Source organism: Peribacillus muralis (assembly GCF_001439925.1).
GTDB classification, from domain to species: domain Bacteria; phylum Bacillota; class Bacilli; order Bacillales; family DSM-1321; genus Peribacillus; species Peribacillus muralis.
In genome coordinates, this window is record NZ_LMBV01000010.1 from 1 (window position 1) to 57,671 (window position 57,671).

Consider the following 57,671-nt stretch of genomic DNA (forward strand, 5'->3'; position numbering starts at 1 on the left):
ATCGAATGTGAGGCAGGTTCTCGTAAAATTGAGATTTCCATACGCAATTGCGGCCGTTTCTCGCCAGCTGGTTGCGCGTCACCCTCGAATTTTCGTGAGTTCCTGCAGCAGAAAGAGCCCTCGCTGTTAGGCGAGGGCTTCAAGGGCGTTGCAATAAAAATTGGTTAGTTAAAAGAATTTTTGTGCTTCTTCTTTGGGATGATAACTTCAGGGCATATTGCCTTTTAATGCAGATAGGGGCAGCCGGTAAAGCTTATCATCTTTGTCATCCGGATTTCCTCGGCCGTCTGTATTGTTGCTTATAAAATAAAGGAACTCTTCATCTACGAATACATCTCGAATCCGGCCGGCATTTGTGATGATATCAGTCATTTTTCCGCTCTGAATATCATAGCTCTTGAGCGATTCACCTCTAAGGGCTGCAACATAGAGCTTTCTGTCAAAATAGGCTATTCCCGAAGGGGCCCAAGTGGTTTCACCTGAGTGGATCAATGGCTTGACCATATCCGGTTTTTGCTGATCACCTTCCGCGTCTGGCCAACCATAATTCTTGCCTGGTTCAATTTTATTCAATTCATCGTGCGCCGAATTTCCGTGCTCACTTTCGTACATCTGCCCCGCCTCATCCCAGGCCAAGCCTTGTGGATTGCGGTGGCCGTATGAATAGACGTATGAACCGGCGAAAGGATTATCTTTTGGAATGGTTCCATCCAGATTCATGCGCAAAATCTTCCCGCCTAAAGATTCAATATCTTGTGCAATCTCCGGCGTTCTTGCATCACCTGTTGTGGCGTATAACATACCATCGGGGCCAAACTGGAGGCGGCCGCCATGATGGAAGTCACCGCTTGGTATTCCATCGATTAACGTTTCCTGCTCCAGCCACTTATCATCGTCCTTTTGCAAGGAGACGATCCGGTTGATGGAATTCCCGCTTCCATCTTCATACGTATAATAGGCAAAAGCTCTTCTGCTTTCAGAAAAGTCGGGCGCTAATATAAACCCAAGTAATCCGGCTTCCGCCTTTGAAGATAATGTCTTCTTAAGCTCGACCGGCTGGCGTGTCAGCTTGTCTTTGTCCCATTCGACGATGGAGCCTGTACGCTCTGAAACATACATCGTGTCCCCATCCTTTTGAATTGACCATGGAGAATGCAGATTCGTCACCAGTACCTCCGGATCTTCACCTAAAGTACCCGCCACTTCTTTATCAGGCTTTGGCTCGGTTTTGCTGTCCTCTTTATTACCATTACAACCAGTCAAGGTCAATGAAGCCATAAGGAAATATAGAAGCCATCGTTTCAAACGCCTTTCCCCCTTCGAGTCGTGAGTTTAATAGGCTGACTGTTTTAGTACCTTTAAAATTGCCTGCGCTACACCTGATTCATCATTTTTTCCTGTCACTTCATCACACAGCTTTTGAATATCGAGCGGAGCATTTCCCATGGCGACAGATAAGCCTACCCGTTCAAACATGGATACATCATTATAATTATCGCCGATGGCCATCGTTTCCTGCATGGAGCCGGATTTTTCCTTCACATAAGTTTCGAGCGCCGTGCCTTTTTGGGCTGCCGTACTCATGATTTCCACATTTTCACGTCCTGATGAGGTGACGGTGACTTCGCCTTGCCCGTTCAATTCAGAAGCAACTTGATTCAATAACTGTACATCTTTTGAGAAGCTGAGGATTTTATAATATTCGACATTAGAACGGCTGAATAACTCGGAATAGTCGGAGATGGACGTTACCTGTCCGAGCTGTAAGCGCTCTTCGGCAAATTTCCTCATTCTCTCGGGACCGAGCTCGGGATTGGCTGTTACAAATATATCCACTAAAACGGATATTGCGTTTTCATAATCCTTGGAATAGATGCCTTGGCTCGTATAAATTTCGAAATAAATTCCTTGTTCCTCGAGGAATTCGGCAACCATTTTGGCAGTGACAGCAGACATCGGATTGGAGGTGGCAATCTTTCCGTCCTCGGTGAACACGGCAGCGCCATTTACTGAAATGACAGGGCAATCAATCCCCACTTCATCTAAAGCGAATCTTGCTTCGACGTATGACCTTCCAGTGGCAATGATCACTTCCACTCCTTCAGTTTGTGCCTTCTGGATTGCCTGTTTATTTTCCTCACTAACCTTTTGCATTTTGTTTAGTAATGTTCCGTCCATATCAATCGCAATCGTCTTTATCAATTCAACCGGCTCCTTTTTTTACATGATAATCCCTATTTTAACCGAAAGAGTGTCGATAAACACGTTTAACAAACTTGTCGTGATCGTTGATCATAAAAAAAAGCGCCAAATATAAATAAACTGCACCTTTTTTAGATAGGTGCAGTTCGTCTGCTTAGTGTAGAATCGTTTGGCTGTCAATAGCCTGTGCCCGTTCGATAATTTGTTCGTTGATGTCACTTTTAATATCATCAATCGCGGTAAAGTCCATTGCTTTTACATAAATTTTTTCAAGTTCGTCGTGCAGTTCTTTTGCTTTAGCCAAGCTTGCTGTCGCTTCATTCATTTTCTCCCTGTACCTGGTGGAAACATCCTTGATCTGATCGGCATAAATTTCATCCGTCCCCGGCAGGATCGCCGTTTTATATATATCGATGATTTCATCACCTTCACAGCTCGGAAAATATTCATGAGGTGATGTGCTGTCGAATATGGCGATTCCCACTTCCCGGACGATGACCATGTCCAGGCTGTGCGGATCGAACCCACAATGATACACTTCCACATCAAAGCCTCTTTGCTCCGCAGCACTGGCAATCTTTTTCAGCATCGTTGATTTGCCTGAACCTGGACGCCCTTTTAAAAAGTAGCGTTTTTGTACGCCCTCCGTAATATTGGGAATGAAATCGACCGCTCCCTTCGGTGTGGCAGCACCTAAAAAACGGTGGCGGACATCCGCCGTTTTGTTAAGAATGATATCTCGGTAAAATCCTTCTATTAGTTTATTGGTCAGCCCATTCAATTTAGCGAAATCGATGTTTGCCTTATATATGTCTTCCCATTCATCATGTATCTTCAACGCTTCCGCAAAAAGGGCATAGGCCTTCTCGAAACTCCTGCTTCTCGCATTCGTCAACCTAATGATGGTCGCTCGTTCAGTTGCCAACTGTTGAGAATTCCAGGCAGCCCCTAAATTGACATACTCCTCAATCGCCCCTGGTGCCTTCGGTTCAATTACGTGCGGTGCGGTCCCATCCACGAGACCGATTTTCAAGGCCGGTATGATGACCCCATCGATGGAATCATTATCGGAAGAACAATGTAAATATTCGATATCATAGTTTTTATCCGACCATTCCTGGCCGATTTTTTTCATGATGGTTGATTTGCCCGAACCAGGTCCGCCTTTTAAAATGAATAATCTTTCCAAACCTGCTAAATTTGAATCATATAAGCTGTAAAAACCTTTAGCGGTATTGCCGCCGGCGAAATAATGCATCACTTTTCCCGTCACTTTCGCACTCTCCCCCACAATACAAATGTGATCAATCAAGATAGCGTATGCAGAAAAAACAAAGTAGGTGAATGCCTAAGGATGTTTCATTCTATTTTATAAGGGCCACAGCCTCCGCTTGAGTAACTTCCAGGAATTGTGTCGGTTTTAAGACAATCTGTGTCCCGATCCTCCCACCGCTTACGATGATTTCAGGCAGACTGGATGCACTATCATCAATGAAGGTCGGATATTGCTTTTTCATGCCGATTGGCGAGCAGCCTCCCCGGATGTACCCTGTGTATTTTTGTAGATCTTTAACGGCGAGCATTTCAATTTTTTTTGCGCCTGCTGCCTTCGCCGCTTTTTTCAAATCGAGTTCGGTCGCTACAGGAATGACAAAAACGTAAAGCTGCGGGCCGCTATGGGTAACAAGCGTTTTAAAAACGGTTTCAGGCGCTTTTCCGATTTTTTCGGCGACGGTAATTCCATCAATCTTTCCATCATGTGCATCATAACTCATCATTCCATATTCAATTGAATGGTTATCAAGAATTCGCATTGCATTCGTTTTACTGGCTCCCATCAGAAAATCTCCTTAGCTTTTTTTTCCATCTTACCAAAAACAAAAGCACAGCGCTTATGCATCTGTGCCTTGCACTCAAGTTCATTCCAAGTGACGTCTTTGAAATTCAGCAATGCGGTTGTAGTCGCCCTCTAACTGCCTGCCTACGGATAAATAAATCGATATCAGTTCTTGGTATACGTTAACGTTAGCCTCGATCGGGACAAGCTCATTCGTATCGCCAATCATGTCTTCAACCTCATCGAGGCTTTCAATTTCACCTAAGGCGTATAATCCAAGAACGGCAGCACCTAAGCTTGAACTTTCAAAGCTTTCAGGAATTGTCACGTTTTGATTGAATACATCTGCCATGATTTGTCGCCATAGCTTTGAGCGGACAAACCCGCCGCTCGCATTGATTTTTTCGGGTGCACCAGTCAGTTCCTTAACAGCAAGGAGGACACTGTAGAGGTTATACATTACACCTTCAAGTACTGCCCGGACCATATGATCACGAGTGTGATGAAGAGCCAATCCAAAGAAGGAGCCTCTTGCATCGGCACTCCATAATGGCGCCCGTTCCCCAGCCATATACGGGTGGAAAATGAGCCCGTCCGAGCCAGGTGCAATTTTTGAAACCATATCAGTCAATATTTCATATGAGTCCTGTCCCGATGCTTTCGCTTTTTCGATTTCCACGCGGCCCAATTGATCTCTTGCCCAGCGGAAGGTGATTCCGCCATTATTCACCGCTCCGCCGATAACCCAATGATTTTCAGTAAGGGCGTAACAGAAGGTCCTGCCTTTAGGATCTGTAAGCGGTCGGTCAATGACGGTCCTTACTGCACCGCTCGTGCCGATCGTCACTGCCAGAACCCCTGGCTTGATGGCATTTTGCCCTAAGTTGGCAAGCACACCGTCACTCGCGCCGATCACAAACGGGGTACCTTCCTGAATGTTCATCGCTGCGGCCAATTCCGGACTCAAGCCAGTGAGTACCTGTGTTGTCGGAACAATTGTCGGCAGCTTGTCCGCATCAATTCCCGCAATGGTAAGTGCCTCTTCATCCCACTTCAAATCATTCAAGTTGAACATACCGGTTCCGGAAGCGATTGAGTAATCCATCACATATTCATTGAATAATTTATAGAAGATATATTCTTTGATTCCGATGAATTTGTATGTATCGTTAAAAATCTCTGGATGCTTGTTTCTTAACCACATTATTTTCGTGATCGGGGACATCGGATGAATCGGCGTTCCCGTCCTGTGATACAATGGCATCCCCAGTTCCGAACCCTTCAATCGCTCCGCATAGGCAACACTTCGATTATCTGCCCAAGTAATGCTATTCGTCAGCGGATTACCGTCCTTGTCCATGGCAATCATGCTATGCATCGCTGAACTGAAGGATATGAAGCCCAGTTCATCTTTGTCTATTTCACTTGTTATCATCACTTCAGCTATCGCCATGATGACCGCTTTATATATTTCTTCCGGGTCTTGTTCCGCAACGGAAGGAGTGGGACTGTGAAGAGGGTATCCTTTCGAACATGATTGGATCACCTTTCCCCCTTTTGAAAAAAGAACAACCTTCGTACTCGTCGTACCGATATCGATTCCCATCATATAACCTGCCATGCTACCATCATGCTCCTTTCTATAGTAAGAGATAACATAAGTGAAACGCTATAACCATCTAGTTTATTAACGTTTGTGAAACGGTTACATTAAAGTACTCGTACGTAAGCCCATTTAAAATCCAGCCAGTTAATCTTAACACACGGTCCTGAAGAATAACGCGCATTGCCGTCCAGATACGATAAACTGACCACTGCACCACTTTACTAGAGTATCCATATATCCTATTTTAGAGACGATTCTCTCGATATATCGGGAGTAATAAAAAGAGCATCGAATCCGTTCATGATGAACTAAACCCGATACCCGATCGTTCTTGACAATCAGTCATTCCCCGATAAAGAGTGAACCTGATTGAAGCTTGATTTCATCCTCCAGATGTTCGGGATAAGCAATGAGGAAGCAGGTGGATGGTCCGGATGATTTAGCAATATCCACTTTACTGCTTATATGCTCAGAAACGCCTCCTCCACTTCGGTCGAGATATTTCCATTCATACGCTATCCCTTTTGACCCGACTGGAAGCACCTGAACTTCTTCCATCTCACAAAGGCTTTTATATAAAGATAATGGTGCAATCGACGCTTGTTGCTTCATCACTTCTTCCCCAACGAGCGGCCTTCCGATCAATCCGATTTTACACTGGAGAATCTGTTTATTTACACGTTCATTCCTTCGTTTGCCAATTACAATAAGACCAAGTGCGGATTGAAGAAGCGGCATGTTCGTTTCCGTGCTTCCTGTAACGGGGAGAGTGATCCCCAATTCGTCCAACCCTTGCTTGATACCCGAGGTCAAACCCTCCCAGGCTTCAGCACCGCAGAAATTATTCATTACAATCGATAAGGGAATCCCGCCGACACTTAAGCACTCCATGACGGCAACCCTGAAGGAGTAATAGCCAACGATTTCATATGGAACCTGGACAACATCCTTTTCCTTCATTCCGATCCCGCCACTGTTATCACTTGAGATAATTAATGATTCCGATGCGGAAAACGGCAAAACCAATGAATCACTCATTCTATCGGTCCACCTTCAGCAACGATTTTCTCAAGATAGGCTCCAAGCGGGGCAGCAAAAGGGCCGCCAATGCAATGTTTATTGCCGATGCGGCTGTTAAACCAGGAACTGTCAGCATATAAAATCCGGGACTGACCAGAAACACAAACGGCAGGCCCAAAATGAAGGAATTACCGATAAAAAAGAGGAAATATGCGGCCAGTTTTTTTCCTTGTACAAATAAAACGCCAAACATCCAGACAAGCACTGCCATTTCAGCCATGATCAAAAAGTGAAATGGCCCAAGTAGCATCCCGCCGATGAACGCTGAAATGATATGACCAAGCCCAGCCACAATGGCGCCGGGGACAGGGCCGAGTATGACCGCCGCCAACAGGGCCGGAAAACTGTCCAAGGCGATACTGCCGATTGGGGAAGGGATTTTGATCATGGCCCCAACTGCCGATAAAGCAATGAATAAAGCCATTGCACTTGTTTTTCTTACGTCCATGTTCACTCTTTTTCCTTTCTTTTCCCCCCACGGAATACATTTGCGCTGCGGATGTATTCAACATCTTTCACACCAAGGCGGAAGTTGATCACACGAGCTACAGCAAAGAAGTAATCCGATAAACGATTTATATATTGAAGAGATAGCGGTGAGACGGCTGCGCCCGATTTGATCAAGGAAACGACCAACCGTTCCGCCCTTCTTGTAACCGTACGGGCAATATGGATGGTTGCTGCCGCTTTCGATCCGCCTGGCAGGATGAATTTTTCCAATTCCGGCGCTTCGACGATGAATGCGTCAATCCGTTCTTCCAAATATGTAATAACATCATCCGTCAGCTTTTGCGGAGCCTTCTCGGAAACCGTCGCCAAATCACCGCCACAGTCGAATAATTCATGCTGGATTTTCTCGAGATCTGCCAGTACATCGGCAAATATCGCTGCGTCCAATTCAGTCATCGCAAGACCGATATAGCTATTCACTTCATCGACTGTTCCATATGATTCGACCCGGATGTCATCCTTGTCCAGCCGACCTCCAATTACGCTAGTTTGCCCCTTATCTCCTGTACGTGTATAAATTTTCATCTCTATTACCTCCTCTATTTTATTCGTTGGTTTATTCCGTACCAAATGATATCGACACGGCTACATACGGATGCAACATCTTGATAGACCCAGCCGCAGGCATCGCGCCAGCGGCGATCTCTTGCTTCGATTGGGACGATGCCCTTGGAAATATCAGAACCGATCACAATGCAGCTGCGTTCTTCCTTCTCACTCTCCCATATTCGCCAGTCAGCGATGATATCCTTCCACCTTTTTCGAATCGAATGTGAATCCATCCCTTCGGCAGCATGCTGAATCCACGCCTCCAACCCTTGCAATACAACTGTATTGCCCTGAAAATCAAGCATTTCCGGCTGTTCTTTTCGATAACCGGATAACCAAAGAACATCATTTTCCAAACTATACAATTGCTTTACCCATTTAGTTTTCCCGTTATAGGCGCCTCCTGTAACAAAGTGCATCTTTCTCCCCTCCTTAAACTGTTCCGGTCTTCCCATATCAGCTTATATCCCCTGCCGTGGGAAACGCTCCAATCAAAAAAGGACTTTTTCATCGGCGCATAGCGGACCAGCAATTCACGAATTACCCCTCCATGTGTCATGAGAACATATGAACTTTCCCCGCTGGCAATGAGTTGATTCCAGCCATCATGAACGCGATTGGAAAAATCGGGATAACTTTCGCCTCCAGGCACCATGGCAGCCATCGGACTGTCCAGCCAATCAAGATAATGGCTATCAATCTTCAACTCATCGTATGTTCGCCCTTCCCAATTGCCGAAATTCATTTCACGGAACGCTATATTCTTGACCGCCACAGCATTCGGAAACAACAGTTTTGCCGTTTCCACGCAGCGGTGCAGATCACTTGTGTAAACCTTTTCGTACGTTGGGTAAGAGCCCCTTAAAGCTAGAATTTGCTTTTCACCTTCGACACTTAAAGGTGAATCGGTCCAGCCTAAATAGGCTCTTCGTTCGTTTGCTTCTGTCAGCCCATGGCGAAGTAGTGTAACAGCCACAATATCAGCCATAACCAAAGTTCAACTCCCTCCACGGATGCACCAAGCACATCGCCCGTTATCCCACCGAACCAATTGACGATTTTCCGTTTGATATAAAGCAGGAACAACAGTGCAGCCAAACACATGATGGCAAATAAAGTGACAAGCTTAACATCGATGATCCAGGCAATAGCCAGGCTTGCAAGGAGGTACAGCCAATAAATAGGCAGGCTGCTCTTCTTTACTGCACGTTGAAAAAATGCGCCAAGGCCCTCATTTTTAGCAAGCGGCATTTTGATAAGCAAATAACCCATCACGCATTTGCTTAAGAGCGGAACAGCGATGATCAAGGCGTATGTCCATTCATTGACGCGTTCGACGATTTCATAAATGAAGAGGAATCTCGCGGCCAGTAGAATGATGACGGAGATGACACCGAATGCTCCTGTCCGCGAATCCTTCATGATTTCCAAGCGGCGCTCTTTATCTTGATAAGAAAAAAAAGCATCACTTGCATCGATCCAGCCATCGAGATGCAGACCTCCCGTTAATGCTATCGTCAAAAACCAAAGGAAAAAGGCAATCGCAAGCGATGACAATGGGGTCCATTCCACTAGTGCATACAAAAAACCGCCCAATATCAAGCCTAGCAATAGACCTACTAACGGAAAGGTTTGAATGGCACGGTGAATGTATTTCTTCTCCATCGGTAACTGCTTCTTAATGGGAAAAACCGTAAAGAATTGCAGGTTAATGATAAATCCAATCACTCCGCTCATTGGTGTCTTCACCCTCTCTTCCGCAACGGAATTCCCGATTCCACTAGATAGGCTTCATCCGCCTGCCCGACGATCGCTTGATGAAGCTGGCCCAGTATTTTTCCATACGTATGCAGGATTTCATTCTGGAAAATCGGTTCCTGCACCAATTCATTACTAACGACTATTAAACAGCTGGATTGCTTTCTTATCACCTTGATCGCATTTATTATTTTTGAAAAAACACTGTGTAAAAATTCCTTTTCAAGCGGATTACCGGGACCAAATAGTTCATTATCAAGCAGGGTTGTCAAACAATCGAGCAAAATTATCGAATCCTGATCAATGTCAGCTCCTATTCTTGTAATATCCGTTGCATATTCAGACGTTTTCCATGCAATGGGGCTGCTTTCTCTATCCTTCCGATGCCTAAGGATCCGTTCACCCATTTCAGCATCACGATCACGGCCGCAGGCGAGATAATGCAAGTTTCCATCCATTTGGAGCGCATATTCCAGAGCCTTGCTTTCTGCGAATCTGCTTTTTCCGCTCCGAACACCACCGGTTATAAAACAGAGCCTTGCTTTCTCCACTGTCTTACCCCCTCCATCAATGCTTCGTTATCACGTTCACTCTTTACGGCAAACCGGAGCCACAAGCCTCCCAAACCGGGAAAATTATTGGTATGACGCGGTACGATTCCTTTTTTCAGCAAAAAGGGAAAAAGGGTTAAAGATTCATCTTTCACTAAATAAAAATTTACCGAGCTATCGGAGACCATTAATCCTTGCTCCTCATAAAATTGGAAAAGTATCTGTTTTTGTACTTGTATATACTGTCTCGTTTTGCTTATATATGCCTCTTCCTCAAGACAGATCTTCCCTACTTCCAATGCCAGATGGTTGACGCTCCAATGCGGTTTATATGTTTTCACCCGACTAATGATATCAGGTGCCGCAAGCAAATAGCCTAATCTCAAACCCGGAATTGCAAAGATTTTAGTCAAGGATCTTAAAATGAATAGATGTGGAAACTGGGTAAGTAGCGAAGCATAAGTAAAGGCGTCTTCCGTAAAATCGTAAAAGGCTTCATCGATGACAACCAGGCAATCGGCTTTTTGGCATTCGTTGATTAATTCCATAACAGCTTCCCGCTTAAATGAAATGCCTGTCGGATTATTGGGCGTACATAAGAAAATGGCATCATAATCTAGTAATCGAGGAATCAGTCTGTCCAAATCCAGGTGCCACCCAGGTGCATCAAGCTGATGAAAATCGACTGCACATCCGGCCGCCAAACAAGCTTCTGCATATTCCGCAAACGCCGGCTGAATGATCAACACCTTTTGATTTGCTAGTAGATTCGCTACCAACATGATGATTTCAGCACCTCCGTTTCCTACCAAAACGTATGGTTCGGGAAGCGCTTCTTTTTTTGCAATTGATCTTGTCAGTTCAACGGCATGAGGATCTGGGTACTGTACTATTCCTTCAAAGAATTCGGCCCACCGTTCCTTGATTCGTGAAGGAGGGCCCAATGGGTTGATGTTAGCACTGAAATCGAGAACAGAATCAGGCATCTCGATCTTTAGCGCTTCGTAAAGAAAATGCGGATTAGAGCCATGAGTTGGTAAAGACAAGCGTAAGTCCTCCTAACCAAAGCATCAGTAAAAACAGAAAAGAAGTCCGATGCATGATGGTAATCGTTTTTTGTATATGAACTGCTTCTAATGGAACAAGCGGAACCCCCATCCTGGCACGGTCAGAAGCTATTCCTTTGTACATATTCAGGCCGCCAAGCTGCACGCCCAAAATGGCGGCAACACCCGCTTCACACCAACCACTATTCGGACTTGGATGTTTTTTGGCATCATTGATTAATATCTTCCATCTACCGAGGAAACCATGATAGGTGGATTTCGAGCTTAGCAGCATCAGGAAGCCCGTGAGCCGACTTGGTATCCAGTTCACGATATCATCGAGCTTAGCTGAAGCCCAGCCAAATTGCCCGTATTTATCATTTTTGTACCCAACCATTGAGTCGCATGTATTGATTGCCCTGTACATCATGGCCAATGGCGCACCGCCTATTGCTGCCCAAAACAGGGGAGCTGTAACGCCATCACTCGTATTTTCTGATACGGTTTCCACGGTGCCCCTGACTATTTCAGATTCATCAAGATCTGCAGTATCACGACCTACAATATAGGAAAGCTTTAGCCTCGCTTGAGGAAGATCCCGTTCATTTAGCGGCTGATACACATCGATTCCTGCCTGCTTTAAGCCCTTCTGCGCAATCGTCGTAGCAATGATAACGCTCTCCCATAAGATGCCGGCTAGCGGATGGATACGGTATGCAAAATAGGCGGTTAGACCAGTAATCACCACTACTACCGTTAAGATGATCAGCACCATGAGAAGTCCATTTCGTTTCTTATATGCACCTCTATTGAACGCCTGATCCAATCTGCTTATCATCTTTCCTATCCATTTAACAGGATGCGGCCAATTGGGCGGATCACCTAGTAATAGATCAAGGAAAAAAGCCAACGTAACCGCAATAAGATGATGGTATATCATTGTTCCTCAATCCGTTTCCGATTCTTCTTGATTGCTTCCACTATACAATCATATACACCGCGGCTGATCAGCTTCCCTAACGGTGTGATGGTGCCTGCATATTGAAGCTTTGTCCCTCTTTGTGCTGCGGCAATCAAAATACTGTCTGTCGATGTTCCTGTTGCACATGTATTCGTCACCTTATCCAACACTTGCAAATCATGAAGTGCTTTTACTTTTGCCTCGGTCGCAGTAACGATGCTGTGGATGAAAGCTTCTTCTGCCAAATGTCCATTTACGAAAATCCATGTATTGATCGTTCCTGGAGCGGCACTCCAAGAATGCTGGTCAGCTAAAGAAGCGTCGATGGCATTCCCGACTCCAGCTGTCACGACGATAAACACCGAGAAGTCTTCTGCTTTTAGTAACTTACATTCAACCGAGTCGAGGAAAACAGCCGTCATCATCCCAACCGTTTCCTGCGGATCGATGTTATTTGCTCTTAGATAGTCCGCCATTTCAACATGATGATCCTCGCAATTATAATCACGATGAACGTGCCTATTGACGAAATATCGATGCCAGCCCGTTCCCGAACCAGTCACACCAGACGACATCGTTCTTAAAGGAATCGGAGCGTCCAATTGAATCATTTCTGGGCCAACTGTCATATATGAAGCATCGATTTCCAAAGGAATAGTCTCACTGCTATGCTTTTCGGGAACGATGAACATTTGCGGTTTCGGAAGAGCGGGATGTGGATGTTTTTCGATCTTCGTCTGATATACACCTTGGATCCGGTCCTGCTGGAGCACTTCGTTCGGCACATCAATAACTTGAATTTGCCCTTTTTCAAGCAACATAAGCCGATCACAATATAAACCAGCCAAATTCAGGTCATGGAAGATTGAAATAACCGTCAACCCTTGCTCCTTTGCCATTTTCCTCATTAAATCAAGCAATTCCTTTTGATAGGAAAGATCGAGGTGGTTCGTCGGCTCATCCAAAAAAAGAATTTCCGGCTCTTGGGCAAGTGCCTGTGCCAGTAAGACCCGTTGTCTTTCCCCTCCCGATAAGCGCTCAAAATGGAAATCCTGAAAATCAGCCACTCCCGTTTGTTGCATCACCCGTTGGACGATGGCTTCATCTTCTGTCGTCCAGCTATGGAACCAACCAGTTTGATGCGCGTATCTCCCAAGTGAGACCGTCTCCTTTACGGTGTACGAGAAAGCTAAAGAGGAATGCTGAGGAAGCACAGCAATGACCTGTGCCAGCTGTTTTGAGGAATAATCCTTCAAATCCATATCCCTTATCCGTATGCTCCCGCTCTTATAATCGAGCACCCCGCTAAGCATGCTTAACAGCGTCGTTTTCCCGCTGCCATTCGGACCTAAAATCCCGAATAATTCTCCTTTATTCACCCCAAAAGAGACAGATTCCAAAACTGCTTTATTTCCATATCCACCCGTTAACCCTATAACATCAAGCATCCGTCCTACTCACTCTCCGTCCCTGTAATAAAATCAACGCAAATGCCGGGGCCCCGATAAGTGAGGTGATCACCCCAATCGGCAGTTCCGACGGGGCGATGATCGTCCGTGATACTAGGTCCGCCAAAATTAAAAACCCACTTCCTATCAGCAAAGACAGCGGCAGCAAATGCCTATGATCAGGTCCCCAAATCCTCCGCACCAGATGAGGGATGACCAATCCGACAAAGCCTATCGTCCCTGACACGGCAACAGCTGCCCCTGTCAATATCGAACCAGCTATCAAAATCCACATTTTTCGCCTCCGAACATCCACACCTAAATGCTTTGCCCGGTCTTCCCCGAAAGTCATCGCATTCAATTCACTTGTATTCATGAACAAAATCAACGAACCGATGATAAAAAACGGTAAAATGATCATGATATAATTCCACCCGCGCATGGAGACGCTTCCCATGAGCCAACCGATGATTTGTCTTAATTCTTCTCCTGTCAAAGCAATCATCAATGAAATGAAGGCACTTAAAAACGAGCTAAAAATGATTCCCGTTAAAATGATCGTTTCCACTTTCATTGTTCGATCCAATTTTTTGGCAAAGGCGAGCACACAGAAAATCGTGATCACTGAACAGGAAATACTCAATACAGGCAGGGTATACAAACCGATGAATGGCAGTGATATATTCAAGAATAAGGTCAATACCGCACCGACTGAAGCTCCTGATGAAATACCTAATGTGTAAGGATCAGCAAGCGGATTTCGGAGCAGCCCCTGAAATGCCGCACCAGCAATCGCAAGTGATGCCCCAACCAAGCCTGCAAGCAGCACACGCGGCAAGCGGATGTTCATCACGATATTCGTCAGCATCACATCGGGATCAACGGCAAGCGGCAAATGAAAAACCTCCTTGCCGATTATTTGCAGTAGTGCTGGAATGGGTACGGACACCGAACCGAAGGAAATGCCGATCAGACTAGCAAAAAGTAGAAATATTGACGCAATCAAATAAGCAAACGTCCATTTAGTTTTCAAATACGTTCGGATAGATTGATTTGGCAAGTTCCTCTACTCCCTCTATTAAGCGTGGACCAGAACGGGTCACCAAGTCCGAATTGACATCAAAGACTTGAACGTTCTTAACGGCTTTTACGTCTTGCCACCCTTTTCGGCCCGTCACATCACTTACAGGATCTTTTGTATAATTACCATACGTTGTAATAATGACATCCGGATTAGCAGCAATCATCGACTCTTCATTTATCTTGGCCCAACCGTCCAAATCTGCAGCTGCATTATCCGCTGCAATCATCGTAAGCATTTCATTCATGAACGTATTTTTCCCAGGCGTGTATATTTCCGGTGACGGCGAAACCTCCACTAACACGTTCTTTCTATCCTCTTCCTTTATGGATTTGGCTTTTTCAGAAATAGCCTTCAGCTTCGTTTTCATATCCGCGATGATCTGTTTCGACTTTTCATGTTCACCTGTTGCCTGTCCAATCATATCGATAGACTCATACACCGCTTTAAAGCTTTGTGCATCATTGACTACAAGGACATCTATCCCGGCATCCTTAAGCTGCTGCAGTCCTTCATTTGAATTATGGGCACTGGATGCATGGGCAAGAACAAGGTCGGGCTTCATGGAGACAATCAACTCTGTATTCATTTCCATTCCGCCAACTTTTTCAATATCTTTCGTTTCTTCCGGGTAATTATCATTGTCGGAAACGCCAACAACTTTGTCACCCAAACCAAGTGCAAAAACCACTTCCGTATTACTCGGTATCAAGGTAACGATTTTCTCCGGTTTTTCCTCTATCGTCACTTTTTCTCCCGTTGCATCTTTAATCGTAATCGGGAAAGCATCGTGTTGAGCATGATTCGTTTGCTGCTTTTCTTTTCCTTCATTAGATGTGTCACCGCAACCAACGATCATTCCTACTGTCAGCAACATCACCAGTATCAGACCAAATATTTTCTTCATTTTCATTCCCCACAATCTTAATTATTTCGTTTTTTTCACCTTAACCGAAGGGATTTGCCCCAAAACAAAAAGCATCCCCCAAACGGAAGATGCTTGCATGGCAACAATATCAATACGGACTTTTTAAGGTCTGCCACACACCTCCCCATCCGCGTGGGTTAATAGGTGTACGAATTGTGGCAGGTCTCCTGGCTCATGGTCATCGTCAACGGCACCTTCCCATATTTCATACAGTGGTTCACAGCCGTCAGCTCCCATATACAGTGGCGGGACCGCGCTGGCATTTCACCAGCTTCCCTTTTAAGTCATTAAGACACCCATTCGCTCATATGTATATAATTTCACTGCTTATCATTATACACCATGCACGAGTTCATTATGATAGGATTTTTCCGTGTAATGCTTAAAATGCCCCATCCCGCTTAACTCATTGGAAGCATTTTCAATCATTGAAGCAAATCCCTCGGCCGATATTCCAGGTGAGATCCGAACGCGATGCAGGCCATACATCCCCTGAGCACTCGTTGCACCACCAGGCTCGGTCGTGACTGCCATCTTGTATCCTGCTTCTTTTGAAAGCCTCAGGCTATCTTCATTATACCGACCGACTGGATACGAAAGTACTGTCGTATCCTGGTGCAGGATGCGATCGAATAATTCCTTGGATTGGATCATTTCGGCTTCCTGCTGCTCCGAAGTCATCCGGTTCAGCTCAAGATGGTTGATGGTATGACTTTCGATGGAGATCCCGCCCGCGCTCATCTCCACCATTTGATCTTTCGTCAAATGATGAGCCTTATCAATGGTCTTCCCGATCATGAAGATCGTCGCTTTCATGTCATATTCCTTCAATACTGGGAAAGCCTCTGTATAATTATCCGTATAGCCATCATCAAAAGTAATCCAGACACACTTTTCACTTGGCATTCGATTTTCGGTTAAAACGAGAAAAGCCTCATTAGGCGATAACGTCTCGTACCCATTTTCCTGAAGCCAAGCCATTTGCATTCGGAATTCCTCCTTTGGCACACGGAGGTTATTACCCTCTGATATGCTATGGTACATCAAAATCGGAAGCCGAACTGCGGACTCGGCCCGGATCCAGTCACTCGTATCAATTCGTTCATGACTTGCTACCTCCTCAGAATCTATGTCGGCATTCTCCGCTGCTTCAGCCACCTCAATAGGATCTTCTGTAATCGGCGCAGCCGTCTTTGTACCTATTTTCTCTAAAACCCCTTGTGAACATCCAGCTAAAAATAACACTCCAAGCAATGCTGCCATCCATATAAACTTATATTTCCCCACTATCATTCTCCTATTTTTTTCTAGCCTAATAGTACCAGAAAACTAGTGAATAATAAAGTCTCCCAATAAAAACATAAAAAGGAAAAAAACGAGGAGTAAAGTGACCCACAAGCATTTTTTTTCATAATTATAAGCTACTCACTTGAAATGTTTGCCTATAACAAATATAATAAACAAGTCGTCGACCTTTATAATATGTCCCAGTAGCTCAGCAGGATAGAGCGACAGCCTCCTAAGCTGTAGGTCGTAGGTTCGATTCCTATCTGGGACGCTAATATACAGACAGTAAAAACCCCTTATATAATAAGGGGTTTTCTGTTTTATATGATTTCATTTTTTTTATATAACAGTTTGTTTGCCGAAAACAAAATTACCACCTGTGGTTTAACGCCATATCGGAGTTTATATTGTTAACTAAAATAGCAAAATCAGGGAATAGTGTTTCAGTTCTAATATCGAAGGATTCAAACAATATTTTCTTAGCTTCTTTTTTTAGTTCCGGAGAAATGGCTATAAAAAGAATCCCCCCTATGACGAACGGTAATTCTTTTTGAAACAACTAGAGGTTCCATGAATACTGGTAAGTCATAGGTTAATAATTCTTGCATTAAACTTTTATAATCTCTTGTTTCTAAAAAACCTTCATAACCTAAGCCATCCAATTGAAAAGTATGTACACCTGTTAACAGACCTGTTTTATCAATATTTGAATTTTAAAAAACCACAAAGCTACTAGCATACCCTTTGAAAAGTCTACAGTAGGAAATTTCATCAATTCGACAAAACTTTCAGGCATTTGAATTTTTCCGAAAATCTCACTATTGAAAGTATCCATTTTAATCCCCCGTTTTACTTCATTCCTTTTCACAATCCAACACTAGAAAACTGATATCTTCAATACCTTGTTTATTCTTCCTATCTTTACTATATGAAAAGGAAGTGCTTGAAACAATTCATAAACCTGACTTCTAACTATTTTTAACCACTGGTGTATATGCTTGGGTTCGTAAATTCAATGCCCCCACCGCCCTATATCGTAATTTGTAGCGATATATTTCCCTACTGAAGAAACAAAGGAAGAGCTGGAACCTAGTTGAAGAAATAAGTTCAGTTAGAAGGTCTCTAGGATCTTTATAATTTTATCTGTACATTGACCTAATTGTGCGTATGGGGTTTCAAGTGTGCTAATTTGACTTATGTATTTATCTAAGTTGCAATAAGTCGTTTATACGCCAAAACATCGTTAAATTTATGACCTTTTCATATCGTCATATTTTCTTATAATAAGTTAAAAATTTAAGCAATTTTTTAAAAAACCTGGTAAATATACCTATTTAGTGTAAGATATAGTAGTAAGGATGTACTATTGCAATTTAATATTTTACTAGGAGGTCAACAAAAATGAAAAAAGTAGCTTTAAAATCTTTTTTAGTATTTACATTAGTAGCTACATTGTTTAGTGTATCTCCTATAGAACCAAAAGAGGCAGCAGCGTGTTATCCTGCTTACAAATGTATGAGTAAATCTCATTTACCTTCAAGTTACAAATTAACTTATCAAAACAAAGACAGGTCAGCAGGGATATATGTGGGTGGAACAGTTTTACTGGGCGCTGCAGGATTGATTCCAGGAATGACTTATCCAGCTCTTCTTGGAAGTGTCGCTTATGGTGGATTTGAGCTAACTAAAGGGTATCTTTCTTATAAAACTTATACGAAAAAAAATCCTGCATCGAATAAAACTGGAATGATTAAGATCGTACATTACAAAGATAAGAATTTTAAAGGGAAGACAAAAACGACATATAGCGAGTGGTGAAATTATGAAAACATATTGGGTTCTTAAGATTTTAATAATTGCTTTATTTATGACTGCTTTATCGATTTTTTATCTTAAAGCTTTTTCAAAAACAGGATTCGTATTTTTAGTAGTAGCAGGTATTATCGTAGCTATTTTAAATTTTCTAAATGATAAAGCATATAAAAAAAGGGGTAATAACTAATTTTTTATATGCATATCATTACTAAAAAGAGCGATGGAAGTTTGCGTATGGTACACGGTTAAAAGGCAGTAATGCTTTATATATCAATATTTATAAGCTTTACCAATACAACTAAGGAAGTACTGTTTTTGACAGCCTCCTAAGCTGTAGGTCGTAGGTTCGATTCCTATCTGGGACGCTAAAGTATAAACCCTGATATAATGCGGTTTCTCCGTGTTGTAGCAGGGTTTTTTTCTGTTGGTATGACCGTAAAAGCCGTAAATTGTATGTAGGATAAAAGCATTTCTGAATGTCGAAAACATTGGTAATTCCACTCGCTAAATGTTTTCAATGTTGGAGATGTTTTTTTTTGTGGATGATATTGAAATTAAACAACGAGGTGCTCCCTTGAGGGAACGGGCGGAAACAAAAAAAATATCAAGATTGTAATACTAAACGTACATTCACATTACAATTAATAGTAGACCACTCTACTATCACAACCACTATAACATCAGCTTTATAGTAGCTCTTTGCCGACATAATTAATTGGACGGTTTTTAGACCTACCTTTTTCTTATACTGTTTTGCTGCTCTAATTAGTAAATAATACAAGTGTAGCATCTGAGAGTGTGATATCTATTCCTACAGAAATTAGGGCACTTCCTATAGAAATTCCAAATGGTTTAGCAGGTTAAAATGAGGCAATTGAATCACGATATTCTTGATAATAATATATACTCCTGTCTCATATTAGTAAAAGTAGTTGATACAAGTTGAACACATCCTTCTAAATAGCTGCCTCATGATTTATGTTTTTTCTGATGCACTACCATCTTCCTTTTCCCTTCAAAAGTACATATAACCTATCTACTTTCTCCCTTTTTAAATGATGCTATAAGGAGGTTTAGAAAGAAGTGTATGGTTAAACCAACTACGAAACTAAGGATACAACCAAATATTGTTGCTTCAGATGAAAATGTTTGATCCTTTATCTCAATAAGGTATAAGTACTCTCCGAATAAGGCAGGATTTGATAAAATATTTGTATAACCCATTAGCATTAAAAATATTGGACTTATAAATACGACAAGTAGATATAAAAATGCAAAAACAATTCCATTCGACATTGATTTTAAAATTTTTATCATCTAACCCCCTTCCATTCTTTAACTGCAATAATTATATTCCTTCCAACAGGAAATCTAGGATGAAGCATCGTTAAATTTGCAAAGCTTAGTAATGTAAATATGTTTGTAAATTGGTTGTTTATGATAAATATTAAAATGAGTGATAGCAACACAGGCAAAATCGGACCTGACGCTGCAACTAGAATATTTTTGAACTGTTTTGTATATTTTTCATAAGTTACTAGCTGCCTGCATGTACACTTACCCAAATTAAACTTAAATCACATCACAGGTATATAGTACCAAATATTTTTATAAAAAAAGTTACATAAATGTGTTAATTTACCTTAAGTAAAGATATAAATACAAAAAAATTCATGAAAATAGTATGTATTTTATTAAAAACATTTCCATTATTGTAATAGAAAAGCATTTAGGGAATTAAAAAGTGACAAGTATGTGTCATCGGACTGAAAATCTGAACAGTATTTGGGGGAATCATTTTATGAAGATAGATATTTCGTTGAGGGAAAGCATTTTTCAGAAGGATTACGTTTGTAAATATATAACTGAAAAAAATAATGGAGGTTTGAATATCATTTTCAACATCGGAGCTAAATTGGGCGGTTAAACAAAGGAACCACAAGTACATCAATCCACATAGATATTAAAAAATCTGAGTCCTGTAAACAGAACCCAGATTTTTTATACATCTTTACACTTCAAACGATATTCCCTTAAATTATACTTACATTCAATCTAAGTCTATCTTGTCGATTTCTTCTTTAAAGATAGGTCCGAAACTTTCAGAATAAGTATTCGTTAAATGCCTATTGTCCCTGTAAATGATTACATTACCGATAATCGGCTGGAATGTACCGTTTACTTTGAAGTAATCTGTTAAGTCAACTTTGTGCAATGATTTATTCTCTTTTTCGAATTTTCGCCAAAAGCTTTCGTCTTTCTGATTATCTACTGAATTCATTTTTTTGGTGGTTTCTTCTAGTCCATGCGTTTCCAGTGATTCCAGTACATTGAAACCGTATCTCGGATCATCGCGAATCGCTAACACTTCCATACCATATTCATCTTTAACAAACTGCAGCTGATCCACCATTTGTTGATGAATTTTATGATTAGGTGTATCTGAAGCTGTTGCGTGAGAAATGACAAGATCAACATCGGCATCCTTTAGATAATCCAGAACATTATTGACCCAAATGCCCTTCGAATCATCATCCGAATAACCTGTTGAAAACCGTGTACCTGAACGGGTCATATTCAATACACGATAATTTTCATCTTTTGTTGCTTTTAATATGGCACCTAGCCAATGTTCTGAATGGGAACTGCCAATCAGGGCAATGGTCGCATCGTAGTCTTCAGTTTCGCCATATTCTCCTATCTTCAAGTCACTTTCCTTCAGCCCCTGGTTACTGCCGTCCAAATGGGCTTGTGGAAGATCATTAAAAACTTCCGAATATGAAGGTATTGGTTCTTTTTCAGGTATATCATCTGGATTTTTTGCAGCTAACGCTCCAGGATAGTTTTTATCGGTTATATTATTTTCCAGCCTATTTTGGCCTATATATGCATTAAGCAATAAAGAGCCAATTAAGAGGACATTCACACTACCCATTATCCCTAGTCTCTTAAACGAAAATTTATTGTCATGCGAGCTTCGAATTGGTTCTTCTATAAACTTTGTCATTAAGAAAGAAAGAACAATTGATGAAATAATAATGATACATCCAACGATGAATCCTGGAGTATCTTGGACATTATAACGATAGAACTCCAATAACACCCAGTGCCATAAATAGATTCCAAAAGCGATTCCACCTAGCTTAACCATTACAGGCGAACCTAAAAAGCGTTTAATGCCAAACCTTGTATCACATGTACCTGACAAAACAATAAATAATGCGCACGTCATTGGCCATAGCGCAATATATCCCGGAAACATTTCAGATACGTTAAAAACGATTCCAGTTAGAATTAATCCGATCAATCCAAGCCAACCAATCACTGTAGCAACGTATTTATTTATCTTGATAGATGATAAATTGATGCAGAGCAAACTTCCTAAAGCAAATTCCCACACACGTGTCATCGTAATGAAATAAGCCCACGGCTGATTGACGGTGGTTAAATATATTGAGTATATAAAGGAAGAAACAAATAATATTCCTAAAATAGTATTGATTAGTTTTTTTACTTTAGTTAATTTATATTTTTTTATTAAAATCAAAACAAATGTGAAGACCAAAAACCAAATAATATAAAATTGTCCTTGGATGGATAGAGCCCAAAAGTGTTCAACAGGTGTTTTCATTTGGCTCGAATCTAAATAATCCGTGCTCGAAAAAGCCAGTTGCCAGTTTTGGTAAAAAAACATCGAGGCAAAAACTTCATGTATCGTTTTATCCAAAATCGATTTAGGTAATAAAAACCAACTTAAAATAAGAACGATTGCAAGAATAAAAAATACAGAAGGAAGTAATCTTTTCATTAATTTTGTAACATATGGCCGAAAACGAAAATCCCCTGTTCGATTAATGGTGGAAACAATTGAAGTTGTAATAAGAAAACCTGAAATTACAAAAAACACATCAACCCCACCAGAAACACGATTAAACCATATATGATAAACCGCTACCAAAAGTGCGGCAACAACGCGTAACCCTTCAATTTCGGGTCTGAACTTACTTTCAATATTAATTAATTTTTGATTCATTTGATTTTTCTCCTACCTTTTTCGTCATGCATACAATGTCAAATTATATCACTTACTAATAATGTTTTGTCAACATAGTAAAAAAGGTTCTGAAAAAATCACGATTGCGGTATTTTTTCTACCTTATTAACCAGCAAATCTTACAAAAAATGTACGTTGCATAGGTACGAAGACTACTTGAAAGAAGTTACTGGCACACTTATTAAAAGTACGATTGGCTAATGTATATTACTTGGGCAAAATTATATTAAAACTACACAAAGTACGGTGAGGTTAATGTGAGGTTAATTTGCAAACGAAGAAAATAAAAATCAAGCTACTACACGGCGTATGGCAGCCTAAGCAGGTGTTTTATTACTGTCCGTCTAATTCGGCGATTTTATTCTAAAAAATCCCTTCCCCCTTTACCATTATCCCGAAATGGAATTTCTCTAATTTGTCTAACTAGTATTCATCATGAATGTCAGCTGATAAGTGCCCATACCACTAACGCATTGAATATCCTCACAACGAATTGAAGATCATATATGAATTCAGCGTATGGCCCAAATAAAAGTCTTTTCGTAAAGATTGTTGTTTTTAAAACGAAACGATTTATATAGAAAACCTTTGCGTGAAATGAGGTTCGTGCAGAATTTTAAAAAATATGATTTTTTTAAAAATACATGTTTCAACCTGTCCCACCCGGGTATATAAATACTGTAAGACATTCTCAACACCAAAGGAGATGATGTGCATGAGTACAATCAGAAGCCAATGGAACAGGGAGAATGACGCAGCGGTGTTTAGTCCCGGTGATCAGCGTTAGAGTCAATTGAAGTGTTAGATGCTAATCAAAATGGGAATTACTACATCTCATTCAAAGGAGGAGGATACTGATCATGAGTATTTACAGCCTATGGAATCCAGAGAATGATGAAGCGATTTTCAGTCCAGGTGATCAGCAGCCATTCAGTACGCTCATACGAGTAGATTCGAATAAACACACACACAAAATGGACAACACATTATAATATGAATGACATGGCACCGTACTGAATGAAATTTAGTCGAAGCAGTAATATATCGAAAAAGGATGGAGCGATTGCTCCATCCTTTTTCATTTTTTTATCGGATTTCAGGTTGGCGAGGGTGTTTTGATCGGCTCTTCTTTTTTTGCCCTGTTTGTGCTTCTTCTTGATCAAACATTTTCGGCATCTGCATTTGTTACACGTGAAACACCTATTTTGTGACCACATTCACGCTCCTGTCAGACAAGCATCAGCTTGCCGCAAACCGTGCTTTTCGTTCCTGACCCATTATTACCTTTTCACTGTTTTTGATATTATGAACGATTCTTGGCGTAGGTGCACATATCGTCGATGAAGATTTTGCTTACAATATGCCTTCAGAGCGGGCGATCGCAGGTCTTCAGGTGCCTACTCGAGGAGTTGCGTTCCTAGGTTGTTCCCTCTCTTTTCGATCAGGAAGCTATTGAACAGTGTTCACTCGCCCTAAAAGGAGTGTAGGGCCATTTTCTTCTTGGAATTATGTTATATTAGACGGTAAATAGTTAGTAAGGGAGTTTGAACACATGTCAAAAAGTGTGGTAATTGCTGAGAAGCCTTCAGTTGCACGTGATATTGCAAATGTATTGAAGTGTAATAAAAAAGGCAATGGATTTCTAGAAGGCGATAAATACATCGTTACGTGGGCATTAGGACATTTAGTTACACTAGCAGATCCAGAGGCATACGATATTAAATATAAAACATGGACACTAGAAGACCTTCCAATGCTTCCTGAACACATGAAGTTAGTTGTCATGAAACAAACTGGAAAGCAATTTAATGCTGTTAAAACACAGTTAAGTCGCAGTGATGTGAATGAAATAATTGTGGCTACTGATGCAGGCAGAGAAGGAGAACTAGTTGCACGCTGGATTATTGATAAAGTAAAAGTTCATAAGCCTATCAAACGTCTCTGGATTTCTTCTGTAACAGATAAAGCTATTAAAGATGGATTCAATAACTTAAAGCCTGGTAAAGCTTATGAAGACTTATATACTTCTGCAGTAGCACGTTCGGAAGCAGATTGGTATATCGGCTTAAATGCAACACGTGCCTTAACAACAAAGTTTAATGCACAATTAAACTGTGGGCGTGTTCAGACACCAACGGTTGCAATGGTTGCAGCACGTGAAGATGAAATTAAGAATTTCGCACCTCAAACTTATTATGGAATTGAAGCCAAAACAGACGGACTTAATTTAACGTGGCAAGATGCAAACGGGAATAGTCGTAGCTTTAATAAAGAAAAGACCGATGCGATCGTCAAATCACTTGGAAGTAAGGATGCGACTGTTGTTTCCATTGACCGTAAAGCAAAGAAAACATTCGCACCTGGTTTATATGATTTAACAGAATTACAACGTGATGGAAATAAACTCTTTGGCTATTCTGCCAAAGAAACGTTGAACATCATGCAAAAATTGTACGAGCAACACAAAGTCTTAACTTATCCCCGCACAGATTCACGATATATATCATCTGATATCGTTAGTACGCTTCCAGAGCGTTTAAAAGCGTGTGCTGTGGGTGAATATCGCTCTCTTGCAAATAAAGTGTTAAGTAAGCCCATTAAGGTATCAAAAGCATTTGTCGATGATAGTAAAGTGAGTGATCACCATGCCATTATTCCAACTGAAGGTTATGTGAATATTTCATCCTTCACTGACAAGGAACGCAAAATCTACGACCTTGTCGTGAAACGTTTCTTAGCTGTTTTATTCCCTGCGTTTGAATATGAGCAATTGACCGTGCAAACGAAAATCGATGATCAAAAGTTTATCGCTAAAGGAAAAACAGTGATTCACTCTGGCTGGAAAGAAGTTTATGCAAACCATTTTGATGATGAAGACTCAACGGATGATGTAAAAGATCAGCTATTGCCTCGTATTGAAAAAGATGATGTATTAAAGACAAAATTAATCACTCAAACGTCAGGCCAAACAAAGCCCCCTGCATTCTTTACTGAGGCGACTTTACTATCAGCAATGGAAAATCCTGCGAAATATATGAAAACAAATGATAAAAAGCTTGTAGACACGTTAAAGTCGACTGGAGGACTTGGTACAGTAGCCACTCGTGCTGATATCATCGATAAATTATTCAATTCGTTCTTATTCGAAAAACGTGGCGGTAAGGAAATCTATATCACATCTAAGGGACGTCAGCTTTTAGACTTGGTGCCAGAAAAACTAAAATCTCCTGCGACAACAGCTGAGTGGGAACAAAAGCTCGAGCTAATCGCAAAAGGGAAACTGAAAAAAGATGTGTTCATCAATGAAATGAAGAATTACACAAAAGAGATCGTCAGTGAAATCAAAAAAAGTGAAAAAAAATATAAACATGACAATATCTCTACGAAATCTTGTCCAGACTGTGGTAAACCAATGCTTGAAGTGAATAGCAAAAAAGGCAAAATGCTAGTCTGCCAAGATCGTGAATGCGGCCATAAAAAGAACGTCGCCCGTGTAACGAATGCACGCTGCCCACAATGTAAAAAGAAAATGGAACTACGTGGTGAAGGCGATGGCCAAATCTTCACATGTAAATGCGGATATCGTGAGAAACTATCTGCTTTCGAAGCCAGACGTAAAAAAGAGTCTGGTGGAAAAGTGGATAAACGTTCCGTTCAGAAGTATTTAAAAGAGCAGGAAAAAGAAGCCGAACCGATTAATAATCCATTTGCGGATTTATTAAAAGGATTTAATTTAGATAAATAATCATTTATAAAATGACACCACTATCTCTTATCCAATGCACACATGCTGATTTGAAAAGTTTACTATCGTTGCTTTAGATAAACTAACCAAGAGCAAGAGCGTTTCCTGAATAAGCAAAACACGCTCTTAATATATCCCGATATATCACCTTTTATATAAAAGATCCTATCTGGTTGTTTTACCCTCCTCCCTCGAAAATGCGGATTTGGGGAGAGGGGGCAAAAACATCTAAACTCATTCCCGCTACCCAAATCAGTTAATTTGAGATAAAGAAAGTATATAGTCATCATAAAATGGGTGATTAGGAAGCTATATGAGGTGCAAGCTGTACGTACGGTGTGGAGCAGGGGAAAGATGGACATTATATCAAAGTCTTATATTATTAAGTGTCAATTTACGCCTATTTAACAGGTGTTAAGTAGAAAGAAACATTTTTATTAGTCGAAAATCCACTTTGGTTAAGTTCCAACCATGTATTCTCCTTCAGGTCAACTTCAAACTGATTAGCATCTCCAAAGTCATCTCCTCCTATAATTTTTTGCAAATCGGCAGATATGATTTGGAACCATGGATCTTCCTTTAATGATTCATTATTCCTAGCTTCATAAGTAATGATATATTTTCCGGATTTTATTTGTTCATCAATTTGATAAAAACCAGAATGCTGTATTTTATAAACATGACCAGCTTTACTAACTGGTGAAAGTGCTGATTTTTTAAGCTTAATTGTTCCTTTTCCAGTAACTTGGGCTATATTTTCATCATAAAGTTTCAAACCTAAAAAATGATCACCATCTGAAAGTTGAGTACCATTAAAATAATTATCACCATCGCTTGTAACGTCATAATACCCCTCTGGAATATCGTTTCCTACCCGGAAGTTGCCTTGTGTGAGTCTGTATTCAATACCTCCTCCCTTGATTTTTTTTGTTTCAAGGCGTTCATTTGGCGTAAGAGATTTTATGAATTCAGGTATGGATATGATTGTGAGTAAACATACAAATGTTATCACCAAAAAAGTCATTTGAGATTTTCTCATAATTTTAACCGTCCATTACTAATTTCTATAATTTCATCACAAATCGGGAAAACATCATCTTTATTATGAGTGGAAATAATGATGGTTGCTCCTCTATCCCGTTCTTCTTGCAATATATCAAGTACCCGTTCCACACCTTTTTCATCAATTGCATTAGTTGGTTCATCCAATAAAATAATATCAGGTTTCTCAAAGATGGCTTGTGCAATATTTAGTCGCTGCTTCATACCTAGAGAATACTTTCTTACTTTTAATGTAGCGAACCGATCCAGCTCAAGTCTCTTTATGGCGTGCTGTATATCTTTGAGCGACGCTGTTTTCTTAATCGCAGCCAAAATTTTTAAATTAGTCTCGGCATCGAATTGGGGAAGCAATTCGAGATTTTCAATAATAATGCCGATACTTGGCGGAAATGAAATATCCTTATGCAATACTTTACCATCAATGGTTACACTGCCTTCAGTTGGAATTATAAGTCCAGCTATCGCCCGAAGCAACATGGTCTTCCCAGATCCATTCTTTCCAACCAAACCATAAATCCTCCCTTTTTCGAAGGTGTAAGTGATGTTTTGTAAAACATCACTTTTTTTTAACTTTTTTGATAAATCATCGATTTCAATCATTATAATTCCTCACATTAATTCTATTTTTTTTATTCTTATTACGGAAAGACAAAGTAGAAACAAAATCATAACAACTAAAAAAAGCCATAACTCATTGAATGGCCCTATGATTTCTTGCAAGGTAGGATTAGCAATCATGCCATTGCGAAAACCCATTGAAAGGTTCGGGAAAAACACATGAAACAGCACTTTTTTTTGAGAAAAACCTTCAACAATCGTTATTGATAGAAGCACATAACAATTGGTTAAAATAAACGCCAATTGAGATTTCATATGCAATTCCAATATCATTTGTATGGATAAAATAGCCATGATTGTTAACACATAAAACAATATACCTTCAAACGGGTGTGTCAATTCAAGTACAGGATTAGAATCCAAGGTTGTTTGAAAAAAAGTGGTAACGATTAATTGAGAAAAAACTAAAATTAATACTACCCTCCACATATGGATGGCTTTAGACATTAGCCATGAAATCCTACTTTTTCCCCTTAAAATGATATATTTTCCGTAATCTAATAATGAATCCGATATGTGCCCTAATAAAATGAAGCTACTTGCAGCTATCGATATATACCAGCCAACTAAATAGGAAACTAAGTGAGGATAACTAACTGGTGTCGGTACACCATCCAAAAATGGAAAGGAAGAATGGGCTAAACTATCATTCATGACATATACATATTGGATGAGTGCAACAATAAACAAGATGAACGCATCATTTCTAAATTGAGTCATTTTTCAGGTAATCCTTCCTTTGAAACATGTTCCACCCAAGGACAAGCAGGACTACAACAATCGTTATTTGGCGCAAATAAATCGTTACTATACTGTACATATCCCCAGAAGCTACTAATAATGAAACGATATTTGCTAGATCTCGAATCGGTGTATACAACTCTTGCATGACTAACTTATTGAAAAAGAAAACCAGTGTCACAATCAAAAACACAAAAGAGTAAGATAATATATCTGAATTTAGAATCGTTTTAATCGCTATGTAAAGAAGAGCTACCGAGAAATAATAAAAAACAAGACCAAGAAACTCAAATAATACGATTTGAACAAAACTTACATCCTTTAAAAAAACACTACCCAAATAGAAAAAGTTATAGCAACTTAAAATGAAAAGCTGGATTGTAACGAAAATAAGAACTGCATAAAAAGCATTTAGAACATCCTTCCGATATTTTGCACCACGCATTAAATATCTAACTGTTGCTGCCGCATGACTTGGAGTTGCAGTGCTTTTTACGAACATCAAAAAAGGATAAGTGAAAAATAGCACATGTGCTTCGATTGAATTCGGCGAATACATATTAGAGTTTATTGAGAGAAACCTGTTATAAAGTGGTTGAAGATGAACAAAGTCACTTGTTTGCTTATACCAAAGCACCACCATAAATAGGAATAAACAGAAAGTTGAAAGCAACCGTTTAGATTTCATTTATCTTCACCTCATGGAGGTACGTCAAAATATACAGAGCAAGAAAGGCAAGAGTTGACGTAATAAAAATGGGTACTAAAGTCTCTAACCCGTACTCGGCAAACGGTTGAAATAGATACATCACCGTTCCCTCGTTTGAAATAAGGATATACCAAAATGCAAACGTTACTGGATACGTTATTTTTTTATCGTAAGTCAGCAAACTAAAACATGTACCAGCAGCCCCTATCAAACCCGCAAAAAAAGAGGTTATTAAAGAAAATAAAAAGATACTAAGATAAGGACTTTCCACTTGCTTCTTTATAAAAGCTTCCCCTGACACTCCATCATAATTGTTTGCTGAACTAAATCCGGCCATATCAAAGATAAGGGAATTAATTAAAAAATTTATTGTTAAGGCTAAAAAAATCACAGAAAAAGACACAATAAAAGATGTTTTAAGCTTAACAAAGAAGTATTTCTTTTTTCCTAATTTAGAAATCCATATGTCTCTAACACCTGTCTTTTTATCTTGTATAGGATCATCTGAACAAATCACCAGTAAGTAAAGTGGGAGAAACCACAGTAAAATAATTTGTGTTACATGTCCAATGGTCGACCCTGAAAGAAAAAAGGCCTCCGCCAGATAAGAATCTTCATAAATATCAGCCGATAACTGAATGATCTCCAAACAAGGAATCAGCATGATAACTAAAATTACAATACGACTTAATTTATTTCTTAATACTCTATTAAATTGACTTTTCATTTTTTCTCCTTGTTATGCATTCTAAATCTCATAAAAGCCCCCTTCTTACGATCATAATTACCTGTCAAAAAATTAAAGAAGCTTTCATGATGGTAAAAGGAGGCATATATTCATATTGACATCCTATCTTTGTGTTAACGCACTGCAGGATCCCAATATCCTTCTACAATATGTGATTTTGCTGAAAGATTATTATTTTCAGCGCCAATACGTACTGAACCACTGACAGCACTTTTAACTTTAATAGTATATTTCTTTCCTTGGTAATATTTGCTTGGGTGTGAGTAGGAAGTACTGCCCTTAGCAAGCCACATTATCGAAATTGTTCCTGCACCTTCTGAAGAATAGGCAAGATTCAAATACCATGGGGCATTCATTTCTGCGGTTGATCTTGATTGCGTTTTTGAGTAGCCATTCTCGTATGTAGTTCCCTTATCTGGGTTGCTAGATGCAGGAACAGTAAAACGAAAACTTTTATCATCGCCCGTATTGTTAGCAGCAAAAACACTTGAACCAATACTAAAAATTGAGGCGATAATCAATACAAACATTAAAAAATTTGATTTTCTTGAAATAGTCATATTTTTCTCCTTAAATAATTATTTGTAACCAACTAATTTTTTTAACATACCGTTAATTACAATAATCTATATTCACTTAAATAATAGTTCTTTAACGGCGCCAATTTAAAGACACTACTCTTTAAGAAATACAACGAATGAAAACCCACGAAAAACCGCTTGAACCATTAAATACAGAAACTAGATTGTTCAATTTAAATATTTAGTGCAAAAAAAAGACCTTTATAATGGAATTTCGAATGAGCTTTTTTCTAATTTTTGAATGTTAATGCGATTTCCCGAATAAAGCATAAATTTAGCAGGCAATTCGCAGTAACATGACAAGTATAGAAATGATTGCCCACTAACAGTCTGGATGTAATATTGTTATAACTTCATTTTATAAGAATTGAAGACACAAGGAGTTCCTAATTTGAAACTCCTTGTGTCTTTTTTGGAATTTAATTGAGTGCTTTTTATGATATGTAGTAGAGAGTATCAACCACTCGCGGTGAAGGCAGGGAGATTCATAACACAGAAATCGATGGGCCGCTTTTCAAAACACCACTCTCGTTCGTAAAATAAGATTTTTAAATGTACAGAACATGCTTTTTTAAAAAAATGAACACATTTGAGGTTCGGTTCATCTTATTCAATTCATAATACATGTCCATTTTTGCTTCGAGCCCATAACTGATATCACATAATACATGTCTAAACGCTCAACAGGGACATCTATCTACGAAAATACCTCAAGGCTCCCACTCCAAGTAGCTCCCCGCACCCACATATATGTAAATGAATAGATTAGATAGCAATCCATCACAGTTTTTAGTATGATGAAACGTAGGGATTTTTTCAAATTAACTGGGAGGTTCAACATACATGAGCTTACTTTCAATAGATAAATTAGCACACAGCTTTGGCGATCGCACTTTATTCAAGGACGTTTCCTTCCGTCTCATGGCCGGAGAACATGTCGGGCTGGTCGGGGCTAATGGTGTCGGAAAATCAACGATGATGAATATTATCACAGGGCAGCTTATCCATGATGAAGGCCGGGTCGAGTGGACTCCTGGCGTCGAATATGGCTACCTGGATCAACATACGATCCTTGAAAAAGGAAAATCGATCCGCGATGTCCTGAGGGATGCTTACTTACCTTTATTCGAGCAGGAGAAGGCGCTGAATGAAGTAACCGAGAAAATGGGGACAGCTTCTCCCGAAGAGCTTGAAGAGCTTTTAGAGCAAATGGGTGAAATTCAGGACAAGCTTGAAGCGGGCGGCTTTTACAATCTCGATATTAAAATTGAAGAAGCGGCGCGCGGTCTGGGGTTGGATGCAATCGGGTTGGACCGTGATGTTTCGGCGCTAAGCGGCGGACAACGGACAAAGGTTTTACTGGCCAAGTTACTCTTGGAACAACCGCAGGTCCTATTGCTCGATGAGCCGACCAACTACCTCGATGTCGAGCATATCCGCTGGCTGAGCAGCTACTTAAAGGAATACCCGCATGCGTTTCTATTGATTTCGCATGATACCGAGTTCATGAACGGTGTTGTTGACGTCATTTTCCATCTGGAATTTTCCAAGCTTACCCGATATACGGCAACTTACGAAAAATTCCTTGAGCTTGCTGAATTGAATAAGAACCAACATATCAACGCCTACGAGAAACAGCGTGAATTCATTAAAAAGCAGGAAGATTTCATTGCTAAAAACAAAGCCCGCTACTCAACGACAGGCCGGGCAAAGAGCCGTCAAAAGCAATTGAATCGCATGGAGCGGATCGATCGTCCTGAAACGGCCATGAAGCCGACCTTCGACTTCAAAGAATCACGTGCAAGCAGCCGTTATGTCTTCGAAGGGGAAGATCTGGAAATCGGCTATGACCGTCCATTGCTTCCGAAGCTGTCGATGACCATCGAGCGAGGGGAAAAAATTGCCGTGGTCGGCTGTAACGGAGTCGGGAAATCGACGCTGTTAAAAACGATTCTAGGTAAGATCGACCCTCTTGGCGGAAAAAGATCACTTGGCGATTTCCTCTTTTCTTCTTATTTCGAGCAGGAAGTGAAGGCCGGAAATACGACACCTATCGATGAGGTCTGGAATGCCTTCCCGCATCTCGACCAGCCGCAGGTACGCGCGATCCTTGCCCGTGTCGGTTTGAAAAACGAGCATATCACCCGTCCAATGAACCATTTAAGCGGTGGTGAGCAAGCTAAAGTACGGTTATGCAAGCTGATGCTTACGGAAAGCAATTGGCTATTGTTCGATGAACCGACGAACCATTTGGATGTCGTTGCCAAGGAAGAACTGAAGCGCGCATTGAAAGAGTATAAAGGGACGATTCTCCTCGTATGCCATGAACCTGAATTCTATGAGGATTGGGTCACGAAGGTATGGGATGTTGAAGAATGGTCGAGCAATAATTAACTTGTTCTATTTAGAGGGTGCCCGTTGCGAGACGGGGCACCTTCTTTTTATGTCAAAAAAGACTGAAAGGGTTATAAAATCGCCCTTTCAGTCAGCATCACTTTTACTTATTTTATTCGTTCAAATTTTGCCGCCAATTCAGATCCTAGATACTTCGCTAATTCTAGCATGCCATATTGGCCTGCTGCTTCCTCGGCGTCATGGTTATAATTCGTATTCGTATTGATATCATACGTGTAGATTTCACCAGCGCTGTTTCGAATGAATTCAATTGCTGCAATCGAAATATCATTCGCTTGTAAAAACGCTTCATATCTCTCAAGAATCGGATCATGAAAATCCTGGACAATTTGAAATTTCGGTTTTTCTTCCACCTCTTCGCCGATCGGGCAGAATAAGTCCCCGATTTGGCATGCATCTGCAGGGCAAAGCTCGAAACCTTCGGATGTATCAACCTCCACTGCATAAATAAACTTTCCACCCACGAATTCACAACGAGTGATGAATGGCTCCGGCGCTTTTATGTATTCCTGAATCAATGTAATTCCATCAACTGGCTCATCGAATCCTGGACCTTCCACATATTGTTTCAATGCTTCTATAGAGTGAAATAATTGAACACCAAGTCCTTTACCTGCACGGTTATGCTTCGTGATGAACGATGCGACATTTAATTTCTCTGCTGCCTTGATGATATTTTCCTTGCCTACTGCGGCGATCGTTTTTGGTGTCTTAATTCCAGCCTTTGTCAGTGCCGTATATTGATTGACCTTGCTGACCTCCAAACGAAGCGCCCGTGATCCATTGAAGACCGTGCGATCATGCTGTTCAAGCCACGCCAGCACGGACTCTGTCAATTCAGGCGCAAAACGATGCCCACGAGTATGTGAGCTTGCACTCATCCGGCTATAAAAAACTCCCTCTGGCGGCTCCTCCGTTAAATCCACTACACCCTGATCGAGATGCCATTCTTCATAGGGAACTTCTAACTCTTTCATTCTTTTAGTTAAATGGGCAGTCCATTCCTCGTTTTCATGAATGATATAAACTTTGCTCATAAAAGGTTCCTCCTGATTGTTTAACATTTTATCTCTTTAATTATGATTGTATCTCTACACCCGTTCAGCCACCAAAGTATATGTCTTTGGAATCCCGATATCGTGGATTTTATGGTTCGGTTCTTCCTCAAGCACTTTAATGACAAGACCTGATTGACCTATTGCCGTGATAAGCTCGCCGATTGTCCATTTACGCTGGACGACCTTTGAAAGGCCGCCTTTCTCTTCATCAGGCATATGCTTGGAAAAAGCGACCTCATTGTTTTCGATTTCCGGAGCGAAATAGTTGCCTGCAACCTTATGTTTTTTTCCATTGGAGGTAATCAGTTTGGTTGAAATCGGATGAAATTCATGGAGGATGAATTGTCCTCCTGGCTTTAGCAGCGCTTTGATTTTTTCAAATAATGGCTCTAGGTCGATCAAATAGTGAAGCACGCCCAGCTCCATTAACACCAAATCCTGATTCCCGGATGCATGCTCTGCTGGTAAGGAAAGGACATCGGAAACGATATAATCGATGGAGACATTGGCTCCGCTAGCCAGCTCCTTAGCAAATGCCGCGTTTTCCCGGGAAAAGTCGACAACCGTAACGGAAGCTCCCAATATCGCCAGGGCAACCGCTTTAACACCGTTTGACCCCATCAAATGCGTGATCTTTTTACTTGTTGCATCGCCTATATATTTATAAAATGGATGCAATCTCCATTTGGGATTTTGCTTGATTTTAGCTGCGACTTCAACGGGATCACCATAACGGTTAACAAGTGCCAAATAATTATTTTGGTTCCATGCCTGTTCATTTTCGGCTGTGAATCCCTGCTGCTCGGCAGATAAGTAAGCATGGATCTCGGCACTGTACTCGTTCATTTCGTCATCGTACAAATAACTGTACAGAGACCTGCACCAGACAACCGTATCTCCAAGTGTTATCGACAACCGGTAAGGATCGGTTTTTATGGTCGTGTTATACCTACAGCCAACCGTGACGGAAATACCCTCAACTTGGATTGTGAATGAGGAACGCTCAGGATTTCTTTCCGGGCTTGTCGGGGAGTATGCGCCAAAATGAGCCAAAGCCTCATTAAAAACGTCCCATTGCACGTCCAGATCGATGCCCTCGACCTCGACTTCCACCCCTTGGACAAGGAGGGCCGACCGTCCTGTATATTGATAAGGAATAGTAGCCTCATCCAGCATTTTCCCCATTAATGTGATTGCATGATAATAGCTTGCCTTCATAGTAACCTCCTAATCATCTAAAGCGCCTTCCGATTATTCTTCCATGGCCAGTACCAAGCCATTTTTCGTAATCGCAATCAGCTCTTCATCCTCTCGATCAATGCCATAGACGAGTAATGTAACGAGCATATATACGGCTCTGAAGCGGGCCAACCGCTCCGTTTCCTTGTCGATGCTCCCATAGATTTCAAAAAATGCTTGGCGCGCATTGCTCGGGAAATAACTGTATAAAAAGGCGATGTCTATGGCTGGACTTCCGATATGGACATCCCCCCAATCAAGGATGCCAGCAAGAATGCCCTCTTTATCCAGTAAAACATTCCGGACATGAATATCCCCATGAACGAGTGCTGACGGCTGCTGCACCTTCATATCGCCCAGTCCTCCAACAAAGCATCTAACCGAATGAGCCTGTTCCAGATATAGGTGCTTTTCTAGAGTTGCGACATGTTCCAGCAGCGATATTCGCCGGAAGGCCACATCGAGCCTTCTCAACCCATCAGGCTCCACACCTGCCTGCCTAGCCTTACCGAGCGGAAAGCTGTGGAGAAGCTTCAGGAAGCTAGCCAATTTTTTCGCCGATTCAACCTTATTTGCAACAGATTCTTCTACAGGCAATTGTCCCCTTACCATTTTATAGCCGGTAAAGGGATAAGGATATAAGTCACTTGGCTTCCCAAAAAAGACCGGTTCAGGGATAAAAAGCGGAAAAGTTCCGGCAATGGAAGGCAAAAGACGATTCTCCACCTGTATCAAGGCAACGGCAAGCGGCCGGCGCGGGAAACGGAATACAAATTCCCGATTGATTTGCATGACTGTGTTATCGAACCCTTCCCCTAGCTGCTTGATTTCTTTCCATTCAATTTCAGGAAACTGCTGCATGATCAATTTACGTGCCAGCTCCAACGAAACTGGATACTCTGCCACCCAAGGCTTTTCCACTCCCGTATCCTCCTTTTATCGGTTTCTCCCTCTATTGGAGGTGCTGTTAGAACCACCCCTGCGGCTGCTCGGTCCTGGTGCACCAGTTGATCTACGGCTGTCTCTTTGAACCTCCCTGCGGATTGTCCCGCCTTGGGCCACGACTGTCTTCAGAGCGGCCTCCCCGTGAATCCTCACGTTTTGGTCCACGACCGTTTTCGATTCGGCCTCCTCGCGGTTTTTCCCTCTCGATTTCACGATTGTCCGTTTGGTTTACAGAGCGGTGACTGCCTCGATTAGGTCCTCTCGTATCAATGCGCTCCCGGTGGCGCCTTCCTCCTCCTGTACGCGGTCGACGGGCACCTTCTTCAGAAGCATCTTCATAACGCTTCTTTTTATGTGCCACTTCATCAGGCTGGAACATTTTCACGCCTTCAATCGTCCTTCTTTCAATCTTCATGGAGATTCCTTTTTCCACTTCCCTTAAAAGCTGAAGATCCTTCGTCGCAATGAAGGTAACAGCCAAGCCATTCTCGCCTGCCCGGCCAGTACGGCCAATTCGATGGATGTAACTTTCTGCATCCTCTGGGACATCATAATTAAATACATGCGTCACGCCCTCTACATCAAGCCCTCGTGCCGCAACATCGGTTGCCACCAAGTATTGAAGCTTTGCATCCCTGAAGTTTTTCATGACACGTTCACGCTTTGCTTGTGACAGATCGCCGTGCAATTCCTCGGAATTGAAGCCAGCAGCCTTAAGGGCATCATTCAAAACGGAAACACGGCGTTTCGTGCGGCAAAATATAATCGCCAAATATGGCTGTTCTTCCTTGAGCATGTTCATTAACGAAGACTGCTTGGCACGGTCGGTCGTCTCGATGACAAGCTGCCTGATTTGTTCGACCGTCACCTGCTCAGCCTTCACGGCAGCCGTCAATGGTTTATCCATATAGCGTTTAGCTAGCTGATGGACTTGTTCAGGCATCGTGGCGGAAAAAAGCAGCGTTTGGCGTTCTTCTGGAAGCTGTCCCATGATCTCTTCCACTTCGGGTAAAAAGCCAATATGAAGCATTTGATCGGCTTCATCCAGCACGAGCGTGTTAGTTTCGGACAGGTCGATGGTTCCTCTTCGTAAATGGTCCAATAGCCTGCCTGGTGTGGCAACGACCACCGATATATTCCTTGTCAGCTTTTTCATTTGCTGCTCGACGTCTTGTCCGCCATAAACGGCAAGCACCTGCAGCTCTTCAATTTCATTAGCGAATTTTTTCAATTCCGCAGTGATTTGCAGTGCCAATTCCCTTGTTGGCGTGACGATCAACGATTGGATGTGGGATGCCGCGGGATCGACTTTTTCCAGGATTGGCAGCAAGAACGCCAAGGTTTTTCCCGTCCCGGTCTGCGCCTTGGCAATGACATCCCTTCCTGCCAGGATATCGGGTATCGCTTTCTCCTGTATCGGAGTTGGAGTGGTTATTCCTATTTGCTTTAATATCGTATTAATCGCCGGGCTCACACCAAGGTCGATGAAGTTTTTCATGTTATAACCTACTTTCTATAATTTCTTCATATGCATTCAACAGTAAAACATAGAAGGAGTGGATGTATCTTCCTTCACATCTGGTCATTTTTCTTATTCTGAGCTATTTGTAAGTATATCATTATCTAATTTCGAGAAAACCCGTCACATAAAATTTTTCACGCTATTGTACTTTATTTATTTTTCTAATATAATTTATAAGATTTTATTTCGAATCATGTATCGAGCTACTTACTTAAGAAATGGTAAGCATCTCCTCCTTGTATTGCTTTGCAAGGATTTTTTGTATATAAAAAAGGGAGTGACCGCATGTTTAAATTAAAAGAACGGAATTCAACTATTAAGACGGAAGTGCTTGCGGGGCTTACAACCTTTTTAACGCTGGCTTATATCATCGTTGTAAACCCAATGATCCTTTCCGATGCCGGTGTTCCTTTCGATCAGGCATTCACGGCAACCATCATTGCAATAATAGTCGGTACCCTATGCATGGCCCTTTTAGCCAATTACCCGATTGTCATAGCGCCTGCAATGGGATTGAACGCCTACTTTGCCTACTCGGTCCTTGGGACCCATGATATCTCATACACTGTCGCCTTCTCGGCCGTCTTTGTTACCGGGATCATCTTCATCCTTTTATCACTTACTTCTTTCCGGTCGAAATTGATCGAAGCCATCCCCAATAATTTAAAGCATGCCATCAGTGCCGGGATCGGGCTTTTCATCACGTTCATCGGGCTTCGCTTATCTGGAGTCGTGACACATCATGATTCAAACCTGGTCACGCTTGGAAGCTTCAGGGATCCGGGTGTAGCGCTCACACTGGTTGGTCTGGTCATAACGATCGTGCTGATCGTTCGTAATGTACAGGGAGCGATATTCATCGGTATGATCATCACGGCCATCATCGCTTTCTTTACAGGTCAATTGAAAATCGATGGTCTTGTTTCCACTCCATCATTGCCTGAAGGCATCATCGTCGCCAATCCGATCACGTCCATTGCGGATGTCATCAACTACGGACTGTATGGCGTCGTCTTCTCCATTTTGCTTGTCATGCTTTTTGATACGACGGGAGCTTTGTTGGGAATCGTGCGGCAGGCTGGATTGCTGAAGAATAACAAGCTTGAAAAATCGGGCAGTGCCTTTTTTGCCGATTCGATCGGCACGACCGTTGGCGCCATGTTCGGTACAAGCCCGACGGCAGCATCCGTCGAATCCTCCGCCGGGGTGGGAGCGGGCGGCAAAACAGGTTTAACCGCACTTGTAGTCGCAATCCTGTTCTTAATAACCGCTTTTTTCAGCCCACTGATAGGAGCTGTTTCAAATGTTGCGGCCATTACGGCACCAAGCTTGATTATCGTAGGAAGCATGATGATCAAAAGCATAAATGAAATTGACTGGACGCACTTTGATGAATCCTTCCCTGCCTTTTTGGTCATCGTCGCCATGCCGTTAACATCAAGCATTGCCAATGGGATTGCCCTCGGGTTCATCGCCTATCCCATTTTAAAAATGGCAAGAGGGAAGTTTCGTGAAGTGCATCCCTTCGTGTACATCTTTGCCATTCTATTTCTTTATCAACTGATTTTCCTAGCTTGATTCTACTAGAGGGGCCCAACGGGTCCCTTTTTTTTACAATCAAAAGAAGGATATCCAACTAGACGTCAGATATCCTCCATATATTCACTGATTCATTTGATCAAGAAAATCACCAAGAAGATCATCGAGATTTTCCTCTTCCGGTTCTATTTCATCCTCTTGCTGGGAGGGTTGATCCAAACTCCAATCAAAGTCATCCAAATCTTTCTTAGGCAACTCTTCCTGAACCTCCAAAACTTCCTTGACTTCAGGCTCTACCTGCATATAATCCTCATTCGATCGGTTGCTGTTCAAAGAGGCAAGCAAGGCGGTGGCGCGTAAAGGATCGGACAAAAGATTATACATAATCGTTCCAAGCATAGCTTCTGAGTGGGAATGCTTGAGCCAGTCACGCTGAGATTTGCTTAGCTTGTTCGGCATGGGCAAGGCAATCATTTCCCGATCCTGATGGGTGGATTGCCCGACACCATCGAGAACATATTCGGCAAGTTTACTGGAAAAATTCCGTCTTTCCGTTTCCTTCAATTTCTGCAGCTGTCTTAACGTATAATCTGATATATCCGAAGGGATACGAAAAGTGATGGCTTGTCCTCTTTTAATTTCAGAAGAAGCTGTTTTTTTCATTCTCTCACCTATTTAGTAGATCCGGTTCTTTGTTCTTTCTTCTTTTGCTGAGATTGGTTCTGTTCCTTTGCATTCCGGCGATTAAAATCGGAAATCAATTTATAATAGGCGTTTGCCATCATCCAAACGCTTTCCCGTTCGTCTTCGAAAAAGTCAATATTGTAGCCATCGAAATTTTGATTCAATGTTTTCAAGTAATCTTTCAGGACAATCGATCCACCGCCAACGAAATAGCAAATTTCCGTTTGGGAATTTTTTTGCCATACGTTGCGCAGGTGACGATATTGTTTCTTGGCAAGCTCACCTAAAATACGGTCGACGATATCATGGACGCTTGTCCGGCTTCCGCGAACCATGATATGATTGCGGTCATTTTTCTTCGTGATGATTTCAACGACATCACGCCTGCTGTCCAACTCAACTCCATGTTTCTTCCTGATTTCCTCGCGAATCGATTCAAGGGCTTCAGCTACTCCTAAATTGAAACCTTGTGCCTTGTCATCGTCAACCTTGCGATTTTTTATGACGGCGATATCCGTCGATAATCCACCGATATCCTGGATAAGGATTCTTCTATCTATCAATTCACGGTTAATGATATTCAGATCATTATCCATGACTAAATTGATGTATGCCGCAAAGCCCTCTGGATAGACTTTCACTTCATCGAATTTGATGTTGATCTTCATGCCTTGGTATTTAGGGGTAATTAAAAATTCCACCTGATGGACGGAGCCTAGTAATTTCGAGCGGTACCCAACGTCTTTTCCTTCTTTAACCTCCCGAAGCGGCAACCCTGTCCCAAGCGTATAATTTGCTTCCACTACGTTATTCACTTTTTTGAATTTTTCATTGTTCCCCTGCTTGGCGGCGTCTAATGCAAGTGCCGCAAAAAGCATGACCAATGTTTGATCTTCTTCTGATTTACTGCTTCCCATATCCAGTTCTGAAGGGTTATCGCTTTTTGTTGCCAAATTTCCTACGCGATAAATGGCATTATTATCTTGAAGGGCTGGTGAATGAACCCTAATATGAATCCCTTCAAGTGGTTTTTTTTCATTAAGTTCCTCAATCCCGATGACCGGACGGTCTTCTATGTCCTTCGCAATGACGTTTGGTATATATAGTTCAGACTCTAGCTTTCCAAAAATAGCTTTGATAGCATCGTTACCTACGTCCACTGCTGCGATTCTAGAACTCATCTAAAAACATCCCCTTTTTATTGAAAAAAATTTAAGTGAAGCATTCCCTTTAAGGATAGAAAAAATTCCCTTGATAGTCAATGCTTCTTAAGTTGTAGCTATAATTGCCGAATTGTTTTCAAATTGTTTACAATAGGAACAAATATGTACACACCACTTATATAGCCATGTGTACGTGTTTGTAAACATGTATACACATTTGTGTACAAAACACCTATTTTTGTTTACATGCATACGTTTTTGTAAACAAGCAAATAATGTATTTTCTAAACACCTTCCTTTTACAAAAAACAGGCGTATAAATACTAATTTTGGGTATGGTAATAAATGGACAATTCACAACGAACTGTAATGGAGGTAATTAAATGACTGAGAAAAATACAGATCTCCCTCAATTTCCCGAACCCTTTTGGCGCGCATTAACTCTCCCTTCTTTTTCTAAGCTAGATAGAGATATTACCACGGACACCTTGATCGTAGGCGGAGGTATTACAGGGATCACTTCAGCTTATCTACTAGCAAAACAGGGGGTTAAGGTCACACTGATTGATGCAGGCGAAATCCTGAATGGAACGACGGGGCACACGACTGCCAAAATCACGGCCCAGCATGGCCTTATTTATGATCAATTGATCACCGAGCATGGAGAAGAAAAGGCCAAGCTCTATTATGAAGCAAATGCTGAAGGAATGCAGCTAATCAAAGACTTGGTTTCCGAGCATTCCATCGAATGCAATCTGACCGCACAGGATGCCTATATTTACGCGAATACCGATGAATACAAAAACAAAATTCAAAAAGAACTGAAAGCCTACCAAAAGCTTGGCATTAGGGGTGATTACACAGATGAAATCCCCTTCTCGATCCCTTGCAAAGCTGCCGTAATCATGAAGGATCAAGCCCAGTTTCATCCTTTGAAATATTTGAAGGCACTGATCTCCGCGTTTCAGGAGGCTGGGGGCATAATCTATGAACAGACAACGGCAATGAAGATTGAAGACGGAGATCCACCGACTGTCTTGACCGATAGCGGGCATAGCATCAAAAGCAAGCAGGTAATCGTGGCCTCCCACTACCCTTTCAATGATGAGACGGGCCTATACTTCGCCCGTATGCATGTCAAAAGGTCCTATGTACTGGCAATCAGGACCGAGCAGGAATATCCCGGAGGCATGTTTTATTGCGCGGATACCCCTTCTCGATCCCTTCGCTATACGGAAGGAGACGATGGCGAAAAGCTGATCCTTGTCGGCGGCGATGGCCATAAGACTGGGCAGGGAGTCTCGATGATCGAGCATTATGAAGCTTTGAAGGACTTCAGCTCGCACTATTTCAATGTGGAGGATATCCCTTATCGCTGGTCGGCACAGGATATCGTGACTCCGGATAAGATCCCCTACGTCGGCCCGGTGACCGCCAATCATCAAAACGTCCTGATTGCTACGGGTTATGCGAAATGGGGCATGACCAATGGATCGATCGCTGCCAAGATCATGAGCGATCATATTTTGCAAAAGGACAATCGGTATGCCGATTTGTATAATCCCTCCCGCTTAAAGGGCTTGAAGAATATGGTCCAAGACAACGCCGATGTGGCGAAGCATCTGATTAAGGGGAAATTGGCCGTCATTCATAAAGCACCAGAAGATTTGGGCATCGATGAAGGCGCAATCGTGAAGGTTAATGGAGACAAAGCTGGGTGTTACCGCGATCAAGACGGTAAACTGCATATCGTCGACTCCACATGCACCCATATGGGCTGTGAGGTTGTCTGGAACAGCGGCGACCGTACATGGGACTGTCCATGCCACGCCTCTCGTTTCTCCATCAGTGGCGAGGTTTTAAATGGTCCTGCTGTCGAACCCTTGAAGAAAATACGTTAACCGACAAATCACCTAATGGTCGACGAGGTCTGCCGTTTTCCTTATACTGAAGTTACATGCACTCAATCGTTGCAAATAACTCCAAAGGATGGGATCGAACATGAACGGTAAAAACCGGAAAGATATTACACCAGGTACGTCTGTAGATATTGTACTGAAAGCAGATCAACGCAGCGGCAAACTGACAAGCGGAACGGTAAAGGACATTTTGACCAACTCCAGCAGTCACCCACATGGGATAAAAGTAAGATTGACCGATGGCCAGGTTGGCAGGGTCCAAGTCATCCATAAGTAAACTGCACTCGGTCCAGGCCGAGTGTTTTTTTATATTCTACTGATTTGATGAAGCTGACGATATTTCAATCATGTTTCCCGTTCATACTTCGTACAATAAGGTTATGTATCTCTTTAAAAAGGCTGGTGTCAACATGATCCAACAATATAATGCCCGCAACGATGAACATACATTGAAGGTTTCCGGCTCCGAGACGCTGCAAGCAGCCCCCGACCAAGCCACCATCACCCTTGGCGTCATGACGGAGAATGAGGACCCTCAACAGGCCCAGCAGGCCAACTCCCAAGCAATCGCGAACGTCATCGCAGCCCTTAAATCGGCCGGCATTCCTGAAGAACATATGAAAACGAGTGAGTACAGAATCGATCCACAATATGATTATATCGACGGCAAGGAATTGTTCAAGAATTATAAAGTCCAGCACATCATCCAGGTCCGAACGACCGACATCGAAAAAATCGGCAGTTTGATTGACACGGCTGTCAAAAGCGGTGCCAATACGGTCACCAGCATCCGCTTTTCCTTATTAAATCCGGAAGCTTACTATAACCAAGCACTTTCGCTCGCATTAAAACATGCAAACGAAAAAGCACTCTCCATGGCCAGAACGATAGGAATTACCTTGAACCCCATTCCCAACCAGGTTGACGAGATCTCTGAAACAACGTCTCCAACGCTTTACCAAGCAAGCTCCTTTGCACAGAACGCTTCCACCCCGATACAGCCCGGGGAATTGAACATCACCGCAACGGTAAGGGTCGAATATACGTATTGAACACCCCACTTTCCATGCTAAAAACCCCCTTGGTTTGCCAAGGGGGCCCTTTCCACTTTAAAAGACTACCGTTTTATTTTCATGGACAAGAACACGATCCTCCAAATGCCATTTAACGGCACGAGCGAGCACCCTGCGTTCAGCCGAACGTCCGATTTTCTTCATATCCCCCGCTGAATCACGATGGTCCACACGTTCAATATCCTGCTCGATGATTGGACCTTCATCCAAATCATTCGTCACATAATGCGAGGTTGCCCCAATCAGCTTGACACCCCTGTCATAGGCTCGCTCATAAGGCCTTGCCCCAATGAATGCAGGTAAAAAGGAATGATGGATATTGATGATTTTATTCGGATGGGCCGCTACGAAATCAGGCGTCAGGATCTGCATGTATCTAGCCAGCACAATCAGATCAACATTATATTCTTCCAAAAGACTAAGCTGTTTTGACTCTACTTCCTTACGTATATCCTTATTCGCAGGAATGTAATAAAAGGGAATTCCCATCGATTCGACAATTTGCCTCGTATCTTCATGATTGCTGATGACAAGCGCAATATCGGCCAATAAATCCCCGCTTTGCCACTCCCATAGCAATTCAAGCAGACAATGCGGCTCCTTGGAAACGAAAATGGCCGTCCGCTTCAAATCACTCACATGGGCAAGCGTCCACTCCATCGAAAATGCTGCCGCAACCTCTTCAAAGGCCACTTCCATTTCCGCTGCCCTCTCCTTTAATCCAGGGCAATCAAATTCAATCCTCGTGAAGAAAGTACCGCCCTCAGGATTCAACGAATACTGACTCAACTCGACGATATTCGCATCATACTCCTTAAGAAACGCCGTAACTGTCGAAACAATTCCTGGCTGGTCCGGACATTTAATAATTAAACGGGCTCTATCTTGATTTTGTACCCGAAATTCCTCTAACTGCTCTTGCACAAAGTTGCTCACCATTTTCCCAACTGCCCTTCTACTATTTTGCTACATTATACTTCATGTCATATGCACAATTAAAGTCGAGCCAACCATATGGGGTTGAATACTGCTTCTCATTACAATGTATGCTGGCATTTTTCAAACAAAACTTCAGCATGCCGTTCAGTTGAATACAGGAGGAAACTTGCCTACAAATAGGCTGAACAAGTCTTCCTTTCAGCTTTTTTCTCTCCGATATATATACCATATTTACTAATTGATATTGTTCCAAAATTGGAATTTATCCTCTCTATATTGGAACTCATAAAAGCATTATTCATGTTACTTTTAATACAAGTCGAGGTTTTCATGGAAAATCTCAATCGGCCTAATAGTAGTATTAAATTGGAAAGGGGAAAGAATAAATGAGCTATATATCATTAGTAGCAGTATTTATATTTTCTTTTAGTTTTGCAACAGTAGGATTTGCTGAGGAAAATGGTACAAGCGTTAGCGAAGAAAGACTAACACAAAAAGAGTTAGATTATCTTGTAAATGAAGTTGGTAATACTGAAGAAGAAGCTGAGGATTTACCTGTTGAAGTTTCCAGACACTTAATTGAAGAGGAAGCTCAAGTTATTGATTCTGGTACAGAAATCATGGATATATATATACCAGAATTTAATCAGCCAGGGCAAGTGCAAATTAGTACATTTGCAAACATCGCTGCTTCAACGTTAAAACTAGGTGGAACGGTATATAAAGTTAAAAGTGATCGATCAAAAGAAGATAAATTTTATATGTACGGTAACTTTCAATGGCTGAAAACTCCTTCATATACTTTAGTTGATAAAATGACTATTGGTTTCCCTTCAAGTTCAGGGTTATATTTACCAACCAGTGGAGGAAAAGTAACACAACACCAACACAGATATTCTCAAGATCAACAAGGAAATGGGAGATGGATTGATTATGCCATCAAATACTCTCCAAGTAATTGGGAGCCAAGTGCTGGTGTGGCTGGTTCATATGATTTAAAAGCTTCTACTAGTAAAACTAAGCATAAAGGGTATATTGGACAATACGTATATGTTCCAACATCTAAAAATGGTAAAATCAATATAAAAATAGAGTATGGTCATAGAAGAGTTGGTGGTACACCTACTGTGTCCGTTTTTCCGGCCGGTTTATCCATTACACCCACTAATTCAACAGATACAAGGGCCTATGGATTAACTCTGTCTTATTGATTTGTTGTTAGAAAGGAAGGGCCATGAGACAAACCATTATTAATTTCATTTCCATTCTATTCGTATCTGTAGTGTTATTTTATATCTTTATCTTTGTTGCACCTTTAGATGAACAATTTATTATCTCATTTTTAATTATCATTTCCCTGCAACTATCATTAATATTAGCTATTCTATTAAAAAGAAGATAACACAGGGGCTTGTTAAATAAGTCCTTATAATGAAGCGCACGAAGAAAAATGAAGGAATAAAAAGAAGCGGTCACAAACCTCAACTGTAATTCATAAATTGGGCTTTCAAGTGAACTTTTTATTTGACCATAAAAGTGGTGAAAGTTTAATCCCAAAACTTTCACCACTTTTAATTTTTTATAAGAATGCTCTAATTTATCTTCCAGCTTGTTCAATTACTTTGAACAAGCTGGGCCTTTTTCATAAGTCTGAATTTTTTGCAGTTAATTATCCTTTTTTGTTCACTTGTTTCCACAGCCTGGACTTTTCGTGATTACTTATTTAGAAAACGCTTAAATCTTTGAAAAATGATTGAGGAGGCATAACATGAATGAAACAAATGTGAATTGGTTTGATGTAGGATATCAAGTTACTATATTTATATTATTTGTCCTATTTATTTCTTTCATTGTCTATTTTGTGAAACGAAAAAAGCGTAATAAATAATCTAACTATTAATATTCAAATTTAAAGACAGAGAGGCTCAAGATAAACCGGGAACGTCTTTAAGGCGTTCTCTTTTTTAAGATATTGCCAGCTGCACAAGTGCCATAAAACCTTAATTTTTCATGAGAAATTCCTCTAACTGCTTTTGCACAAATGTCTCTTTTTTAATACATTTGATGTATTAAAAAAGAGAAAATAGACGTATAGCAAATATTTATTCTTCTTCGTATACTCGAAATCCATCATAAGTTTTTAATTTTATCCCATTCTTTTCTTTAATAGAATGGACTGTAATTTTAGCACCTAATTTAGTTGCATTTGCACCAGCATACATAATAATTTTTTCATATTTTTCTCCATTTATTTCGTAGGAAATTGCTAAATTATAGTCCTGGTCAGGAACGAATTTTGTGTTGAAACTAAAAGTATTCTTTTCTTTTAATTCAGGGAAATCGCTTAAGACCACCCTTTCTTCATCTCCATTTACCAAATAGAGTTTAGACTCTGGAATTGTATCTTGGGATGCATTGTATATACTTACATTAATACCATCTGGTAATGTTGAAAATTCACCTTGAGAAATTTGCTTATAAGCAAAAAGGGCACCAACAACTAAAATCAATAAGCCAACAGGAATACTTAATAAAACGAATATCTTTTTCTTTGTCACCTTTTACACCTATTTCTTTAATTTGGTATTAAGAAAGTCGTGTTAGTCGCTGGAAGAATTCAAAATTTTAAAGAATACAGCGATTTTAACTGCAAAAAAGAATTTAACAATACAATTTAAATATTCCTAGCCAAACATAATAAAGAACGGAACTCTCATAAAAACCATTAATAACTAATTGAACTGGTTTTCATTTATTTTTTTACATTTTATAATTTATATTTTGCAGCAACCAAATAATTAGTAAGAAAAATAACGCCCATATAATTCTAAAAAATAAATTTAGTATAAGATTGTACTGTTTGAAAAGATCATCTTGAATAATGAAAGTTGATAAGATACCTATTATAAAAATAACTATGTGCCGCAGCAGCATATTTTTACCTCATCTTTATGTTATAAGAACATTTTTTCATTTCTGTTTCTCCTTACCTCTTAACTTTTTAAACACAAGAACTAATAAATAAAAAAATAACAAAAGTCCTCCAAGATTCAACAATTGCCAAATAATATCTCCCACCAAAAGACCTCCCCTATTTTTTAGCAAAATATATAAAGTAATATTAATGTGGTATTAAATAAAAAAATCTTCAAACCAATGGTAAGAACACGGTACAATAACCGTTACCATAACCAGTTTGCCCCCAAGCAACGCTGAACTAGGCAATAACACTCCAAAAACTTGGGCCAACTAATCTGCTAGTCGTGGGGGCCATTAATCAAACAAACGCTATTAAACATCTAATTAAAATCCTGCTAATCATCAAAAATATATTTTTCATTTAAATGAGATACAATTTAGATTACATATCTTTCAGACTTACATTTTTAATGTTTGTAGCAATCATAAAGATGCTGCTGACTAATACATAATAAATACCTAAAATGCCGAAGGCATCACCAAAGAATAATGAGAATTCTTTACCCTGTAGAAGATACCTTACAATAAATGAACTAACTATATATAAAACAGGAAGTAATACGAATAATACGATATAAGAAAGTCTTAATTAATTTGTCAATGTAACACTCCTTATTTACATACATGTCTCCCTTTATTAACCAACACAAGTCACACCATACGATGATCTGGATACAGTAAGACCTACAACGTCTCCTCGAATACCCATTTTAATAATTAATTTTGCATCCTCTTTATCTGCTTTTTTCACTAAGTAAGGACAACATCCTCGGCAAAAAGCATTGTAAGGGTTCACCTAAGATGCGCCCATATCATCTTCTTTAGAATTAATTATGTAGATAAGTAAACTTTTACGTGTTCCAATATTGAAACACTAGGTTAAAGGGGCCATGAGGCAAACCATTATTAATTTTTACGCCAAAGCGAAAGAGGTAAAAAGCCTATCTCCTTTACGTTAAGGAATCGACTTTTTACTTCTTCTTAGTGAACAAACGCACCGGTTAGCCATCCATGAAGCGCAAAAATCAGCGCTTCACCCACAGAGAATGAAAAACTGTTAATATGGGTTTTAAATTTGCTAACAAGTGTTTATAAGATTGATTATGTGAACTTACTCGAAGGTCATAGATAGGGTACGACGACCGAGATACCTGTAAAATTCTATCACAAGCATTAGCTGACATTGATGAACCCTTGATGATACTGTTTTTTTGCTGATTTATCCAACAATGGAGCATATGTTCACTAAAGCAAAGATTAATGCCCAAAAACATATCCGCTAAGATCTATGATAAGTTATTACATGTATCTCCGCTGTACCCCTTGATGGACATGTATCTGTACCTCTATAATCAGAATAAAACTATATTGAATTTAATGATTTTAAATCTACTTTTTTCATAAAGTCGTCTTTAAAAATTGTAAGTGTATATCCATTTAAGTTATAGCCCTTTAAATTTTTAATTTTATAAACATACCTTTTGTTATTAGTTGAGTAGATACGTAGGTTTTGAGAACTGTTTTCTTTAACGTCCAAAAATAATAACCAATCTTTATAAACAATTGTTATCTCTGCAGAAGGATATTCCTTCTTTTTATTTGAAACTAATTTCCCCTCTGAAGACTTTAAATACAATTCTTCATTAATATTATAAATCTCGGAACCGTCTAAATTATTTTTTATCAACTCAATCTTATTTCTTTCTGTTAAATTTGATTCATACAAGTCATGCTTTTGTTTTTTTTCATTATAAGAAGTAAAAAAAAATTTTTTCTTTATAACACTAACATCCATAAGTTTACCAACATCAATAGCTAAATCATCCAATTGATTATTCTTTTCATTATACTTTGATATAACTCTTTTTTTCTCAGTTTTATCATCATTATAATAAATTCTACAAAAATACATATTATCTTTATCATCAATTGTTAGTGGAAACAACGCTTCGTTTTCGGGTAATTTTAATAATGTCCTAACTCCCTTTTCAGTATAACGAATAATTGAGAAATTATTTTTTATACTGTTCCCACTCGTCAAAACATCGCTATATTCTTTAAAATTATATTGAAACTCATTTTCAGTATCTTTCCAATATCTAATAAACTTATAAGTATCTTGATTATATACTTTCAGTTTTTGATCCCAATAATCCAAAACATATAGTTCTTCTATTTTTTTTTCGCTTCTATCATTTTTCATTTCAAAAGAACCCTTAAATTTAATAAAACTAAACAATAAAATAATTACTATGGTTAAAGATAATACAACGTATATTTTTTTATGCTCCTGCTGAAATCTCATAAGACTTTTTATCTCCTGATAATTTCACTTTAGCAGTATTAGTTACTGAAATAGTCCCGGTTCTATAGTCTCCTTTAGGTGAAATAATTACATTGGATCTATATGAAGATTCCTTAGCTCCACTGCTATTTTCCCAGTACTTAGTTTTCGTTGAAGTAGTAGTCCATGCTGAACCTCCACCAGTATTAACTCCACTGCCGGATATTCCTAAAGATATATTCGCTGAATTTCTCATTGATGCAGAAGCTTTCCAAGTTGTTCTAATAGATTCCACTTTTTTAGATCCTGAATAAACTGCAGAAACTTGATAATCCCATTGCAAAGTGTTTCCAGAAGTTTGTCCAACTTGTGATCGCCAAACGTTAGACGTTAATTTCCCTTGATTACCAGGTATATTATAGCCTTTATCTTGTGAAGCTCTAGGCATCGGGATCGGGCGAAGTGGTGACATCTCTTCTAGTGTCGCTGGAGTTCCCCCCTCAAGATAATCAAAAGGATCAACCTCCGAAGTATGATACGGATCATAAGTGAAATCTTCTTCCTCTGCAAATACAGTATCTATCTTCAACGATAAAAATAATAAAGATGTTAACAGTAACAACGATATTCTTTTCATTTCTTTTCCTCCTGAAATTTTACATTTGAATTTTTACTGATAATCACTTGGATTCCTATACGTTCTGTAAGTCCTGACGACAGAGTAGCTGTTCTAGCCCTCAGAATAACTACTAGGAGTAGTACCAGCCAAGATCTCACCACCCGTAATAAGAAGATATTCCCTACAATGATTTATCTTAATTTTGCTATTTAATAAATCCCCTCCCTATTACTTTTTTATACTGGCATAGTTATTATTGGTAATTAATGCTTTCTTTGGATGGTTAAGAGTATCAATAGTAATGATCAAGGTTCTATGCTGGGGATTATGACATTTCAATCTTTTTTTCTAATTCTTTTATAATAGTATTCCTCTCTGACAAGCTTTCTTGCGCCAATGTATTGAACGGGCTAAGAATAATGCAGGTTAAAATACTATAATTTTGAACTTCATATTAATCTTCCTATTTATTTATAAAATTTTTACATTTTAAGCCAGACACATCCTCGACAAAAATCCTGTAATATTTGATTAAAATTAGTTATTTAAATGGTCTAAAAAAAGTTATAAATAACTACTTCTAAAAACTAATTAGAACACACCCCATAAAAAAATTTCATAGCTAAAACGCGCTTCTATCTATTAAAATTGAAATTTACAACATTACCGTTCTCACTATAAACTGCAGCTTCTTCCATTAAAGATCCCTGTGCATCTACAATAGATAATAATAATAATAATAATAATGCAAAAGAACACAGGAAAATAATAAAAGTTATGATTGCATTTATTTTAACTTTCCGTTAGATGCCCCTCCTCCACTTATATAATATTCTTCAACTGTCTTTCGTTCCCAGACGGATACATCCTCGACATTATCATGTAATGGTTCACCTAAGATGTGCCCATGTCACCCCTTTGTATGCCCATAATTTAATTGTATCTAATACTCAATTTTGTATTGTTCCAACATTGAAACATCAGGTTTCATTTTTGAGATAGTAATGATATTAAATGAATTAAAAGTCACTAGTTTCCACTTTAGTAACACATATAAAATCATCAGTAGTCCCCATAGGCCTAATTTACCACTCCTATTCATATCCCACTATAAATTTTTATAATATTCTGTTTATTTTTCTGATAAAATGAGGTTATTCGTTACTTAAGAAGGGTATAGACCTTTCGATTAGTTTTTTTGAAGGGAGAAATGAGATTATCATGAAATCATCCGTTACATTCATTATATCTGTACTGGTTATTCTTGGACTTTTGTCCGGCTGTGCTGAAAAGGATCAGCTAGAGGATGGGAGTAAGCTGATTGATGAGGACCAGTTTGTTTTCGCTGCTTCAGGTGAATTCAAGCCATTTAGTTATGTCAATGATGACATGACCGTGACAGGTTTTGATATTGAAGTGGGCGATGCCATTGCCAAGGAGCTTAACCTTGAGCCTGTACCTAAACGGATTAAATTCAAAGGGATCGTCGAGGGCGTTAAAACCGGCCGGGCGGATGCCGCGGTTGCCAGCCATACGATCAATGAAGAACGAAGTAAACACGTTGCCTTCTCGACCCCCTATTATTACTCGGGGCCCCAAATCTTCGTCAGATCAGATAGCGATATTAAAACGGTTGACGATTTAAAGGGAAAGGAAGTTGCGGCTTCAAAAGGCTCTACATATGCAACTACTGCAGAAAAGTATACAAATCATGTAAAAACATACGACAGTGATATCACTGCGCTTAAAGCGTTGAGCGAAGGACGTCATGATGCGGTCATCACCGATTTCGTCACCGGTAAAGAAGCGTCCAAGGAAGGTTTCGATATCAAGGGCCGGCAATTGATCGAACGGAGCGAGCAGGCGATTGTGCTGCCCAGCGATAATCCTCAGCTGCTAAAACGGATCAATGAAGCACTAGAGAACCTTCGGGAAGACGGAACGCTTGCGAAGATCAGCAAAAAGTACTTTGGTGAGGATATCACTACTAAGCCAGAATAAAGATTAATAGAAAGGGAGTCATTACATTGCCAAGTTTTTCACATTTTTTCGATACATTATTCAGCTCGTCCGACGTGTTCATACGTGCCATGCTCCTCACACTGGAACTTACGGTAGTCTCCATTATTGTCGGGATCGTAATCGGTTTGCTTTTTGCACTTTTAAAAATTTCCAATATAAAGGTTCTTGCCTGGATTTCTGATGCTTATGTATTCCTCGTACGGGGTACACCGCTAATCGTCCAAATCTTCATCCTCTACTTCGGTATCAGCAATCTGTTTTTATTGCCTGACTTCTGGGCAGCGTCTCTTGCCCTCGCCTTCCATAATGGAGCTTATATCTCCGAAATATTGCGAGGTACGATTCAATCGATCGATAAAGGCCAAATGGAAGCCGGACGTTCCCTTGGCATGAGCAATTCACTCACATTGAGGAGAATCATCCTGCCACAGGCCTTCCGTCGCGCATTGCCGCCGCTAGGCAACCAATTCATCATCGGGCTGAAGGATTCTTCTCTGGCAGCCTTCATATCCATGAATGAGCTATTTAACGTAGCCACTACGCTCGGTTCGAATAATTTCGATGAAATGACGTATTTATTGATCGTTGCGGTCTACTACTTGATTCTTGTCGCATTCCTGACCATTGTCGTCAATTTATTCGAAAAGAAACTATCCATTAGTGATCGATAGGGGGAAATGAAATGGAACAAAAAGAAATGATTCGCATTAGGAATTTACATAAATCGTATGGAGACCTGCATGTACTGAAGGATATCGATATGAAGGTATTGGATAGCGATGTGGTTTGTTTGATCGGACCAAGTGGTTCGGGGAAAAGCACCCTGCTCCGCTGCTTGAATTATCTCGAGAAGAAAGACAGCGGGCAAATCCTGATTGAGGGGACGGAAGTCAAACCGGATACCCATGATATCAATAAGATTCGCGAGAAAGTCGGAATGGTCTTCCAGCATTTTTATCTATTCCCGCATATGACGGTTCTTGAAAATGTCATTGAAGCACCTACTCATGTCAAAAAAGTCCCTAAGGCCCAGGCTATTGAAGAAGCAAAGGCATTGCTTGCCAAAGTAGGTTTATCAGATAAGGCCGATGTCTATCCAAGCAAACTCTCAGGCGGGCAGAAACAACGTGTTGCCATCGCCCGTGCCCTTGCGATGAAGCCTGATATCCTTCTCTTTGATGAGCCTACCTCCGCTCTCGATCCCGAGCTTGTCGGCGAGGTACTTGCTACGATGAAGGAGCTTGCCATGGAAGGGATGACGATGGTTGTCGTAACGCATGAAATGAGCTTCGCCCGTGAAGTTGGCGATTGGATCGTGTTCATGCATGATGGCCGAGTAGTGGAGAGCGGCCCGCCAAAAGAATTCTTCACAAATCCAAAAGAAGAGCGGACAAAAGAGTTCCTGCAAACGACAGTCTTTTAATTGTGACGGGAAGAATCCGGCCTTCACTGCTGATAATTCGTCCTAAACCACATTAATCCGGCCGAAACCGGGAATATTTCGTCCTGATCCACTGATAATCCGGCCAAGGCCGGAACTTCATTATAGGCAATACAGGAGTAAATGCCTGTATTGCCTATTTTGTGGAATTTGTTTTTCTTTCATTGCCAGTTAGATAGTTTCTTCAATCACTCAGGGATATTTTCTTACCTTCTTGCGCAAACTGTTTACTTAATGAAAGGGTTTCAGTACGTATCCACAAATCCTGTTTCCGGCTCGAACATGGAAAAATATCTGTATTTATGGTATATATACAGGTAAAATCAAAAGAAGTATATAAATGAAAGAGGTCGAATTCAGTTGGAAAATAACTCTTCGAATTTTATTAAAACGATCATAAAAGATGATCTGGAGTCCGGAAAACATGATCATATCATTACACGCTTCCCTCCTGAGCCAAATGGATATTTACATATCGGGCACGCCAAATCAATCATTTTGAATTTTGGGGTGGCGGATGATTTCAACGGTAAAACAAACCTGAGATTCGATGATACGAATCCGTTGAAGGAAGACATCGAGTATGTCAATTCGATCAAGGAAGATGTAAAGTGGCTCGGCTACGATTGGGACAACCTTTTCTTCGCTTCCGACTATTTCGATGAAATGTTTAAACGAGCTGTGCTGCTGATCAATAAAGGGTTGGCATATGTAGACGACCTTAATGCCGATCAAATCCGGGAATATCGCGGAACGCTGACACAGCCAGGTAAAGACAGCCCCTACCGCACTCGAACGGTCGAGGAAAATCTTGACCTATTTGAAAAGATGCGCAACGGTGAATTCGAAAACGGTACAAAGGTATTGCGTGCAAAAATCGATATGAGCTCGCCTAACATTAACCTGCGCGATCCGGTCATATACCGTATTTCCCATACCGAGCATCATAATACCGGCAGCAAATGGTGCATCTACCCGATGTATGCCTTTGCCCACCCAATCGAAGATGCCATCGAGGGAGTCACCCACTCGATTTGTACACTTGAGTTCGAGGATCAACGCCCACTTTATGACTGGATCGTCGAAAATTGTGAAATGGAAAGCCAGCCGCAACAATATGAATTTGGCCGTCTTAATCTGACCAATACCGTAATGAGCAAGCGAAAACTGAAGCAGTTAGTCGATGAAGCCTTCGTGGACGGCTGGGACGACCCCCGGATGCCTACCATATCAGGCTTACGCAGGCGCGGATATACACCTGAAGCCATTCGTGCATTCTGCCAAGAAATTGGTGTCGCAAAAACAAGCGGTGTCGTGGACTCGCAAATGCTCGATCATTTCGTGCGTGAGGATCTAAAGCTGAAGGCTCCACGGACCATGGCTGTATTGAACCCGCTTAAGGTGGTCATCACCAACTATCCGGAAGGCGAAGTCGAATGGCTGGATGCTGAAGTCAATCCGGAAGTTCCGGAAATGGGCATGCGTAAAATCCCATTCTCACGTGAAATCTATATCGAACAAGACGATTTCATGGAAAACCCGCCGAAAAAGTATTTCCGTCTTTTCCCGGGCAATGAAGTCCGTTTAAAGCATGCTTATTTCATCAAATGTGAAGAAGTGATTAAAGACGAAGCTGGTAACGTCATTGAGCTTCACTGCACGTATGACGTAGAAACGAAAAGCGGCTCCGGCTTTACTGGACGGAAAGTAAAAGGCACCTTGCACTGGGTCGAGGCTTCACAAGCGATCTCAGCGGAATTCCGCAACTACCAACCTTTGATCTTGGATAGCGCAGCGGAAGATGAAGAAGAAAAATCATTCTTGGAGCGGGTTAATCCGGAATCGATCGAAATTTTACAAGGATTCGTCGAACCGAATATGAAAGATGTTCAGCCTCAGGATAAATTCCAATTCTTCAGGCATGGCTACTATAATGTCGATAATAAGCTTACAAAAGCCGATCACTTAGTATTCAACCAAATCGTCGGATTGAAAAGTTCATTCAAGCTGTAACCCAAAAAAGAACCAGGCCCCCGTGGGCACTGGTTCTTTGCTTATTTTCGCTCATAAAGTTTGATCCCTTGCTTGGAAAGGGCCTGTTTTAGCGTGCTATGTGTCGAAACCTCACTGAAATCAAGTCCGAGCTGAATCGACGTCTGGGCCACCTCGGGACGAATTCCGGAAATGGTCGATTGTATGCCTAATAACTTCAGGGTACTTATCAATTCAAAGACTTGATGGGCAACCATCGTATCCAAAAGCGTGACCCCTGATAAATCGATGAAAAGGTGAGAAACATTTTTGCTGATGCATTTGCTTGGAGTCGCATTCAAGATTTCCTTTGCCCGATAAGTGTCAATTTCACCGATCAGCGGCAATACAGCAATGGCGTCTACAATCGGAATGACAGGTGACCCTAATTCATTGATCAAATTCTGCTGAGCCAGCAAACGTTTTTTGGTCAACAGATAATACTGCTCAGTGAACTCACGGTTCAATTGATCGAATGCATGGTTAATAAGCCGGCTCCACCGAATGATTGTATCCTTTGTTATTCCATTATTATCCTTAAGCATATGGTCAGTGATGAAGTCCCAATATGTTTCCCTCACTTTATTAAGCGCTTCCAAAACCTCGTATATCGGCGTGTCCGATTCAACCCTGCTTTTCGCAACCATTGCCGCCCATTGCTCCATATTTTCAATAAAAGAATTTTTATCCTCAAGTAGAGCACTGGTCACGGTCTTGATCGTCAACGTATTCTGCTTTCTCAAAAGCTCCTCCACTTTCACATCGGTATCCACGGAATAAATCGAACCCGCCTGCTTTTCCCTTAAAGCGAGCCATGTTTCCGTAATCGTTGATGAATGATCAAGGATATAACGATATAAAACTCCATCTACTTTTTCCATT

At 40.7% G+C, this 57,671-nt stretch carries 51 protein-coding genes, 1 tRNA gene, 1 pseudogene and 1 riboswitch; of the genes and pseudogenes, 16 read left to right on the forward strand and 37 right to left on the reverse strand.

All coding sequences use genetic code 11. From position 1 onward, the window contains the following. Positions 1 to 207: 207 nt before the first annotated feature. From ASU00_RS13650 to ASU00_RS13735, 18 genes and pseudogenes are all read right to left on the reverse strand, one after another. Positions 208 to 1,305: a PQQ-dependent sugar dehydrogenase gene (locus ASU00_RS13650; protein WP_057914031.1), complete on the reverse strand. Its 1,098-nt coding sequence runs from the start codon at positions 1,303 to 1,305 to the stop codon at positions 208 to 210. 27 nt (positions 1,306 to 1,332) lie between these two features. Beyond that, on the reverse strand, positions 1,333 to 2,202 hold the full coding sequence (locus ASU00_RS13655; protein ID WP_057914032.1) for a Cof-type HAD-IIB family hydrolase: 870 nt from the start codon (positions 2,200 to 2,202) through the stop codon (positions 1,333 to 1,335). A 154-nt stretch (positions 2,203 to 2,356) separates the two neighbouring features. Then, the gene (locus ASU00_RS13660) at positions 2,357 to 3,475 is read right to left on the reverse strand and encodes a PRK06851 family protein (RefSeq protein WP_057914033.1); all 1,119 of its coding nucleotides are present in this window, start codon (positions 3,473 to 3,475) and stop codon (positions 2,357 to 2,359) included. Between the two features lie 91 nt (positions 3,476 to 3,566). Next, a complete protein-coding gene (gene ybaK / locus ASU00_RS13665) occupies positions 3,567 to 4,040 on the reverse strand; it encodes a Cys-tRNA(Pro) deacylase (protein WP_057914034.1) in 474 nt (157 codons plus the stop codon). A gap of 81 nt (positions 4,041 to 4,121) precedes the next feature. Then, entirely contained in the window at positions 4,122 to 5,660 is a 1,539-nt protein-coding gene (gntK, locus tag ASU00_RS13670; protein WP_057914035.1) for a gluconokinase, read from the reverse strand. Between the two features lie 327 nt (positions 5,661 to 5,987). Further along, positions 5,988 to 6,683 (reverse strand): hypothetical protein, encoded by a 696-nt coding sequence (locus ASU00_RS13675; protein WP_057914036.1) that lies wholly within the window; start codon positions 6,681 to 6,683, stop codon positions 5,988 to 5,990. Position 6,684: 1 nt separating this feature from the next. Further along, a complete protein-coding gene (locus ASU00_RS13680) occupies positions 6,685 to 7,173 on the reverse strand; it encodes an ECF transporter S component (RefSeq protein ID WP_057914037.1) in 489 nt (162 codons plus the stop codon). A gap of 2 nt (positions 7,174 to 7,175) precedes the next feature. Next, positions 7,176 to 7,760 (reverse strand): cob(I)yrinic acid a,c-diamide adenosyltransferase, encoded by a 585-nt coding sequence (locus ASU00_RS13685; RefSeq protein WP_057914038.1) that lies wholly within the window; start codon positions 7,758 to 7,760, stop codon positions 7,176 to 7,178. Positions 7,761 to 7,774: 14 nt separating this feature from the next. Further along, positions 7,775 to 8,203, reverse strand: a complete 429-nt coding sequence (locus ASU00_RS13690; protein WP_057914039.1) for a bifunctional adenosylcobinamide kinase/adenosylcobinamide-phosphate guanylyltransferase — start codon at positions 8,201 to 8,203, stop codon at positions 7,775 to 7,777. Next, complete coding sequence (locus ASU00_RS13695; RefSeq protein ID WP_057914040.1) at positions 8,155 to 8,772, reverse strand: histidine phosphatase family protein; 618 nt, start codon at positions 8,770 to 8,772, stop codon at positions 8,155 to 8,157. Before ASU00_RS13695 ends, ASU00_RS13690 begins: the two co-directional genes overlap by 49 nt. Continuing rightward, entirely contained in the window at positions 8,730 to 9,521 is a 792-nt protein-coding gene (gene cobS / locus ASU00_RS13700) for an adenosylcobinamide-GDP ribazoletransferase (RefSeq protein WP_057914041.1), read from the reverse strand. The genes ASU00_RS13695 and cobS overlap by 43 nt, the downstream gene beginning before the upstream one ends. An 8-nt stretch (positions 9,522 to 9,529) precedes the next feature. After that, positions 9,530 to 10,093 carry a bifunctional adenosylcobinamide kinase/adenosylcobinamide-phosphate guanylyltransferase gene (locus ASU00_RS13705; protein ID WP_057914042.1) on the reverse strand — a complete coding sequence of 188 codons (564 nt, stop codon included), beginning with the start codon at positions 10,091 to 10,093 and terminating at the stop codon, positions 9,530 to 9,532. Then, positions 10,066 to 11,139: a threonine-phosphate decarboxylase CobD gene (gene cobD / locus ASU00_RS13710; protein ID WP_082630319.1), complete on the reverse strand. Its 1,074-nt coding sequence runs from the start codon at positions 11,137 to 11,139 to the stop codon at positions 10,066 to 10,068. The genes ASU00_RS13705 and cobD overlap by 28 nt, the downstream gene beginning before the upstream one ends. After that, positions 11,114 to 12,079, reverse strand: a complete 966-nt coding sequence (gene cbiB, locus ASU00_RS13715) for an adenosylcobinamide-phosphate synthase CbiB (RefSeq protein ID WP_057914043.1) — start codon at positions 12,077 to 12,079, stop codon at positions 11,114 to 11,116. Before cbiB ends, cobD begins: the two co-directional genes overlap by 26 nt. Next, on the reverse strand, positions 12,076 to 13,548 hold the full coding sequence (locus tag ASU00_RS13720; RefSeq protein WP_057914044.1) for a heme ABC transporter ATP-binding protein: 1,473 nt from the start codon (positions 13,546 to 13,548) through the stop codon (positions 12,076 to 12,078). Before ASU00_RS13720 ends, cbiB begins: the two co-directional genes overlap by 4 nt. Beyond that, complete coding sequence (locus ASU00_RS13725; protein WP_057914045.1) at positions 13,541 to 14,608, reverse strand: FecCD family ABC transporter permease; 1,068 nt, start codon at positions 14,606 to 14,608, stop codon at positions 13,541 to 13,543. The genes ASU00_RS13720 and ASU00_RS13725 overlap by 8 nt, the downstream gene beginning before the upstream one ends. Continuing rightward, positions 14,571 to 15,542, reverse strand: a complete 972-nt coding sequence (locus tag ASU00_RS13730) for an ABC transporter substrate-binding protein (protein ID WP_057914046.1) — start codon at positions 15,540 to 15,542, stop codon at positions 14,571 to 14,573. The genes ASU00_RS13725 and ASU00_RS13730 overlap by 38 nt, the downstream gene beginning before the upstream one ends. 155 nt (positions 15,543 to 15,697) lie before the next feature. Then, positions 15,698 to 15,872, reverse strand: a riboswitch (cobalamin riboswitch). A 102-nt stretch (positions 15,873 to 15,974) separates the two neighbouring features. Beyond that, positions 15,975 to 16,820 (reverse strand): annotated as a pseudogene (locus ASU00_RS13735) (polysaccharide deacetylase family protein); the annotation flags it as partial. A gap of 221 nt (positions 16,821 to 17,041) precedes the next feature. Between ASU00_RS13735 and ASU00_RS13740 the strand changes: the two are divergent. The 3 genes from ASU00_RS13740 (at position 17,042) to ASU00_RS13755 (ending at position 18,846) form a co-directional block, all read left to right on the forward strand. Then, positions 17,042 to 17,115 (forward strand) — tRNA-Arg (locus ASU00_RS13740). Between the two features lie 1,130 nt (positions 17,116 to 18,245). Continuing rightward, positions 18,246 to 18,662 carry a hypothetical protein gene (locus tag ASU00_RS13750; protein WP_057914048.1) on the forward strand — a complete coding sequence of 139 codons (417 nt, stop codon included), beginning with the start codon at positions 18,246 to 18,248 and terminating at the stop codon, positions 18,660 to 18,662. Positions 18,663 to 18,666: 4 nt separating this feature from the next. Beyond that, positions 18,667 to 18,846 carry a hypothetical protein gene (locus ASU00_RS13755; protein ID WP_057914049.1) on the forward strand — a complete coding sequence of 60 codons (180 nt, stop codon included), beginning with the start codon at positions 18,667 to 18,669 and terminating at the stop codon, positions 18,844 to 18,846. 845 nt (positions 18,847 to 19,691) lie between these two features. Here the strand turns inward: ASU00_RS13755 and ASU00_RS13760 are convergent. Next, positions 19,692 to 19,976: a hypothetical protein gene (locus ASU00_RS13760; RefSeq protein ID WP_057914050.1), complete on the reverse strand. Its 285-nt coding sequence runs from the start codon at positions 19,974 to 19,976 to the stop codon at positions 19,692 to 19,694. Between the two features lie 484 nt (positions 19,977 to 20,460). Between ASU00_RS13760 and ASU00_RS26685 the strand changes: the two genes are divergently transcribed. Continuing rightward, a complete protein-coding gene (locus tag ASU00_RS26685) occupies positions 20,461 to 20,586 on the forward strand; it encodes a hypothetical protein (protein ID WP_269085321.1) in 126 nt (41 codons plus the stop codon). A gap of 123 nt (positions 20,587 to 20,709) precedes the next feature. On the opposite strand, the gene ASU00_RS13765 is transcribed toward ASU00_RS26685, so the two are convergent. After that, positions 20,710 to 22,692, reverse strand: coding sequence for an acyltransferase family protein (locus ASU00_RS13765; RefSeq protein ID WP_057914051.1), 1,983 nt, complete (start codon positions 22,690 to 22,692; stop codon positions 20,710 to 20,712). 881 nt (positions 22,693 to 23,573) lie between these two features. On the opposite strand from ASU00_RS13765, the gene ASU00_RS26690 reads away from it, so the two are divergent. Further along, positions 23,574 to 23,705, forward strand: coding sequence for a hypothetical protein (locus ASU00_RS26690; RefSeq protein WP_269085322.1), 132 nt, complete (start codon positions 23,574 to 23,576; stop codon positions 23,703 to 23,705). A 560-nt stretch (positions 23,706 to 24,265) separates the two neighbouring features. After that, positions 24,266 to 26,458: a DNA topoisomerase III gene (locus ASU00_RS13770; RefSeq protein WP_057914052.1), complete on the forward strand. Its 2,193-nt coding sequence runs from the start codon at positions 24,266 to 24,268 to the stop codon at positions 26,456 to 26,458. Between the two features lie 400 nt (positions 26,459 to 26,858). Here the strand turns inward: ASU00_RS13770 and ASU00_RS13775 are convergent, their stop codons facing one another. The 6 genes from ASU00_RS13775 to ASU00_RS13800 form a co-directional block, all read right to left on the reverse strand. Then, positions 26,859 to 27,497: a hypothetical protein gene (locus tag ASU00_RS13775; RefSeq protein ID WP_152983760.1), complete on the reverse strand. Its 639-nt coding sequence runs from the start codon at positions 27,495 to 27,497 to the stop codon at positions 26,859 to 26,861. After that, positions 27,494 to 28,120 (reverse strand): ABC transporter ATP-binding protein, encoded by a 627-nt coding sequence (locus ASU00_RS13780; protein ID WP_057914054.1) that lies wholly within the window; start codon positions 28,118 to 28,120, stop codon positions 27,494 to 27,496. The genes ASU00_RS13775 and ASU00_RS13780 overlap by 4 nt, the downstream gene beginning before the upstream one ends. A gap of 9 nt (positions 28,121 to 28,129) precedes the next feature. After that, a complete protein-coding gene (locus ASU00_RS13785) occupies positions 28,130 to 28,828 on the reverse strand; it encodes a DUF2705 family protein (protein WP_161809738.1) in 699 nt (232 codons plus the stop codon). A gap of 16 nt (positions 28,829 to 28,844) precedes the next feature. Then, positions 28,845 to 29,567, reverse strand: coding sequence for a WxPxxD family membrane protein (locus ASU00_RS13790; protein ID WP_057914056.1), 723 nt, complete (start codon positions 29,565 to 29,567; stop codon positions 28,845 to 28,847). Next, positions 29,557 to 30,315 (reverse strand): hypothetical protein, encoded by a 759-nt coding sequence (locus ASU00_RS13795; RefSeq protein WP_057914057.1) that lies wholly within the window; start codon positions 30,313 to 30,315, stop codon positions 29,557 to 29,559. The genes ASU00_RS13790 and ASU00_RS13795 overlap by 11 nt, the downstream gene beginning before the upstream one ends. 134 nt (positions 30,316 to 30,449) lie before the next feature. Further along, a complete protein-coding gene (locus ASU00_RS13800; protein WP_057914058.1) occupies positions 30,450 to 30,896 on the reverse strand; it encodes a DUF2712 domain-containing protein in 447 nt (148 codons plus the stop codon). An 864-nt stretch (positions 30,897 to 31,760) separates the two neighbouring features. Between ASU00_RS13800 and ASU00_RS13805 the strand changes: the two genes are divergently transcribed. Then, positions 31,761 to 33,311, forward strand: a complete 1,551-nt coding sequence (locus ASU00_RS13805) for an ABC-F family ATP-binding cassette domain-containing protein (RefSeq protein WP_057914059.1) — start codon at positions 31,761 to 31,763, stop codon at positions 33,309 to 33,311. Positions 33,312 to 33,418: 107 nt separating this feature from the next. On the opposite strand, the gene ASU00_RS13810 is transcribed toward ASU00_RS13805, so the two are convergent. The 4 genes from ASU00_RS13810 to ASU00_RS13825 all read right to left on the reverse strand — a co-directional run bounded on the left by ASU00_RS13810 (position 33,419) and on the right by ASU00_RS13825 (position 38,072). Beyond that, entirely contained in the window at positions 33,419 to 34,369 is a 951-nt protein-coding gene (locus ASU00_RS13810; protein WP_057914060.1) for an ATP-grasp domain-containing protein, read from the reverse strand. 54 nt (positions 34,370 to 34,423) lie between these two features. After that, the gene (locus ASU00_RS13815) at positions 34,424 to 35,608 is read right to left on the reverse strand and encodes a class I SAM-dependent methyltransferase (protein ID WP_236712730.1); all 1,185 of its coding nucleotides are present in this window, start codon (positions 35,606 to 35,608) and stop codon (positions 34,424 to 34,426) included. A 33-nt stretch (positions 35,609 to 35,641) separates the two neighbouring features. Then, entirely contained in the window at positions 35,642 to 36,550 is a 909-nt protein-coding gene (locus ASU00_RS13820) for a phosphotransferase (RefSeq protein ID WP_057914061.1), read from the reverse strand. A 91-nt stretch (positions 36,551 to 36,641) separates the two neighbouring features. After that, a complete protein-coding gene (locus ASU00_RS13825; protein ID WP_152983761.1) occupies positions 36,642 to 38,072 on the reverse strand; it encodes a DEAD/DEAH box helicase in 1,431 nt (476 codons plus the stop codon). Between the two features lie 309 nt (positions 38,073 to 38,381). On the opposite strand from ASU00_RS13825, the gene ASU00_RS13830 reads away from it, so the two are divergent. Next, positions 38,382 to 39,674 carry an NCS2 family permease gene (locus ASU00_RS13830; protein WP_057914062.1) on the forward strand — a complete coding sequence of 431 codons (1,293 nt, stop codon included), beginning with the start codon at positions 38,382 to 38,384 and terminating at the stop codon, positions 39,672 to 39,674. A gap of 84 nt (positions 39,675 to 39,758) precedes the next feature. Here ASU00_RS13830 and ASU00_RS13835 read toward each other — a convergent pair whose 3' ends face one another. Further along, positions 39,759 to 40,298 (reverse strand): hypothetical protein, encoded by a 540-nt coding sequence (locus ASU00_RS13835; protein WP_057914063.1) that lies wholly within the window; start codon positions 40,296 to 40,298, stop codon positions 39,759 to 39,761. 8 nt (positions 40,299 to 40,306) lie between these two features. Next, a complete protein-coding gene (locus ASU00_RS13840; RefSeq protein WP_057914064.1) occupies positions 40,307 to 41,500 on the reverse strand; it encodes a ParM/StbA family protein in 1,194 nt (397 codons plus the stop codon). A 365-nt stretch (positions 41,501 to 41,865) separates the two neighbouring features. On the opposite strand from ASU00_RS13840, the gene ASU00_RS13845 reads away from it, so the two are divergent. From ASU00_RS13845 to ASU00_RS13855, 3 genes are all read left to right on the forward strand, one after another. Next, positions 41,866 to 43,383, forward strand: a complete 1,518-nt coding sequence (locus tag ASU00_RS13845; protein WP_057914065.1) for an FAD-dependent oxidoreductase — start codon at positions 41,866 to 41,868, stop codon at positions 43,381 to 43,383. A gap of 100 nt (positions 43,384 to 43,483) precedes the next feature. Next, on the forward strand, positions 43,484 to 43,678 hold the full coding sequence (locus tag ASU00_RS13850; protein WP_057914066.1) for a YwbE family protein: 195 nt from the start codon (positions 43,484 to 43,486) through the stop codon (positions 43,676 to 43,678). Positions 43,679 to 43,811: 133 nt separating this feature from the next. Then, complete coding sequence (locus tag ASU00_RS13855) at positions 43,812 to 44,453, forward strand: SIMPL domain-containing protein (RefSeq protein WP_057914067.1); 642 nt, start codon at positions 43,812 to 43,814, stop codon at positions 44,451 to 44,453. A gap of 57 nt (positions 44,454 to 44,510) precedes the next feature. Here the strand turns inward: ASU00_RS13855 and purU are convergent, their stop codons facing one another. Continuing rightward, positions 44,511 to 45,410, reverse strand: a complete 900-nt coding sequence (gene purU / locus ASU00_RS13860) for a formyltetrahydrofolate deformylase (protein WP_057914153.1) — start codon at positions 45,408 to 45,410, stop codon at positions 44,511 to 44,513. Positions 45,411 to 45,799: 389 nt separating this feature from the next. On the opposite strand from purU, the gene ASU00_RS13865 reads away from it, so the two are divergent. Beyond that, positions 45,800 to 46,624, forward strand: a complete 825-nt coding sequence (locus ASU00_RS13865; protein WP_057914068.1) for a hypothetical protein — start codon at positions 45,800 to 45,802, stop codon at positions 46,622 to 46,624. An 891-nt stretch (positions 46,625 to 47,515) separates the two neighbouring features. On the opposite strand, the gene ASU00_RS13870 is transcribed toward ASU00_RS13865, so the two are convergent. The 3 genes from ASU00_RS13870 to ASU00_RS13880 form a co-directional block, all read right to left on the reverse strand. Beyond that, positions 47,516 to 47,971 carry a hypothetical protein gene (locus ASU00_RS13870; RefSeq protein WP_057914069.1) on the reverse strand — a complete coding sequence of 152 codons (456 nt, stop codon included), beginning with the start codon at positions 47,969 to 47,971 and terminating at the stop codon, positions 47,516 to 47,518. 1,784 nt (positions 47,972 to 49,755) lie between these two features. Continuing rightward, positions 49,756 to 50,697: a hypothetical protein gene (locus tag ASU00_RS13875; protein ID WP_057914070.1), complete on the reverse strand. Its 942-nt coding sequence runs from the start codon at positions 50,695 to 50,697 to the stop codon at positions 49,756 to 49,758. Continuing rightward, positions 50,675 to 51,313: a hypothetical protein gene (locus tag ASU00_RS13880; protein ID WP_057914071.1), complete on the reverse strand. Its 639-nt coding sequence runs from the start codon at positions 51,311 to 51,313 to the stop codon at positions 50,675 to 50,677. The genes ASU00_RS13875 and ASU00_RS13880 overlap by 23 nt, the downstream gene beginning before the upstream one ends. A 1,203-nt stretch (positions 51,314 to 52,516) precedes the next feature. On the opposite strand from ASU00_RS13880, the gene ASU00_RS13885 reads away from it, so the two are divergent. From ASU00_RS13885 to ASU00_RS13900, 4 genes are all read left to right on the forward strand, one after another. Next, positions 52,517 to 53,296, forward strand: a complete 780-nt coding sequence (locus ASU00_RS13885; RefSeq protein ID WP_057914072.1) for a transporter substrate-binding domain-containing protein — start codon at positions 52,517 to 52,519, stop codon at positions 53,294 to 53,296. Positions 53,297 to 53,322: 26 nt separating this feature from the next. Continuing rightward, positions 53,323 to 53,988 carry an amino acid ABC transporter permease gene (locus ASU00_RS13890; RefSeq protein ID WP_057914073.1) on the forward strand — a complete coding sequence of 222 codons (666 nt, stop codon included), beginning with the start codon at positions 53,323 to 53,325 and terminating at the stop codon, positions 53,986 to 53,988. 11 nt (positions 53,989 to 53,999) lie between these two features. After that, positions 54,000 to 54,740 carry an amino acid ABC transporter ATP-binding protein gene (locus ASU00_RS13895; protein ID WP_057914074.1) on the forward strand — a complete coding sequence of 247 codons (741 nt, stop codon included), beginning with the start codon at positions 54,000 to 54,002 and terminating at the stop codon, positions 54,738 to 54,740. Positions 54,741 to 55,118: 378 nt separating this feature from the next. Beyond that, positions 55,119 to 56,771, forward strand: coding sequence for a glutamine--tRNA ligase/YqeY domain fusion protein (locus tag ASU00_RS13900; protein WP_057914075.1), 1,653 nt, complete (start codon positions 55,119 to 55,121; stop codon positions 56,769 to 56,771). Between the two features lie 41 nt (positions 56,772 to 56,812). Here the strand turns inward: ASU00_RS13900 and ASU00_RS13905 are convergent, their stop codons facing one another. Then, positions 56,813 to 57,670, reverse strand: coding sequence for an STAS domain-containing protein (locus tag ASU00_RS13905; protein WP_057914076.1), 858 nt, complete (start codon positions 57,668 to 57,670; stop codon positions 56,813 to 56,815). Position 57,671: the final 1 nt, after the last annotated feature.

Coding starts and splice junctions, on each gene's coding strand:
- ybaK (WP_057914034.1), bottom strand. CDS start 4,040: ATGGGAGCCAGTAAAACGAATGCAATGCGAATTCTTGATAACCATTCA.
- gntK (WP_057914035.1), bottom strand. CDS start 5,660: ATGGCAGGTTATATGATGGGAATCGATATCGGTACGACGAGTACGAAG.
- ASU00_RS13675 (WP_057914036.1), bottom strand. CDS start 6,683: ATGAGTGATTCATTGGTTTTGCCGTTTTCCGCATCGGAATCATTAATT.
- ASU00_RS13680 (WP_057914037.1), bottom strand. CDS start 7,173: ATGGACGTAAGAAAAACAAGTGCAATGGCTTTATTCATTGCTTTATCG.
- ASU00_RS13685 (WP_057914038.1), bottom strand. CDS start 7,760: ATGAAAATTTATACACGTACAGGAGATAAGGGGCAAACTAGCGTAATT.
- ASU00_RS13690 (WP_057914039.1), bottom strand. CDS start 8,203: ATGCACTTTGTTACAGGAGGCGCCTATAACGGGAAAACTAAATGGGTA.
- ASU00_RS13695 (WP_057914040.1), bottom strand. CDS start 8,772: ATGGCTGATATTGTGGCTGTTACACTACTTCGCCATGGGCTGACAGAA.
- cobS (WP_057914041.1), bottom strand. CDS start 9,521: ATGAGCGGAGTGATTGGATTTATCATTAACCTGCAATTCTTTACGGTT.
- cbiB (WP_057914043.1), bottom strand. CDS start 12,079: ATGATATACCATCATCTTATTGCGGTTACGTTGGCTTTTTTCCTTGAT.
- ASU00_RS13720 (WP_057914044.1), bottom strand. CDS start 13,548: ATGCTTGATGTTATAGGGTTAACGGGTGGATATGGAAATAAAGCAGTT.
- ASU00_RS13730 (WP_057914046.1), bottom strand. CDS start 15,542: ATGAAAATGAAGAAAATATTTGGTCTGATACTGGTGATGTTGCTGACA.
- ASU00_RS13750 (WP_057914048.1), top strand. CDS start 18,246: ATGAAAAAAGTAGCTTTAAAATCTTTTTTAGTATTTACATTAGTAGCT.
- ASU00_RS13755 (WP_057914049.1), top strand. CDS start 18,667: ATGAAAACATATTGGGTTCTTAAGATTTTAATAATTGCTTTATTTATG.
- ASU00_RS13760 (WP_057914050.1), bottom strand. CDS start 19,976: ATGATAAAAATTTTAAAATCAATGTCGAATGGAATTGTTTTTGCATTT.
- ASU00_RS26685 (WP_269085321.1), top strand. CDS start 20,461: ATGAAGATAGATATTTCGTTGAGGGAAAGCATTTTTCAGAAGGATTAC.
- ASU00_RS13765 (WP_057914051.1), bottom strand. CDS start 22,692: ATGAATCAAAAATTAATTAATATTGAAAGTAAGTTCAGACCCGAAATT.
- ASU00_RS26690 (WP_269085322.1), top strand. CDS start 23,574: ATGAGTATTTACAGCCTATGGAATCCAGAGAATGATGAAGCGATTTTC.
- ASU00_RS13770 (WP_057914052.1), top strand. CDS start 24,266: ATGTCAAAAAGTGTGGTAATTGCTGAGAAGCCTTCAGTTGCACGTGAT.
- ASU00_RS13775 (WP_152983760.1), bottom strand. CDS start 27,497: ATGAGAAAATCTCAAATGACTTTTTTGGTGATAACATTTGTATGTTTA.
- ASU00_RS13780 (WP_057914054.1), bottom strand. CDS start 28,120: ATGATTGAAATCGATGATTTATCAAAAAAGTTAAAAAAAAGTGATGTT.
- ASU00_RS13790 (WP_057914056.1), bottom strand. CDS start 29,567: ATGAAATCTAAACGGTTGCTTTCAACTTTCTGTTTATTCCTATTTATG.
- ASU00_RS13795 (WP_057914057.1), bottom strand. CDS start 30,315: ATGAAAAGTCAATTTAATAGAGTATTAAGAAATAAATTAAGTCGTATT.
- ASU00_RS13800 (WP_057914058.1), bottom strand. CDS start 30,896: ATGACTATTTCAAGAAAATCAAATTTTTTAATGTTTGTATTGATTATC.
- ASU00_RS13805 (WP_057914059.1), top strand. CDS start 31,761: ATGAGCTTACTTTCAATAGATAAATTAGCACACAGCTTTGGCGATCGC.
- ASU00_RS13810 (WP_057914060.1), bottom strand. CDS start 34,369: ATGAGCAAAGTTTATATCATTCATGAAAACGAGGAATGGACTGCCCAT.
- ASU00_RS13815 (WP_236712730.1), bottom strand. CDS start 35,608: ATGAAGGCAAGCTATTATCATGCAATCACATTAATGGGGAAAATGCTG.
- ASU00_RS13825 (WP_152983761.1), bottom strand. CDS start 38,072: ATGAAAAACTTCATCGACCTTGGTGTGAGCCCGGCGATTAATACGATA.
- ASU00_RS13830 (WP_057914062.1), top strand. CDS start 38,382: ATGTTTAAATTAAAAGAACGGAATTCAACTATTAAGACGGAAGTGCTT.
- ASU00_RS13835 (WP_057914063.1), bottom strand. CDS start 40,298: ATGAAAAAAACAGCTTCTTCTGAAATTAAAAGAGGACAAGCCATCACT.
- ASU00_RS13840 (WP_057914064.1), bottom strand. CDS start 41,500: ATGAGTTCTAGAATCGCAGCAGTGGACGTAGGTAACGATGCTATCAAA.
- ASU00_RS13845 (WP_057914065.1), top strand. CDS start 41,866: ATGACTGAGAAAAATACAGATCTCCCTCAATTTCCCGAACCCTTTTGG.
- ASU00_RS13850 (WP_057914066.1), top strand. CDS start 43,484: ATGAACGGTAAAAACCGGAAAGATATTACACCAGGTACGTCTGTAGAT.
- ASU00_RS13855 (WP_057914067.1), top strand. CDS start 43,812: ATGATCCAACAATATAATGCCCGCAACGATGAACATACATTGAAGGTT.
- ASU00_RS13865 (WP_057914068.1), top strand. CDS start 45,800: ATGAGCTATATATCATTAGTAGCAGTATTTATATTTTCTTTTAGTTTT.
- ASU00_RS13875 (WP_057914070.1), bottom strand. CDS start 50,697: ATGAGATTTCAGCAGGAGCATAAAAAAATATACGTTGTATTATCTTTA.
- ASU00_RS13880 (WP_057914071.1), bottom strand. CDS start 51,313: ATGAAAAGAATATCGTTGTTACTGTTAACATCTTTATTATTTTTATCG.
- ASU00_RS13885 (WP_057914072.1), top strand. CDS start 52,517: ATGAAATCATCCGTTACATTCATTATATCTGTACTGGTTATTCTTGGA.
- ASU00_RS13895 (WP_057914074.1), top strand. CDS start 54,000: ATGGAACAAAAAGAAATGATTCGCATTAGGAATTTACATAAATCGTAT.
- ASU00_RS13905 (WP_057914076.1), bottom strand. CDS start 57,670: ATGGAAAAAGTAGATGGAGTTTTATATCGTTATATCCTTGATCATTCA.